Annotated in this window: 56 protein-coding genes and 1 pseudogene (1 of these 57 running past the window's edge); 20 read left to right on the top strand and 37 right to left on the bottom strand. The window is 66.3% G+C overall.

The window, feature by feature from the left end:
* Positions 1-119: 119 nt before the first annotated feature.
* Positions 120-290, top strand: a complete 171-nt coding sequence (locus K8O92_30330; protein UAK31983.1) for a hypothetical protein — start codon at positions 120-122, stop codon at positions 288-290.
* A 513-nt stretch (positions 291-803) separates the two neighbouring features.
* Here the strand turns inward: K8O92_30330 and K8O92_30335 are convergent.
* The 5 genes from K8O92_30335 to K8O92_30355 all read right to left on the bottom strand — a co-directional run bounded on the left by K8O92_30335 (position 804) and on the right by K8O92_30355 (position 8860).
* A complete protein-coding gene (locus tag K8O92_30335) occupies positions 804-2564 on the bottom strand; it encodes an ATP-dependent helicase (protein ID UAK31984.1) in 1761 nt (586 codons plus the stop codon).
* Positions 2561-4408, bottom strand: a complete 1848-nt coding sequence (locus K8O92_30340; GenBank protein UAK31985.1) for an AAA family ATPase — start codon at positions 4406-4408, stop codon at positions 2561-2563. The genes K8O92_30335 and K8O92_30340 overlap by 4 nt, the downstream gene beginning before the upstream one ends.
* Positions 4409-4637: 229 nt before the next feature.
* Positions 4638-5782 (bottom strand): IS3 family transposase gene (locus tag K8O92_30345; GenBank protein UAK36028.1). Its coding sequence is split into 2 segments (ribosomal slippage): positions 4638-5512 and positions 5512-5782, totalling 1146 coding nucleotides; the frame shifts between segments, so codons are not numbered across the junction.
* A 4-nt stretch (positions 5783-5786) separates the two neighbouring features.
* Positions 5787-7001: an IS110 family transposase gene (locus K8O92_30350; GenBank protein ID UAK31986.1), complete on the bottom strand. Its 1215-nt coding sequence runs from the start codon at positions 6999-7001 to the stop codon at positions 5787-5789.
* 1013 nt (positions 7002-8014) lie between these two features.
* A complete protein-coding gene (locus tag K8O92_30355; GenBank protein ID UAK31987.1) occupies positions 8015-8860 on the bottom strand; it encodes a site-specific integrase in 846 nt (281 codons plus the stop codon).
* Here K8O92_30355 and K8O92_30360 point away from each other — a divergent pair.
* Positions 8831-9328 carry an ADP-ribosylglycohydrolase family protein gene (locus K8O92_30360; GenBank protein UAK31988.1) on the top strand — a complete coding sequence of 166 codons (498 nt, stop codon included), beginning with the start codon at positions 8831-8833 and terminating at the stop codon, positions 9326-9328. The two genes, K8O92_30355 and K8O92_30360, sit on opposite strands and share 30 nt — an antisense overlap.
* Before the next feature lie 680 nt (positions 9329-10008).
* Here the strand turns inward: K8O92_30360 and K8O92_30365 are convergent.
* The 3 genes from K8O92_30365 to K8O92_30375 all read right to left on the bottom strand — a co-directional run bounded on the left by K8O92_30365 (position 10009) and on the right by K8O92_30375 (position 12451).
* On the bottom strand, positions 10009-10521 hold the full coding sequence (locus K8O92_30365) for a nitroreductase family deazaflavin-dependent oxidoreductase (protein ID UAK31989.1): 513 nt from the start codon (positions 10519-10521) through the stop codon (positions 10009-10011).
* A gap of 169 nt (positions 10522-10690) precedes the next feature.
* Complete coding sequence (locus K8O92_30370) at positions 10691-11005, bottom strand: hypothetical protein (protein ID UAK31990.1); 315 nt, start codon at positions 11003-11005, stop codon at positions 10691-10693.
* A gap of 81 nt (positions 11006-11086) precedes the next feature.
* The gene (locus tag K8O92_30375; protein ID UAK31991.1) at positions 11087-12451 is read right to left on the bottom strand and encodes a hypothetical protein; all 1365 of its coding nucleotides are present in this window, start codon (positions 12449-12451) and stop codon (positions 11087-11089) included.
* A gap of 118 nt (positions 12452-12569) precedes the next feature.
* Between K8O92_30375 and K8O92_30380 the strand changes: the two genes are divergently transcribed.
* From K8O92_30380 to K8O92_30390, 3 genes are read left to right on the top strand one after another with little or no spacing between them, the layout of a single operon-like run.
* Positions 12570-13211 (top strand): urea carboxylase-associated family protein, encoded by a 642-nt coding sequence (locus tag K8O92_30380; protein ID UAK31992.1) that lies wholly within the window; start codon positions 12570-12572, stop codon positions 13209-13211.
* Positions 13198-14319, top strand: a complete 1122-nt coding sequence (locus K8O92_30385; protein ID UAK31993.1) for an NADH:flavin oxidoreductase — start codon at positions 13198-13200, stop codon at positions 14317-14319. The genes K8O92_30380 and K8O92_30385 overlap by 14 nt, the downstream gene beginning before the upstream one ends.
* Positions 14316-15185, top strand: coding sequence for a polysaccharide deacetylase (locus K8O92_30390; protein UAK31994.1), 870 nt, complete (start codon positions 14316-14318; stop codon positions 15183-15185). The genes K8O92_30385 and K8O92_30390 overlap by 4 nt, the downstream gene beginning before the upstream one ends.
* A 16-nt stretch (positions 15186-15201) precedes the next feature.
* Here K8O92_30390 and K8O92_30395 read toward each other — a convergent pair whose 3' ends face one another.
* Positions 15202-16800: a PucR family transcriptional regulator gene (locus K8O92_30395; protein UAK31995.1), complete on the bottom strand. Its 1599-nt coding sequence runs from the start codon at positions 16798-16800 to the stop codon at positions 15202-15204.
* 79 nt (positions 16801-16879) lie between these two features.
* The gene (locus K8O92_30400) at positions 16880-17440 is read right to left on the bottom strand and encodes a TetR/AcrR family transcriptional regulator (GenBank protein UAK31996.1); all 561 of its coding nucleotides are present in this window, start codon (positions 17438-17440) and stop codon (positions 16880-16882) included.
* Between the two features lie 182 nt (positions 17441-17622).
* On the opposite strand from K8O92_30400, the gene K8O92_30405 reads away from it, so the two are divergent.
* Positions 17623-18852: an alpha/beta fold hydrolase gene (locus tag K8O92_30405; protein UAK31997.1), complete on the top strand. Its 1230-nt coding sequence runs from the start codon at positions 17623-17625 to the stop codon at positions 18850-18852.
* 135 nt (positions 18853-18987) lie between these two features.
* Entirely contained in the window at positions 18988-19311 is a 324-nt protein-coding gene (locus tag K8O92_30410) for a hypothetical protein (GenBank protein UAK31998.1), read from the top strand.
* Here K8O92_30410 and K8O92_30415 read toward each other — a convergent pair.
* Entirely contained in the window at positions 19308-19730 is a 423-nt protein-coding gene (locus K8O92_30415; protein UAK36029.1) for a MarR family winged helix-turn-helix transcriptional regulator, read from the bottom strand. The genes K8O92_30410 and K8O92_30415 overlap by 4 nt on opposite strands.
* Before the next feature lie 118 nt (positions 19731-19848).
* On the opposite strand from K8O92_30415, the gene K8O92_30420 reads away from it, so the two are divergent.
* From K8O92_30420 to K8O92_30435, 4 genes are read left to right on the top strand one after another with little or no spacing between them, the layout of a single operon-like run.
* Entirely contained in the window at positions 19849-20820 is a 972-nt protein-coding gene (locus K8O92_30420; protein UAK31999.1) for an NAD(P)H-dependent oxidoreductase, read from the top strand.
* Between the two features lie 5 nt (positions 20821-20825).
* Positions 20826-21776, top strand: a complete 951-nt coding sequence (locus K8O92_30425; GenBank protein ID UAK32000.1) for an NADP-dependent oxidoreductase — start codon at positions 20826-20828, stop codon at positions 21774-21776.
* A complete protein-coding gene (locus tag K8O92_30430) occupies positions 21773-22705 on the top strand; it encodes an NADP-dependent oxidoreductase (GenBank protein ID UAK32001.1) in 933 nt (310 codons plus the stop codon). Before K8O92_30425 ends, K8O92_30430 begins: the two co-directional genes overlap by 4 nt.
* A 28-nt stretch (positions 22706-22733) precedes the next feature.
* Positions 22734-23057: an N-acetyltransferase gene (locus tag K8O92_30435; GenBank protein ID UAK32002.1), complete on the top strand. Its 324-nt coding sequence runs from the start codon at positions 22734-22736 to the stop codon at positions 23055-23057.
* Between the two features lie 443 nt (positions 23058-23500).
* On the opposite strand, the gene K8O92_30440 is transcribed toward K8O92_30435, so the two are convergent.
* The 7 genes from K8O92_30440 to K8O92_30470 all read right to left on the bottom strand — a co-directional run bounded on the left by K8O92_30440 (position 23501) and on the right by K8O92_30470 (position 29116).
* Positions 23501-23821, bottom strand: coding sequence for an Atu4866 domain-containing protein (locus K8O92_30440; protein ID UAK32003.1), 321 nt, complete (start codon positions 23819-23821; stop codon positions 23501-23503).
* A gap of 164 nt (positions 23822-23985) precedes the next feature.
* Complete coding sequence (locus tag K8O92_30445; GenBank protein UAK32004.1) at positions 23986-25359, bottom strand: amidohydrolase family protein; 1374 nt, start codon at positions 25357-25359, stop codon at positions 23986-23988.
* A gap of 25 nt (positions 25360-25384) precedes the next feature.
* Entirely contained in the window at positions 25385-25738 is a 354-nt protein-coding gene (locus K8O92_30450) for a flavin reductase (GenBank protein UAK32005.1), read from the bottom strand.
* 76 nt (positions 25739-25814) lie between these two features.
* Positions 25815-26594, bottom strand: coding sequence for an SDR family oxidoreductase (locus tag K8O92_30455; GenBank protein UAK32006.1), 780 nt, complete (start codon positions 26592-26594; stop codon positions 25815-25817).
* 188 nt (positions 26595-26782) lie between these two features.
* Positions 26783-27625, bottom strand: coding sequence for an SDR family oxidoreductase (locus tag K8O92_30460; GenBank protein ID UAK32007.1), 843 nt, complete (start codon positions 27623-27625; stop codon positions 26783-26785).
* Positions 27626-27818: 193 nt separating this feature from the next.
* Positions 27819-28685: a helix-turn-helix transcriptional regulator gene (locus K8O92_30465; protein ID UAK32008.1), complete on the bottom strand. Its 867-nt coding sequence runs from the start codon at positions 28683-28685 to the stop codon at positions 27819-27821.
* Positions 28682-29116 (bottom strand): hypothetical protein, encoded by a 435-nt coding sequence (locus K8O92_30470; protein ID UAK32009.1) that lies wholly within the window; start codon positions 29114-29116, stop codon positions 28682-28684. The genes K8O92_30465 and K8O92_30470 overlap by 4 nt, the downstream gene beginning before the upstream one ends.
* Before the next feature lie 405 nt (positions 29117-29521).
* Between K8O92_30470 and K8O92_30475 the strand changes: the two genes are divergently transcribed.
* The gene (locus K8O92_30475) at positions 29522-30412 is read left to right on the top strand and encodes a helix-turn-helix transcriptional regulator (GenBank protein UAK32010.1); all 891 of its coding nucleotides are present in this window, start codon (positions 29522-29524) and stop codon (positions 30410-30412) included.
* Positions 30413-30443: 31 nt separating this feature from the next.
* Here K8O92_30475 and K8O92_30480 read toward each other — a convergent pair whose 3' ends face one another.
* From K8O92_30480 to K8O92_30490, 3 genes are all read right to left on the bottom strand, one after another.
* Positions 30444-30728, bottom strand: a complete 285-nt coding sequence (locus tag K8O92_30480; GenBank protein ID UAK32011.1) for an NAD(P)-binding protein — start codon at positions 30726-30728, stop codon at positions 30444-30446.
* Positions 30729-30821: 93 nt separating this feature from the next.
* Positions 30822-32441, bottom strand: a complete 1620-nt coding sequence (locus K8O92_30485) for a DHA2 family efflux MFS transporter permease subunit (GenBank protein ID UAK32012.1) — start codon at positions 32439-32441, stop codon at positions 30822-30824.
* A 159-nt stretch (positions 32442-32600) separates the two neighbouring features.
* The gene (locus K8O92_30490) at positions 32601-33611 is read right to left on the bottom strand and encodes a diiron oxygenase (protein UAK32013.1); all 1011 of its coding nucleotides are present in this window, start codon (positions 33609-33611) and stop codon (positions 32601-32603) included.
* Between the two features lie 198 nt (positions 33612-33809).
* Here K8O92_30490 and K8O92_30495 point away from each other — a divergent pair, with 198 nt between their 5' ends.
* The gene (locus tag K8O92_30495) at positions 33810-34382 is read left to right on the top strand and encodes a TetR/AcrR family transcriptional regulator (protein ID UAK32014.1); all 573 of its coding nucleotides are present in this window, start codon (positions 33810-33812) and stop codon (positions 34380-34382) included.
* Positions 34383-35226: 844 nt separating this feature from the next.
* Here K8O92_30495 and K8O92_30500 read toward each other — a convergent pair.
* From K8O92_30500 to K8O92_30535, 8 genes are all read right to left on the bottom strand, one after another.
* Entirely contained in the window at positions 35227-36291 is a 1065-nt protein-coding gene (locus K8O92_30500) for an S-adenosylmethionine:tRNA ribosyltransferase-isomerase (GenBank protein ID UAK32015.1), read from the bottom strand.
* Between the two features lie 153 nt (positions 36292-36444).
* A complete protein-coding gene (locus K8O92_30505; protein ID UAK32016.1) occupies positions 36445-36639 on the bottom strand; it encodes a hypothetical protein in 195 nt (64 codons plus the stop codon).
* Between the two features lie 446 nt (positions 36640-37085).
* Positions 37086-38558, bottom strand: coding sequence for a DHA2 family efflux MFS transporter permease subunit (locus K8O92_30510; GenBank protein ID UAK32017.1), 1473 nt, complete (start codon positions 38556-38558; stop codon positions 37086-37088).
* Positions 38555-39169, bottom strand: a complete 615-nt coding sequence (locus K8O92_30515; protein UAK32018.1) for an NAD(P)H-dependent oxidoreductase — start codon at positions 39167-39169, stop codon at positions 38555-38557. Before K8O92_30515 ends, K8O92_30510 begins: the two co-directional genes overlap by 4 nt.
* 305 nt (positions 39170-39474) lie before the next feature.
* Positions 39475-41067 (bottom strand): carboxylesterase family protein, encoded by a 1593-nt coding sequence (locus K8O92_30520; GenBank protein ID UAK32019.1) that lies wholly within the window; start codon positions 41065-41067, stop codon positions 39475-39477.
* A gap of 143 nt (positions 41068-41210) precedes the next feature.
* On the bottom strand, positions 41211-41696 hold the full coding sequence (locus K8O92_30525; protein ID UAK32020.1) for a MarR family transcriptional regulator: 486 nt from the start codon (positions 41694-41696) through the stop codon (positions 41211-41213).
* Positions 41697-41887: 191 nt separating this feature from the next.
* A complete protein-coding gene (locus K8O92_30530; protein UAK36030.1) occupies positions 41888-43090 on the bottom strand; it encodes a beta-lactamase family protein in 1203 nt (400 codons plus the stop codon).
* A gap of 502 nt (positions 43091-43592) precedes the next feature.
* Complete coding sequence (locus K8O92_30535) at positions 43593-44051, bottom strand: helix-turn-helix transcriptional regulator (protein UAK36031.1); 459 nt, start codon at positions 44049-44051, stop codon at positions 43593-43595.
* Positions 44052-44054: 3 nt separating this feature from the next.
* Between K8O92_30535 and K8O92_30540 the strand changes: the two genes are divergently transcribed.
* The 5 genes from K8O92_30540 to K8O92_30560 all read left to right on the top strand — a co-directional run bounded on the left by K8O92_30540 (position 44055) and on the right by K8O92_30560 (position 47044).
* The gene (locus K8O92_30540; GenBank protein ID UAK32021.1) at positions 44055-44288 is read left to right on the top strand and encodes a DoxX family protein; all 234 of its coding nucleotides are present in this window, start codon (positions 44055-44057) and stop codon (positions 44286-44288) included.
* A 471-nt stretch (positions 44289-44759) separates the two neighbouring features.
* Entirely contained in the window at positions 44760-45092 is a 333-nt protein-coding gene (locus K8O92_30545) for a PadR family transcriptional regulator (GenBank protein UAK32022.1), read from the top strand.
* Between the two features lie 2 nt (positions 45093-45094).
* The gene (locus K8O92_30550) at positions 45095-45454 is read left to right on the top strand and encodes a DUF1048 domain-containing protein (protein ID UAK32023.1); all 360 of its coding nucleotides are present in this window, start codon (positions 45095-45097) and stop codon (positions 45452-45454) included.
* Positions 45455-45464: 10 nt separating this feature from the next.
* Positions 45465-46271, top strand: coding sequence for an ATP-binding cassette domain-containing protein (locus K8O92_30555; GenBank protein ID UAK32024.1), 807 nt, complete (start codon positions 45465-45467; stop codon positions 46269-46271).
* 11 nt (positions 46272-46282) lie between these two features.
* A complete protein-coding gene (locus tag K8O92_30560) occupies positions 46283-47044 on the top strand; it encodes an ABC transporter permease (protein ID UAK32025.1) in 762 nt (253 codons plus the stop codon).
* Positions 47045-47135: 91 nt separating this feature from the next.
* Here the strand turns inward: K8O92_30560 and K8O92_30565 are convergent, their stop codons facing one another.
* The 4 genes from K8O92_30565 to K8O92_30580 all read right to left on the bottom strand — a co-directional run bounded on the left by K8O92_30565 (position 47136) and on the right by K8O92_30580 (position 50649).
* Positions 47136-47846, bottom strand: a complete 711-nt coding sequence (locus tag K8O92_30565) for a cation transporter (GenBank protein ID UAK32026.1) — start codon at positions 47844-47846, stop codon at positions 47136-47138.
* Complete coding sequence (locus tag K8O92_30570; protein UAK32027.1) at positions 47846-48175, bottom strand: metalloregulator ArsR/SmtB family transcription factor; 330 nt, start codon at positions 48173-48175, stop codon at positions 47846-47848. The genes K8O92_30565 and K8O92_30570 overlap by 1 nt, the downstream gene beginning before the upstream one ends.
* A 59-nt stretch (positions 48176-48234) precedes the next feature.
* Positions 48235-49422 carry an aminoglycoside phosphotransferase family protein gene (locus K8O92_30575; protein ID UAK32028.1) on the bottom strand — a complete coding sequence of 396 codons (1188 nt, stop codon included), beginning with the start codon at positions 49420-49422 and terminating at the stop codon, positions 48235-48237.
* Between the two features lie 240 nt (positions 49423-49662).
* Positions 49663-50649, bottom strand: a complete 987-nt coding sequence (locus K8O92_30580; protein ID UAK32029.1) for an AraC family transcriptional regulator — start codon at positions 50647-50649, stop codon at positions 49663-49665.
* 150 nt (positions 50650-50799) lie between these two features.
* On the opposite strand from K8O92_30580, the gene K8O92_30585 reads away from it, so the two are divergent.
* On the top strand, positions 50800-51636 hold the full coding sequence (locus K8O92_30585; GenBank protein UAK32030.1) for an alpha/beta hydrolase: 837 nt from the start codon (positions 50800-50802) through the stop codon (positions 51634-51636).
* A 155-nt stretch (positions 51637-51791) separates the two neighbouring features.
* Here the strand turns inward: K8O92_30585 and K8O92_30590 are convergent, their stop codons facing one another.
* Positions 51792-52088, bottom strand: a complete 297-nt coding sequence (locus tag K8O92_30590; GenBank protein ID UAK32031.1) for a hypothetical protein — start codon at positions 52086-52088, stop codon at positions 51792-51794.
* The gene (locus K8O92_30595) at positions 52089-52487 is read right to left on the bottom strand and encodes a heme-binding protein (GenBank protein ID UAK32032.1); all 399 of its coding nucleotides are present in this window, start codon (positions 52485-52487) and stop codon (positions 52089-52091) included.
* A 9-nt stretch (positions 52488-52496) separates the two neighbouring features.
* On the opposite strand from K8O92_30595, the pseudogene K8O92_30600 reads away from it, so the two are divergent.
* Positions 52497-53305, top strand: a pseudogene (locus K8O92_30600) (DUF2293 domain-containing protein).
* A 12-nt stretch (positions 53306-53317) separates the two neighbouring features.
* Here K8O92_30600 and K8O92_30605 read toward each other — a convergent pair.
* Both K8O92_30605 and K8O92_30610 read right to left on the bottom strand, forming a co-directional pair.
* Complete coding sequence (locus tag K8O92_30605) at positions 53318-56644, bottom strand: protein kinase (protein UAK32033.1); 3327 nt, start codon at positions 56642-56644, stop codon at positions 53318-53320.
* Positions 56645-57118: 474 nt separating this feature from the next.
* On the bottom strand, positions 57119-57120 hold a 2-nt sliver of the coding sequence (locus K8O92_30610) for a hypothetical protein (protein UAK32034.1). The gene runs 214 nt beyond the window's last position; a 2-nt sliver of its 216-nt coding sequence is all that appears in the window; its start codon lies beyond the right edge, outside the window — the gene reads right to left on this strand; only part of the stop codon is in view: it crosses the right edge, with 2 bases visible at positions 57119-57120.

Raw genomic sequence — 57120 nt, forward strand, 5'->3', positions numbered from 1 at the left:
CGCGGTCAGCAGTCGGTGCGCCAGCCGCGTCGGTTCATGCGTTCGAAGTAGGCGTCATCAGCGGCTTGGATCTCTGCATCGGTGGCCTGGCGAGGTTCAGGTTTCGGCGTAGAATCCGCTTGGGCGAACAGCAGTCGCAACGGCTGCTGGGGACGCAGGTCCGCGCGCTGGACGATCTGTTCGGCCTTCGCTTTCGCGTCGGGGCGGGCGCGGCGATGGCAGTCGAGAGGGCGGTGGTGAGCTGGGTGTTGTTCCAGCGCATGGCGCCGGGGCGATCTGCAGGTTGGTGATGTCACCGGCAGCGTTGACTTCGACGCTGACACCGCGGACTTCACCGCGGCCCCGCACCGCCGCGACGGCGTTGGACAGTCGCTGGCTGTTGCGGCGGATCTCGGCGAGGTTGTGCTGGAGCTGTTGCTCCCAGGCGGTCAGATCGGTCATCGACGGCCCGGCTTCTTGGCGATCTGCTTTGACCGGTCCCCGATGACGGGACCACCTGATCTCATTCACTGGGGACGGGCCACCTAGATTGCGGGCCGAGTCCTCGCGGGTGCCCGGGTTCCATCTGCGGACGGTGGCCGACGTGCCGCTGGATGGACGACCTGTGGGTCGTACGAGTGCGTGTCCGGAGGCTGGTGTGCCCAACGACGAATTCCATGAGCACATTCCCGGTGCGTTGGAGCGTTATCCGCAGCGCTGACCGGCCAGGTCCGGTCAGTAGTGCGGGAGCTGGCCGGACGGCCCAGCGTCCGGCTGGTGGCGGCGCTGCGGCCGCGGTTGTCAGGCTTCCTGACGGCAAACCTCTAGCGGTCGGAATGCGGCGCGGGTGGCGGCCGACCGCCCGGCGGTACTGGGGGTGTCAAGGCTAGTGCGCCGCTTGGCCGGACGAGGATGACGAGGTGGCGGGCGCGGGTGATGGCCACCCGCAGCAGCCTACGGTCGGCCTGCTGCTGCTTCGACGCCGGGTCCGGGTCAAGGAGCGGCATATCGTAGCGACCTTCGACGATGACGACAGCGTCGAACTCCTTGCCTTTGGACTTATGCATCGTCATAACGTGCACGGGCGCGTCACTCGGTTGTTGCACATCGATGGCTTCGGTCGCCAGCGCCGTCCGTATGACGTCGACGGCCCCGAGATACCCAAATGTGCCGTCCCACGTGTCCGATAGCGCCCACGCTACGGAGTCGGTCGCGTCGAGGAGTCGGACTAGCCGGGCCTTGGTGGCGACCTCAACGAGTTCAGAACTGCCGCGCAGGGTGGTTCGTGCGATTTGCCAGTCTGTGATCGATCGACCGGTGAACGATGGTGCGACCTCGGCTGCTTGGAGTAGCACTTTCGCGGTCTTCGAGGCGGGCCTCCTTCCGCTCCGGATGGCATCGATGGCGCGTTCGAGAGTCGCGATGACGCCCCGCGCGCCGACTGTGCCAAGGCCGACCTTGACGAGGTAGTAGTCGGCGAGGCTCTGGAGTGTGCTGATCGCGGCATCCTTGGCAGACCGCCTCGGCCACTCAAGGATGCTGCCGACGACGAGGGCAGAAGCGGCCGCCAACTCTGGATCCCAGTACAGGATGTGATCAATGGGGACCAGGTGCTCGCCTTGGAAAGCCGCTTCCTCGGACAGGGAAGTAGAGATCCTGCCCGCGAACGCGTTCACTCGTGTGAGAACCGCCAGTGTGGGCGGGGCCGACAGCTGTTCGCCGAGCCAACTCAGCGCGCGCTGGACAACCCAATGGGTCACCTGTTCCGGTTTGTCGTATTTGTACCCGATGAAGCGGACGTTGGTGGGTTTCGCGGTCGGGGTGTTGCGTAGGGCCGCGTTGGCGTACTCAAGAATTCCGGACGCGGGACTGCGGTGGTTGTCCGACGACAGGTCGAACGTCTCCGGCTCAAGCGCCTTCTTCGCCTCTTCTAGGCGATTCTCATCGACTCCGTCGATGTGGTCGAAGATCCGTTGGTCTGGGTCGGCGAGGCAGATGATCGTGCTTTGTTTGCTCAGCGCGCGAACCACACGCCACTGGTCGGTGTTGGTGTCTTGGAACTCATCGACGACAACCACCGGGTAGCGAGTGCTGTACAACTCGCGCAGATCTGCGCTGCGCTCGAAGAGCTCGGCCACGGTCGGCGCGAGTGTGTCGAATACGTACAGCGACTCGTCGGCCGCGAGGCGCCGCTTCTCGACTGCCCATGCGTCCGCGTCTCCATCGAAGTCCGCGCGTCGCTGTGCTTCTCGTTCCGGGGTGATGAATCGTGCTTGTGCGCCGGTTATAAGGCGTCCGTGACTGCGCACGAGGTCGAGAAAGAACGAGTGGAATGTTCTTACTGAGAGGGTCGACCGTTGCTCGCGGTTCAGGGTGCTCTGCATTCGGTCGGATACCTGTCGGACGGCGGCCCGGGAGAAACTGAGGAACAGGATGCGCTGCTCGGCCTGAAGTTCTGTGCTGCTCCTGGCCGCCTTGAGTAGCGCGATGGTCGTCTTGCCGCATCCAGGTCCGCCCTCGATCACGATGTGGCCGGGAGCTGCGAGAATGGCCTTTCGCCGCTCGTCGAGTTCGACCTTTTTCACTGTGGGACCGGGTCGGCCCCGGCAACCTGCTCGTCATTCGGGGCGTCGGACGCCGCAGTGGCTTTTACGCTCGCGGCGATGTCTTCGTCGATGGCGCGCAGGAAGTCGACGTAGGTCTTGGGAAGCTCGCTGGCGTCGCCCGCCTCGGCGACCAGCAGTGCAGCGTAGCCGTAGTACGCGCCCTTGCGGGCAAGCAGAACCTTCTCCGCCAGCTCTTCGACAGCCTGGTCATCGGAGTCTGGGGCGAGGTAGCCGCATTCCGTTGGGTAGTCCGGCAGAGATGCAACCGTGGCGAGGAAGGCACGCTTGGGTCGGATCGGCATCTCGTCCATGAGCAGCTTCTCAATGCTTTTATGGGGTATCGGCAAGTAGATGTCGAACGCTTCGGCTTGCTGCGCGGCATCGGCTGGGAAGGGGCTGTTGGGGGTGTCGTGGAGGCCGTAGCAACGCTTGCCAAGTGCCTTGAAAACGGGACCGAGGGGAGGGACAGAAGCGTCGCTCTTGGCGTTGTAGATGGAGACACCGGCGAGGTCGAGATGGGTGTAGGTCACGGTCGGGTCGGCCTCCATGACGTCGGCGACTGCGGGTATGACAGAAGCCTCAGTTCCGCCTTCGACTACGAGGACTCCTCGACCGAGGATGGCTTCGGCGAACTGGCGGCGTTCCTCGCGCACCTTCTTCGGCTTCATCAAGACGCCGAGGTCGAACGGGTCGCTCGTGAGAACACCTTCATCCGTCCGCGACAGCATCAGGACGCTTTCCGGCGCGAATCGCTCGATGACGTACGGCGAATGGGAGGTAACGATGGCCTGCCCCATGCGGCTACGCACGAAGTCGACGAGGCGACGCTGCGCATGCGGCGGCAGCGCGATCTCCGGCTCCTCCATGGCGAAAATGACCGCGTGGTCACCCTTGAGTTCAGCGATGTAAGTGAGTAGCGCGAAGACCAGCAGGTTCAGCGAGCCGGTGCTGAGGCGGTTGAATGGCACGGCGTGGTGACCCGGCGACGCTGTGACGAACATCCGCAGCGTCTCGCGGATAGACTCACGTGTCAGGTCTGACGGGTGAACATGCACTCCACGGTCGTCGAGTGCCATGAACTTGCCAACGCGGGTTTGTATCTCGTTCAGGACGGCGTCAAGCTTGGACTTTTCGCGCAGGTCGAGGTCGGCAAGGGCGGTGCGGGCGCGTTCCCAGAGATCTCCGGTGGCCTGATCCTCAAGGCGAACGATTGTGTCGAGCAACGAGCCCCGCTGGAAGCTCATGGCCCGGGTGCCGGTGCGGTTGGTTCGCAGGTATAAGTACCCACAGTAGCGCTTGTCATCGCGTCCGAAGACGCGGCGACCTTCGCCGAGTTCGGTGGATCCGGTCGACAGGTCGTCGATGACTGGAGCGGGGTGGGCGAAGAAGGTGTTGCCCTCGAAGTCATCCTCGTTCGAGTCGAACCGCCCCAAAAATACAAGCGGAAGGCACCAAGGGTGCTCGTCGGCGGTCTCGACAGCGTTGGGGTTCTGGTCGGCGAAGTCACGCTCGCCGACCGACCACTTCCGGATGAAGTTGCCGAACCTGGTCAACGCGGTGTCGCTGAGATCGACGAGGACTACCTCGATCTCGACCTGAGGAGTCGACTCACCGCACGGCTGGTAGTTAGCGCCGAAAAAATCGTACTCATCGATAACGGGGCGCCGGAACATACGCTCAGGACCTAGGACGAGATCAAGCGCCTCGCAGACCGTCGACTTGCCCACACTGTTGCCGCCGACGAGTAGCGCGTTTCCGTTGAAGTCAACGCGTCCCTCGGAGATGCCTCGGAAGTTCTTGATCTGGACCCGACTGACGCGCATGTTGTACCCCCTTGGATGAACTCGTAGACCTTACCGATGATCGCCCACGACAGTGTCACAGACTGCTCGCCTGATGCACGCTTCTTTGATGTGAACGGCCGGTAGGATTTTGGGGGGCACCGCCTTCACGTTCTTCCTGTTCAGCTAGCTCTCCGCCAGCGCCTCTCCATGTGGCCAGTCCCCGATAACGCGACCACCCGGAAGTAGAGCCCGGGTTGTTTCGTCGGTTTCAGTTGATCCCACAGCCCACCGGATGGTGGGTGTGGGTGCAGGCCGCAGCGTACTCGGCCGGTGTCCGGTAGCCCAGGGCTGAATGCCGGTGCCGCAGGTTGTGCTCGGTTTTGAAATCACCGATGACCACGCGGGCCTCGAGCAGGGAGGTCCAGTGGTTGCGGTTGAGGCACTCGGTGCGCAACCGGCGGTTGAACGACTCGATGTAGCCGTTGTTCCACGGCGTGCCGGGCGGGATGTAGGTGATCCCGATCCTGTTGGCGCAAAAGCGTTGCAGTGCTGTGGATATCATTTCCGGGCCGTTGTCGCACCGCAGCACCTTCGGGACGCCCCGGGTGGTGAACACCCGGGCGAGTTCGGCGACGAGTTTCTCGCCGGTGATGGAGCGTTCCACCAGATGCAGCAGCGACTCCCGGGTGTGTTCATCGACCATCGACGCGATCTTCACCGCCCGCCCATCGACAGTGGAGTCGAACTGGAAATCCAACGCCCACACCGTCTTCGGTGCATCCGCGGCGACCGCCGGCACCGACGAGGAGCCGAGGCGTTTGCGTCGGTGATGCGCCTGCACCTGCAGGCCCTCCTGCTTCCACAACCGATGCACCCGTTTGCGGTTGACCCGATGGCCCTCGTCGAACCGCAACGCCGCCCACGCCCGACGGAACCCATGACAAGGGTTCTTCCTGGCGTATTCGCGCAGCCAGGCCCTGGCGCCGGCGTCGGGATCGCCCGGGGTCTGGTCGAGCGGCAGCCGCCGGAACGTGGACCGATGCACCCCGACGACCTTGCAAGCCAACCGCTCCGACATGCCCTTGACCTGCAAAAGCATGCCCACCGCCCGCCGCTTGGCCGCCGGGCCTAGAAGTTTCCCCGAGCGATCTCCCGCAACGCGTCCTTCTCCAGCTCGGCATCGGCCAGCAACCGCTCGAGCCGGGCGTTCTGCTCCCGCAACTCCTTGAGCTCTTTGGCGGCGTCGGTGTCCATTCCGCCGTACTGGCGCCGCCAGTTATACAACGTGGCCGCAGAGATCCCCAGCTCAGCGGCGATCTCCTCGCCCGAAGCCCCGGCAGCAGCCAACTCGTCGGCACGGCGCAGCTTCCGCACGATCTCTTCCGCGGAATGCCGCTTACGACTCTCAATGATCTTGTCAAGCCGCAGCAGCGACGGGATTCGGTGAATCGAGCACGAATTCTCGTCCGTCGCGTAGCAATGCCCACAGCACGTCGACCAGGCGGCGGGCCAGCGCCATCAGTGCTTGGGGGTGGATCCGTCGTTCGGCGCGCTTTCGGTCGTAGAACTGCCGTGACGGGCCGTTTTCCACGCGCAGGCTTGATAACGCTGCGAGGTAGAACACGCGGCGCATGCGGCGGTTGTAACGCGTCGGGCGCCGCAGATTCCCGCTGACGCGACCGGAGTCACGCGGTACCGGGACCAGACCGGCATAACTGGCCAAACGCCCGGCGGAGCCGAATGTTGCCAGGCTGCCGCCGGTTTCGACGAGGAAATCGGCACCGAGGCCGGCACCCATTCCGGGCAGGGACTCGATGATCCGCGCCCACGGGTGAGCGCGAAACCGCTTCGCGATCAGCTTGTCGGTGTCCTTGATCTCCCGATCCAGATCGAGCAGCTTACCGGCGATGCGCTTGACCAGCACGGCCGCGTCTGCCTCGCCCGGCACTGCGATATCCTGCACGTTCGCGACGGCCACGGCAGTCGAAGCCAGCTTGGAAACCCTCGAGGGCCGCACGCCATTCTGACTCAAATGAGTTGTGACACCGTCAATTCCGGCGGCCATGATCTCGGACGGGGTGCACAACGCCGACACCAGAATCAGCGGGCCGCGGTTGGAATAGTCGAACGCAGCCTCAAGCACCGGAAAGATCGATCCCAACACCGCACGCAGACGGTTGACCCCTGCGACCCAGTCCGACATCAGATCTGCCCGATATCGCGTCAGCTGGGTCAGCCCGGCCACAAGCTCTTCGGGCATCGCGACCTCGGCCAAATCCCTACGCATGCGGGCGGTCTCGGCGATCACCCGTGCATCCCTGGCATCGGTCTTTCCCTCGCCGCGGAACCCGCGACTCATGGCGTTCACGACGCTACCCGGCACATAAACAACTGCCTGACCAGCGTTCAGCAACACGGTGAGCAGCATCAATGACAACGGGCCGGTCAAGTCGACCGCCCACCGCACGCTTCGTGCGGCGCTGCCCGAACGGGCAACCAACTGTTCGATCGCGCGTTGGTCGTTGCCGAATCTCTGACTGAACACCACCTCACCAGCGGCGTCGACCGCACACGCATGATGCGATCGCTTGCCGACATCGATCCCGACCCAGATCTCCGGGCGCTCGGCCACTCATCCACTCCCGTCGTCGCAATCCACGCCCATGGACACCCCGCCGGCAGGTCCCTAAACAGCGACGATCCGCAACAGCTCTCAATCAGCGGCCGGAGAGTCCAGGGCGGCAGGGCGGCAAGTCGCAAGAAGCCACAACGACAACATCCAGCACATCAGCCACACCCCACCGGCCCAGGCATCCGAAGACCGGCTCCGGACCCCTATCAACTTAGGGTCCTGCCATGGTTCTCAGTGTCCCTTCTGGCCCCTCACCAGGGCCAACAGGACTCTAAATCCGGGCGGTCTCATTCACCGGGGACAGGCCACATGCAGCGTTCGACAGGAGGCCAGGTGCATAAGAAACGTCTTCTGCGCCAGCGGCTCCGTCCCGAGCTCGTCATCGAAATGTGCATCGACACTCGGGGAGAGTTCGCTCTGGTCACACCGGAGCATGAGAATGGCGCGAAGAAGGGCCACAGCGTCGGCCAGGACGCGCTGCCTCGGGCACGACAGGGTGTTCCTGGGAATCCACCAGAGCCTGTCGGCGGAACGTGATTGGCGTTCCGTTGACAGAGCCGAGATCAGCACCGCCTCCTGCTAGTTGAGCCTGCCGAGGAGCAATTCGAGGAGGGAGCCGATCTGTATTTGCCAAGACAGCGCACTGACTAGCGGCACCAGGTGACAGGAGTCAGAAGGCACCGCCTCACAGCGGAGACTTCTCTTACAGGTCAGGCACGGTCACCGTGCGTTTTAGGCTGCGTGCCGCGACCAGACTCCCCATCTGGACTCGAACCAGGAACCTGCCGTTTGGCATTCGGCTGGCCGTCGAAAGCTGGGGCCAATCTGGGGCCACACGCTATGCGCGGCCGAGAACGACCAGCACGTTTGGAATGTTGCCGCATGCTCGAATACCGGGTTTGACGTGTGCAAATGACATTAGCCCAGAGCTGGGGGTCAAGTGGTCGCAGGTTCAAATCCTGTCAGCCCGACAGACGAGAAAGCCCCTCTGACCAGCGTCGGAGGGGCTTTCTTCATTCGCCGACCACCCGCAGAGCGGGACCAGAACGGGACCGCAAGTGCTCGGAGAGCTTGTCACCGGCTCCGGTGATCTCTCGACGGTCCGAGTGGAGGTACCGCTCTGTGGTCCGGCTGTCGGCATGTCCGGCGATTTTCTGGAGCACGTGCAGGCTCACCCCGGCATCGGCCATCCACGTCAGTCCGGTGTGCCGGAGATCGTGCCGCCGAAGGTGCTCGTAGCCGAGCTTGATCACGACCTCATCCCAATGGGTGGCATCCCGCAGCACGCCGGTAGCGATCCGTCCCCCACGCGGGCCGCGGAACAGCCGGGCATCGGGATTGTCGGTGCCAACGATCGCGATGCGCTGAGTAACCAATTGCCGAACTTCTTCGATCAGCGGAACGTAGCGCGCCCGGTTGCCCTTGGTGCCCTTGTCCTCCATGCCGCCAGGAGAGGCAATCTCCCTTCCCGACAGTGGCGGTGGACCGACGACACCGAAATGGCCTGCACCGTGGTTACCGAGCTCTCCAGTCACGGTGGGATCGACCAGGATCGGCTTGCCGCCGCCTTCGCGCGACGGTTCGACCCGAGCCGTGACTACGGCTTCCTGGCGGTCGACACATTGCGGCGAATCCGGGACGGCGCGCACTGGCAGCACGCGGCCGGAGCCGTGTTCGATCACCAGGGTTCCTGTGGCAACGGTGCGGCCATGCGGGTCGCCCCGCTGGGCGCCTTCTACGCCGGTGATCCGGAAAGAGCTGCCGCCGAAGCGGTCCGGTCGGCACAGGTGACGCATATGCATCCCGAAGGCGTCCTCGGCGCAGTCGCGGTGGCGCTCGCCGCCGGTCAGGCCGCTCATGCCCGCCTGCTCGGAAGTCGGCCCACACCAGCGGAATTCATCACCGCCGTCCTCGACCGCCTCGACGACGGTGACACCAACCGACTGATCCGCCGTGCGCGCACCCTGCTCGGCGCCTCCCCGCAGGAAGCCGCGGACGAACTCGGCAACGGATCGCTGGTCACCGCGCAGAACACGGTGCCGTTCACGATGTGGGTCGCGGCAACGCATCTGGATGACTACCCGGCCGCGATCACCACATGTATCGCGGCAGACGGAGATATCGACACCACCAGCGCCATCGTCGGCGGGATCGTCGCCGCCTACACCGGCACCGGCCCTCGCCCCGATCCGATCACCGGGGTGCCACAAACCTGGCTCGCCGCACGAGAACCGTTGCCCGGCTGGTTCAACCCGATCCGCCGAACACGACGGCGCAAAAATTCTGCATCCGGCCGCGTTCGAAGATGGCTATCCAGCGCGTCGTGAGAACAACCAACGGTCGATCTCGTTGGTCGTCGGAAATTCAAGGATGTATGCGGCCGTCCGGCCACCCGTTGATCATGCCTGGCCGGATACACGGAATGCTTGGTTGGAGTGGAATCGTGGTTTCGGTGACGTCGACCGCATCGGGACCCTGGTACGTTCGACGTTGGGCGAGGACCGATTCCAGGCGGAGTACGCGCAGGGGATGTAAGCGAATCGCCAGTCCGACTGCCGAGATTTGCAGGACTGCGGTGGATCTCCGCCCGGGCTGCGCAGCTGGGCGTGGCCGATCGGAACGTCGTCGACTCCGCAGTCCCCAGCACCCCACCGCCGCGGTCCTCGAGCTGCTCCGTGACTGGCCTAGAACGACTCAGGCCCACCAACTACTGTGCCGTGGCCGCCCTGGTGGCGAGATAAGTGGCAACGAGCCGTCAAGTGGGTCGGGTTGGGTGCGATGAACAGCGAGTCGGCGGCCAGATTGCCGATCACGTGCCAGGTCGGATACGGTTGCCCGTCGACAAGAAGGCGACGGGTGCCGGGCTGAGCCCGTAGGTGTCAACTCCGGCCTAACCGTGACCCATCTCTTCCGGCTCAACCGTGACCCACCCGAGCCCGACGGCGTCCGGTAATGCCGATTATGTGATGTTGTCGAGGCGCCGCGGCTGAGAGATCCCAGGGAGCGCTCAGCCCTCGCCGCCGAGGGTGAGCACGACCAGCGGCATGGGGCGGTCGACCTTGGACTGGAAGTCCGCCAGCAGTGGGTTGTTGGCCAGCACCCAGGCCACGAACTCGTCATAGTCCGCGCCTTCGAGCACCTTGCCGATCCCCTGGTAGGTCTTGCCCCGGAGCTCGATGGTGACCCGAGGATTCGCCTTGATGTTGTACCACCACGCCGGGTACTTGCCTTCCATGAACGAGCTCACGTACATGGTGTCGTCCCGGTACTGGGGCCCCAGCGGAGTCGTGTGCCGCTTGCCACTCTTGGCTCCCGTCGTGGTGAGCAGAATGAGGTCCACGCCCGCGTAAGCACCGCCCACCTTGCCCGAGTTCTCCCTGAACTCGTTGATCACATCATCGTTCCAGTTGGCGATGCTGCCCTCCTGGTCCCCCGCCTGGTTCCACGGCGCGTTCGGATCGTTGTAGTCGGTGATATCGGCCAGATCCAGCTGTCCTGCAGTCGATTCGGTTTCACTCATGATTCGATTGTGTCGCGGAGATAGGACAGTTAAGGTCCTAACTCGATCAAAGATTGTGACGCCTTCGCTCGCGATGGCGAAGGCGCATCTCACCCTCGGCACAGATTCACCATCAGCGGGTTTTGGCCGGTGAGATGGCGTGATCACAAGAGCTGCCGTTGTCGGCTGGTCAGCGCGTCAGCCACCCGGCGAAGCATCGGGTCAGGAAGGGCATGATCACCCACACCATGGCCGCCACCGCGCCCGGCATGATGCAGGCCAGCCGTAGCGGTGCCGGGAAAGGTTGCAGCAGTGGAGCGGTGGTCGTGACCAAGCCGGTGAGCATTGGGTAGAGACCGATCATGGTCAGTAGCCAGAACTTCCATTTCGCCGGATGGGCGTCGGCATCGCCCGTGCCGACCGCAGCAGCATTATCGGTGGCTGCCTGCGACCGGTCGTGTGCCGCCGACACCTCGCTGTGCGTGCGTTCCTTCGTATCGAGCACTTGATTCTCCTCGGCTCTTGCGTTATCCGTTGTCATTGAGCAGACGAAGCGGCTAGCGCGACTGTGACATCGGTGAGCCTGCTACGTGTCGTTGCGCCAGTCCCGGTCCATGAGGTGGTGCACCCAGGCCGCCCGATCGAGCAGGGCCACATCGTCGCCAGCCGGCCGGGAAAGCAGAATCCCGGTGCGAGGGCCTTGCCGTGATGCGGGCACCGGCAGGGTGATCCCGCAACTGCCCAGGTAGCTGAGCACCATGGTGGTGCGCAGAACAGTGGCATTGGCGGCGTCGTATCGAGCCGGGTCGGCCTGGAGGTCGGCGATGCGGGGCGGTGGTTGCCGCACGGTGGGACATAACAACATCGCGTCCCCGAGTTCGGCGGCGAAGGCCGCACGCAACCCGGGCATCGCGGTATAGACAGGGGCGACGGAGGACGATGTGCACGCGTTGCTTCCGAGCCTGCGGCGGGTGGCGGGTTCGATCGGTGCGGTGGAATCGAGCCGATGTCCGTGCAGGCCGAAGGCTTCGGCGCCGACGATCGTCCCGTGAGTGTCCATCAGCCGCTGGGCCGCCACAAGCGACGGCAATTCGCGGACCTCGACCTCGGCGCCCGCGGCACGAAGTGCGGTGACAACGGCGTCGAAGTCGGAGTCGATCTCACCGTTGGCGTCCTCCGACCATTCCCCCGCCGGCACCACGAATCGCAGGGGGAGCGTGCGCTGGTTCGGCTCGGCGGGGCGGAGTACCCGCTCCATCATGACCAGGTCTTCGACAGTGGTGGCGAAGAAGCCGACGCTGTCGAGCGTCGCGGACAGGGGCGCGAAATCGTGCGGGCCGTACCTGCCCGGACTGGCCCGGTAGCCGACGATGCCGCACAGCGCCGCGGGCACCCGCACAGATCCGGAGGTATCGGTACCCACCGCAAGGGGAACGATGCCGCGAGCGACCGCGACCGCCGACCCGGACGAGGATCCGCCCGGGATCAGCGCCGGGTCGAGTGGATTGGCGGGCGTGCCGAAGCAAAGGTTCATTCCGAGGCCGGAGAAGGCGAACTCGCTGAGATTGGTCTTGCCGACTGTGACCAGTCCGCTGTTGTGCGCCCGCCGCACGAGATGGCTGTCCATCGCGGCTGGTTCGTCGTGGAGGTGGCTTGCCGAGCCGCAGGTGGTGACGGTGCCCTGGACGTCGAAGAGGTCCTTCCACACGACGGGGACGCCGTCGAGGCGGCTGCGCAGAGCGCCGCGCACCGCGCGACGATCGCTGGCCTGGGCTTGGTAGTGGGCGCGTTCGGCGGTGAGGGTGATCATCACTGCGGCCGCATCGGGTTGCCGCGCACTGTGGATCGCAGTGGCGACCAGGTCAGCCGATGTGGTTTCGCCACGTTCACGGGCCCGCACCATGGCGGCGGCTGTGGTCGCGGCGGGTCTCGCTCGCGGACGGATACGCATGAAACCCACGCTATCCCGCCGCAGCTGTCACTGGAATGTGGAAACATCTATGTCAAAGCTAGAATACTGTGCATACACACATTTACACCGGCGGCTGTAGCTCGGTTGACTGAACACCATGACAGCGTTGAGCTACCGGGAGCCGGTGACCGTGCCGGCCAGACAGGCCAGGGCGGTGACCTTGCGAACCGGCGAGCGGTTGCGGATCACCGACCTCGACGGCGGCCAGGTGGGTGATGTCTTCGCCTACAACGCCGACGACATCACCGAGCACCACAGTGCCTCGCACACCCGCACCCACACCAGTCGACTCTTCCCCGCGCTCGGCGAATCCTTCGTCACCAATCGCCGCCGCCCGATCCTCACCTACCTGGCCGACACCTCCCCCGGGGTGCACGACATGTTGATAGCCGCCTGCGACCCGGAACGCTATGCGGCATACGGAGACCCGGACCACGCCAGCTGCGCCGACAATCTGCGCCACGCCATGAGCGACCTCGGGTACCCGGCCCTGCCGACCATCCCGCAGCCGATCAATGTCTTCATGCGGATTCCCGTCACCGCCGGCGGAACCCTGTCGTGGCTGGAAGCCGCCACCGCGCCCGGCGACTCGATCACCTTGCGCGCCGAGATGGACTGCCTCGTAGTCGTCTCATCCTGCCCGCAGGACCACAACGTCATCAACGGAACTCGCCCCACCCCGCTCGCCCTGACCACCCTGCCCCCCAACCACGGAGGAGAAAACGATGATCACCACTGAACTGGCCCACCCTGCTCTCGAGCCGACCGCGATCGGCGCCCTGACGCTGCGCAACCGGTTCGCCGTCGCACCGATGACCCGAATTTCCGCCGAGTCCGACGGCACACCCACCGCCCAGATGAGCGAGTACTACCACGAGTTCGCAGCGGGCGGATTCGGATTGATCATCACGGAGGGGACCTACACGGACGCCACCCACAGCCAGGGCTACTACAACCAGCCCGGCTTGGTCACCCAACGGCACATCGCGGGATGGCGGAACGTGGTTGATGCGGTACACGCGGCCGGCGCCCCGATCGTCGCGCAGTTGATGCACGCCGGTGCCATTTCCCAGGGCAACGCCTACGGCTACAACACCATAGGCCCCTCATCGATCACGCCCCCCGGCCAGATGATGCCTGACTACGGCGGCGTCGGTGGGCCGTGGAACCCGCCCCGGGAGATGACCGCACGCGACATCGAGGATGTCGTGGCCGGGTTCTCGGCCGCCGCCGAGAACGCCAGGGCGGCCGGCTTCGACGGGGTCGAGATCCACGCGGCCAACGGCTATCTGCTCGACCAGTTCCTCACCGTCTACACCAACCAGCGCACCGACGAGTACGGCGGACCGGTGCAGAACCGGATCCGCCTGACCGTCGGCGTGCTGCGGGCGATCCGTGAAGCGCTCGGCGACTTCCCGATCGGCGTGCGACTGTCCCAGACCAAGGTCAACGACTTCACCTACCGCTGGCCCGGCGCCGCCGCCGACGCGCGGGCCATCTTCACGGCACTGACCGACGCGACCTACCTGCACATCGCCAGCGAGGGCAAGGACTTCCTCGAGACCGCTCGCTTCCCGGGCGGATCGACCATCACCGAGCTCGCCCGTAAGGTCTCCGGCCGTCCTGTCATCGCCAACGGCGGCATGCACGCACTCCCCCAGGCCGCCGATGTGCTCACCGGTGGGCACGCCGACATGCTGTCGCTGGGCCGGGGCGCGCTGGCCAATCCCGACCTGCCACGCCGGGTCGCGACCGGGGCAGCGCTCGAGCCGTTCGACCATGCGATGCTGCATCCCATGGCCTGCTTGGACAACGCCGCCGCTTGGCGCGCACGGCGCGCCGGATGAGCGAGCGCACCTGGACCCGCGGCGCTGCCGCCGTGGCGACGCTGACCTTCGACGTGGACGCCGAGACACCGATCCTTGCCGAAGGCCGTCACTACGCCCAGCACCCCATGGTGATGTCGCATCAGTCCTACGGTCCGGACGTCGGTGTGCCGCGGATCCTCGACCTCCTCGACGAGATGGCCATTCCCGCTACGTTCTTCGTGCCCGGCTGGGTAGCAGAGCAGCGCCCCCGCCTGGCCCGCTCGATCATCGACCGGGGGCACGAGGTCGCACATCACTCCTACAGCCACCGGGCGCCCACTTCCCTGCCGCCCGGCGCCGAACGCGCGGACTTCGCACGGGCACTCGACGTCTTCGCGGCGCAGGGGATCGAAATATCCGGACATCGCGCGGCGATGTGGAGCGCCAGCCGCGAAACTCTCGGTCTGGTCGCCGAGTACGGGCTGGCTTACGACTCGTCACTGATGGGTGACGACCGGCCGTACCTCATCGACAGCAGGTACGGCTTGGTGACGGAGCTGCCTGTGCATTGGTCGCTGGATGATTGGGAGCAATATGCCTACCTGCCCGAACCGCGGATCGGATCGGTCATCGAATCCCCTGCGAAGGTCGAGCAAATGTGGCGCGCCGAGCTCGATGGCATGCGCCACTACAATTGCCTGTTCAACGTGTGCATGCATCCGTTCCTCACCGGGCGGCCGGGCCGGATGATGGCGCTGCGACGCCTTATCGCGTATGCCCAGCAGTGCGCAGACGTGACCTTCGCACGCTGTCGGGATGTGGCGGCGTGGGCGCGTGAGGACACCGGCACACCACATCGACCGCTGCCGAGCTACGACGTAGATCCAGCGATATACCCGAACTGACGCCGCGGCGGCCGGATCATCTGATAGCCGTGGTCGATCCGGCGCCCGGGCCGACGGACTCGGCCGCGAAGGCCAGCGACAAGTCGACGACGTCCTCGAGCCGGTTGACATTGCGTCCGGTCAGCTCGGTGATACGGGCCATGCGGTTGCGTAGGGTGTTGACGTGCACATGCAGGGCGGCGGCCGTCACTCCCCACTGGCCGTCGTTGGCGAGGAACGTTCGCAGGGTGTGCTCGAGTTCGGTGTGGGCGCGGGTGTCGTGCTCGCGGATGATGCCGAGAACCTGATCGGTGAACCGTCGCAGCACCTGCTCATCGAGCAGCCCCAGCAGCATCCGGAATGTCGCGATATCGGCGAAGGTGGCCGTGTCCGGGCCGTTCCGCCCGCGCAGAACCTGGCAGACTTCCCGAGCACGCACCAGCGGTTCCCGCAGGGCGCCCGCAGTCGTCACTATCTCACCCACTCCCACGACGATCCTCGAAACGCGCACGCGCCTGCTTACTTCCGCGGACAGCTCGCGAGCAAAACGCGCCAACTCGTCCGCAGCTCGATCCCAGGGGCAGACAGCCACGACGTCGCGGCTTCCCGCGGCCGTGAATACCGGGATTCCGTGCATGGCGAAGAATGCGCCGACGGCGTCGGCGACATGGTCCGGCGGTGTGTGGTGGCCGACGGTCGGGGAGGATGGGGCGAGTGCGAAGACGCCCAGCGGACGGTCCGCCGGCACCCCGTAGGCGCGCAGCCGCTGACTCACCTCGCCGCTGCGCCGTGGTCCCGACAGGATCATCTCCAGTAGCTCGGCTGCGAAGCGCGCCTCGATAGCATGCACCGCCTGCTGTTTGGTGACCTCCAGGCTCAGGAATCGGGCCGCTTGGGCGAGGGCCTCGCGATCGGCCGTATCCAGTTTCGTGGCCGGTTCCAGGCAGTACAAGCCGGCGTCGATTTCCCCCATCGCGCCCTCGACCAGATACAGCGCGGACGGACCGGAACTGAGCAAATCGACCTCGAGCGGCGGTGGCGTACCGTTGAGAGCCACGGCGGCGAGGCGGATCTGCTCTCCTGTCGGTTCGCAGCCGATACTGGCCAGGCAGCGACCCTTGCGGTCGACCACCATCAGCGGTAACTCCGTTTCGCCCCGCAGGATCTCGAGTACGCCCGCCGCGCCACTGCCACGGGACAGGGCGGTGGCCAGAGCATCGCCGCGGTGCACGGTCGCGGCCAGTTCCGCCTGCAGTACCTCGTTCTGGATTCGGGCGGCCGCACGGGTGAGGGCGGCGAACGGCACACTGATAGACAGCTCGATCAACGGCAGGCCACGCGCAATGCACAGCGACACGAGCTCTTCAGGAAGCACCGGGGTCTGCGCCGTCAGTCCGTAGACCAGCCCGGCTGCTCCCGCCCGCGCCAGAGCGTCGATGAACAGCTTCGCCGAGACGTGCGGCAGCCATAGACCGTTGGTCAGCACCAGTTCCCCGGGACGGACGTATGGCGACGGGTCGGGCAGCTCGGTGGTGTGCAGCCAGCTGATCTCCGCCGCCAAACGGTCGGTGAGTTCCGGGGTCATCACCCGCAGGCCCAGCTCGGAATCGGCGACAAGGCGGTTGATGGTCAGCACCTATCGAAATCTACACAAAAATAGGTTCCCCTTGGATGAATAAACATCGCTCTCCACCTACGTGCTGCCGCCTCTCGGGTCAACGGTGCGCCGGTTCAATGTCTAGCGTGCGTTGGAGCTGGCTTGCCCACCAGCGCAGGTGAGCGGTCGAGTCTTGCGCCGCGGCGCCGGTGAGGCCGGCGCTGCGACGGAAGTCGCTGCCGTAGAGGGGCTCGGTTGCCATCGCCTGGTGGAGGGCGGCGACCGCGAGTCGCGTCTCGTCGAGGGGACTTCCGGGAGGCCGACTCCGATGCAGGGCGTCGACGACCGGGTCGAGCATGCCGGCACCACGGTCGCGCCATCCCGCCGCGTGCAGCGCCACCGCGAGTTCGCCGTAGCCGCCGCGATACACGGACTCGAGCGACTCGACGAGCTCGAGGACATCGGTGCCGTGCTCCAGCCATGCGGCGATGACGTCTTGAAGCGCGGCTCGAAGCCGGCCTCCACCATGGCGAAGAAGTTCGGCGAGCAGCTTCTCGCGATTGCCGAAGTGATGCGAGACGCCGGCGTCGGTCATCCCGACCCGCGCTGCCACCGCGCGCACCTGCACAGCGGCGACGCCTCCCTCGGCCAGCAGCGAAGCGGCGGCATCGAGGATCAACCGGCGGGCTTCCTCCGGCGGTCTGCGCGTTCTCGAACTAGTCACCCCGGAATCCTACCTTGACTAGCCAAGGCTTCCCCGCGTACCGTTACCTAGACGGCCCAAGGTAGATCGGAGGGGGGCATGGCGATGTTCGAAATCACCGAGCCGAGAGGGAAATTCGGCAAGGAGGTGGATCGGCGATGACAGACATGACCCTCACGCTGCGCGACGTCACACTTCGAGCCACGGTGACCGGCGCGGGCCCCACGGTCCTGCTGCTTCACGCGGGCGAGGAGCGTCGCGACGTCTGGGCACCGGTCACGGAGGGGATGACCGAGTGCGGACTGCGGACGGTGGCCTTCGATCTGCGCGGGCACGGCGAGAGTTCCGGACGAGCCACCACTTTGCGGGCGATCGCCGACGACGTCATCGCGATGGTGGTTCGCGAACCGGCGCCGCTCGTCGTGGTGGGTGCCTCCCTCGGCGGGTTCGCCGCCGTCGCCGCCCTCGCGGAGTCGTCTGTCGCGCAGCGCGTCGCCGGCCTCGTGCTCGTGGACGTCGTTCCTGATGTCGACGCGGATCGGGCCCGCCGCTGGCTCGACGACCACGGGCTCCTCGCGCGCAACACCGAGCTCACCGATGACATTCTCGCCTCCCGCTTCGAGCTCCACGGGATCATCGCGACATCGGACCTGCCCATCCTGCTCGTGCGGGGAGGACGACGTTCCCCGCTTGGCGACGCCGACGTGGACCGGCTACGCACGGCCAACAGACGCGTCACCGTTACCCGCGTACCGGACGCCGGGCATCTCGTCGCTCGCGACGCCCCCGGGGAACTCGCGCGTATCGTTTCGGCGCACGCCACCAAATGGCTCGCCACCGACGACGTCGTCCGCCGCGCGTTCGAGCTGCAGCGCACGCTCGGCGCCGAACATATCGATCACCCAGGCGGAACCCTGTTCGAGCACCTTCGCCGGGTGCACACCCTCACGGTCGAATGGAACGCCGCGCCCCGCACCCGACTGGCGTCGATCTGCCACGCGTCATACGGCACCGACGGGTTCCGGCACGCCATGCTGCCGACCACAGATCGTCGGCGGCTGGATCACGTCATCGGCCCCGACGCCGCGGCGCTGGCATACCTCTACGGCGCATGCGATCGCTCACACACCTACCGCGAACTCGGCCGACGGCCCTTGCCTGTGACCGACAGATTCACCGGCGGCTCGAAGACGATCGAAGGAACCGAACTCCGTGACTTCGCCGTCCTGACCATCGCCAACGAACTCGACGTCGCCCGCCACGCCCAGCTTCTCCCGTCGATTCGCAGCGATATCCGTGAACTCGTCGCCGCGCTGGCCACGTACGCGCCCGACGAGGCTGAAGTAGCGCTCGCCGATGAAGCCCTCGCTCGAGCGAGCGCCGAGTGAGCCCACCCGGCTGCTCGAAGCCGTCCTCATACTCGGCGATCCGCCCGTCGCCGACAGCGACGCCCACAAGAACACAGCTGAGTGTTCGAAAGCCCGATTTGGCGCGGCAACCGCCGATCTCGCAGGACTCGGTCAGTGACGGCGTGGCAGTGCGGCGATGCCGAACATCTCGTGCGCGATGCCGAAGCCCAGGTCATCGACCAATCGCCTTTTCCATGGGCGTTGCGCGATCGCGTGGGTCAACCGGCGCGTGGTCCGTGGACGTGCGGCAATCAGCTCGGCCAGCTCCCATGCCCGTGGCGCGAGGACGCCGACCGGCTCACCCCGCACTTCTGGAACCCCGGCACCGACGACTACCTGGCGGCCGTGCAGACCTGGGTGCTGCGCAGCGAGGGGAAGATAGCGCGCCAGCTCTTGGACACATCAACGATTCCGCGGAGGGGCCTCGTCGCCGTCTAGCCGTCATGGCGCTGAGCGGCGAGCAGGCGCTCGAACACGCGGGTCAGCGTCGCCTGCTCGCGCTCGGAGAGATGGTCGAAGAAGTGGCGGCGGACGGTGCCGACGTGTTCGGGAGCGGCTGCCTCGATCGCTTCGCGGCCGGCGGGGGTAATGCGCACCATCGCGCCCCGCGCGTCGTCGGCGCAGTCCTCCCGCACGACCAGGCCGCGCTTCTGCATCCGCGTGACCTGATGGGACAGCCTGCTGCGGTCCCAGCCCACCTCGTGGCCGAGCTCGCGCATGCGGATCACGCCGTCTTCGGCCTCGGAAACGGGTGCCAGCACGGCGTAATCGGCGCCGGAGAGCCCGGCGTCGCGTTCCAGCTGGCGCTCGAAGGTGCGCTGCAGTTCGCGGGTCAGTTCCCGGTAGGCCCGCCACAGCCGGGCTTCCCGCTCGTCGAGCCATCGGACGTCGGCCATGCGAGCAGCATACCAATTTGTTGACACATCAGCAAAGGACTGCTATTTGTAGACACATCATCAAAATGGAGAGGCGGACATGACACGCATCGCGATCATCCTGGGCAGCACCCGTCCGGGCCGGAACGGGGAAGCGGTGGCGCTCTGGGTCCACGAGCTAGCCGCGGCGCGCGACGACGCCGAGTTCGAGCTGGTCGACATCGCCGAGTACCGCCTTCCACATCTGGACGAGGCCGCTCCCCCGTCGCTCGGGCAGTACGCGCACGAGCACACCAAGGCGTGGGCGGAGAAGATCGCCTCGTTCGACGGGTACGTCTTCGTCACCCCCGAGTACAACCACTCGACCTCGGGCGCGCTGAAGAACGCCATCGACTTCCTCTACGGCGAGTGGAACAACAAGGCCGCCGGGTTCGTCAGCTACGGCAGCGCGGGCGGCACCAGAGCGGTGGAGCACCTGCGGCTGGTCATGGGCGAGCTGCAGGTGGCCGACGTCCGCAACCAGGTCACGCTGTCGCTGTTCACCGACTTCGAGGACTTCAGCGTCTTCGCGCCCGCCGAGCGGCACACCGCCGCGGTCGGCGCGCTGCTGGACCAGGTGGTCGCTTGGAGCCGGGCGCTGGCCTCGCTGCGCACCGATGCCAAGGACGTCGTGCGCCGCAACACCGAGCGCGTGCAGTCCGGTGGTGATTTCACCCTGTTCGAGGAGCTGTTCGCGGACGACTTCGTCGACCACACCCCGCAACCGGGCACCACGCCGGACAAGGACGGCGTCCGCGTCCTCTACCACGCGCTGCGCACGGCGTTCCCCGACTTCTCGGCGAAGATCCACTGGCAGACCGTCGACGGCGACGTCGTGACCACCTACAAGACGTATTCGGGCACCCACCGGGGCGAGTTCCTCGGCTTGGCCCCGACCGGCGAGCACGTCGAGTTCGAAACGGTCGACGCGATGCGTGTGCGCGACGGGCAGATCACCGAACACTGGGGCGTAGCCAACCTGTACTCGGTCCTGCAACAGCTCGGGGCGCTGCCCGCCCACGCGGGAAAGTGACGACGATGCCCAGAGCAGTACGGTTCTCCCGCTACGGCGGACCCGACGTTCTCGAGATCGCGGAGGTCGACCAGCCCCGCGCGGAGCCCGGCCGAGTGGTCGTCGACGTCGTCGCCGCGGCCCTCAACCCTGGAGAGATCGGTATCCGCGAAGGCGTGTTCGCCGCGATCTGGCCCGCCCGGTTCCCCGAGGGCCAGGGCAACGACTTCGCCGGACGGGTCGCCGAGGTCGGTGCCGGGGTGACCGGATTCGCACCCGGCGACGAAGTCCTCGGCTTCGCGCCGCGCGCCGCTCAAGCCGACTTCGTCGTGGCCGCGGCGGGCGCGCTCACCGCCAAGCCCGCCGGCCTCGGCTGGGCGGAGGCCGCGTGCATCGCCGGCGCGGGTGCGACCGCCTGGGCCGGCGTGGAGGCCGTCGACCCGCGACCCGGCGAGACGGTCGTCGTCTCGGCCGCGGCCGGCGGTGTCGGGGTGGTCACTGCCCAGCTGGCCCGGCTGCGCGGGGCCACGGTGATCGGGACCGCGAGCGAGGGCAACTTCGGCTTGCTGCGCGGTCTCGGCATCCATCCGGTGACCTACGGCCCCGGGCTGGCCGACCGGCTGCGCGTCGCGGCACCGCAGGGCGTCGACGTGTACCTGGACACCTTCGGCGCGGGGAACGTGGACACCGCCATCGCACTGGGTGTCGGCCCGGACCGGATCAACACCACAGCCGACGGCCGGGCGGTGCAGCGCTACGGCGTCCACTCGGCTGCGCAGGAGCAGGCCGACGACCCGGTCGTCTGGGCCCGCCTGGCCGCCCTCGTCGCGAAGGGCGAGATCACCATCCCCATCGCCGCCGTCTACCCCCTGGAGCGCGTCCGCGACGCCTACCGGGATCTGGCGACCCGGCACGTCGGCGGCAAGCGCGTCCTGGCGGTCGAGCCGCTGCCCGAGTTCGAAGGAGACCACCGATGAAGGCACTGCTCACCCGGGCCTACGGGCCGCTGGAAGATCTGGAGATAGCCGAGGTACCGCGGCCGGAGCCCGGCGCGGGGCAGCTCCTTGTCCGCGTCGAGGCCGCCGCCGTCAACCCCGTCGACATCGCGCTGGTCACCGGCGCGATGCGCGAGGACCTGCCGGTGGCGCACCCGTTCGTGCCCGGCGTCGACGTCAGCGGCGTCGTCGTGGCCGTCGGGCCCGGCGTCGGCGGATTCTCGCCCGGGGACGCGGTCATCGCGTGGAACGGGGTGCCCTCCGGCGCCTTCGCCGAGTACGCCCTGGTGCGCGCCGACGATTCCGCCGCCGTGCGGCCGGCGGGGCTGGATGCGCGCCACGGGGCCGCGCTGCCGACCGCGGCCCTGACTGCGGCGGCGCTGCTCGACGAGGCCGGGCCCGTGCCGGGTGTCACGCTGCTCGTCGTCGGCGCCACCGGCGGTCTCGGCGGCTACGCCGTTCAGCTCGCCAAGCAGGCCGGCGCGACCGTAATCGCCACCGGCCGGGACGGAGACCGTGACTATCTGGCGGACCTGGGCGCGGACGGGGTGATCGACTACCGCGCCGAGAACGTCGCCGAGCGCGTGCGGCACTGGGCGCCCGAAGGCGCCGACGTGGTGCTCGACGTCGCCCAAGCCGGCCCCGCGCTGGCCGCCTCTGCGGCGGCGGCCAGACCCGGTGGCATGGTGGTGTCCCCCCTCGGCGGCCCGCAGGCGTTCGAACGGGACATCCGGGCCGTCTACACCGGAACGACCACGCCCGCCGGTCGGCTGGCCGGGCTCGCCGCGCAGGCGTCCGCCGGCACGCTGCGGGTGGAGATCGGCGCGCAGTACCCGTTCGCCCAGGCGCGGCAGGCGCTGCTCGACTTCCGGGCCCGGCACGTCCGCGGCAAGGTCGTCGTCACCTTCTGAGCCCACCACTGCCCGAAATGGAGAGACCATGACCACCACTGTGCGCCGCAACGACGGCGAGAGCCGGTACGAGATCACAGTGGACGGTGAGCTGGCCGGGCTCGCCGCCTACGCCGACCACGACGGCCGACGGATCATGTATCACACCGAGGTCTTCGACGCCTTCGCCGGCCGCGGCCTGAGCAGCACCCTCGTCGCCGGAGCCCTCGCCGACATCCGCGACACAGGCACCAGGGTCGTCCCGGTCTGCCCGGTCGTCGCCGCCTACCTGCGCAAGCATCCCGACCAGAACGACATCGCCGACCCCGTCGAACCCGAGACGCTGCGCTGGCTGCGGGCGGCCCTGAGCTGAAACGGACGCGAACGCAAGAAATGGCTTATGCCAGATCCGGGTTCTGATCCGGTTCGGGGTTGCGGCGAGCTGCGATCTTATGGACCGGTGTCCAGGTCAGGGCCAAGACGGCCGCTACGGCGACGACCACGATTTCGACGCTTCGGTGATTCATCGACGCGGGTTCCCTACGGTTGTTCCTGGCGGGCGATGGTGGCCGACTCGACCAGAGGGTCCTGACCGCGGTGCCATCCCCGTCGGGTGCGGCGGTCGAGGATGGCGCCGGCGGTGTCGGTGTCGGCAGGAGTAGCGGTGGAGGGTGAGGTGGGCGGCAGTGCGGTGGGGGCGGCAGCCGTTTGCCACAATGAGCGCCAGGGCCGGATACACCAGGATGGTGAGGACGATCTGGGCCATGGCTTGTCCCTTCTATGGGGTGGTACCGGGTTGCCGTCCGGCGGGCGCGGTCAGCTTTCGCGATAGAGCACCAAGTGCTCGTGGTGGAGCACGCCGTCTCGCACGTTGCCGGTGGCTGTGAAGCCCAGGTCGTCGTGGTAGTCGATGTGGGCGCCGGTCACGGTGTAGCGGCCGGTGTAGGCGCGTTTGCGGCCGTCGCGTTCTTCTTCGTAGCGGCCGCTCGCGAGAAGTTCCTGGCGGATGCGGCCGTCGGCCGTGACCCACATGCCGACGTACGGGTGGGGGGCGGATGCCGATCGGCCGCTACCGATGGCGGCGAAGGCGAGCAGTGTTGTGAGCAGTCCGAGCAGATGCCGGGTGCTTGGGTACATGGGAGGGGGTCCTTCGAGCGGTGGTGGAGGGGGTGGACGGAACCGGCCGACTCGAATTGCCGACCGGTCCACAGGGGCGGGGTCAGCGGCGGGTGAGGCGGTAGCCCCGGCAGGCGGACGCCGATTCACCGGGGCCGTGCTGATCCCGGCGCTGGTGCGGCCGGTCATGAGGTGTGGACGGCGGCCAGGATACGGTCGCGGGAGGCGTGCACGTCTTCGCGTAGAGCGGCCAGGTCGAGGTCGAGCACGGTCCCGGCCCACTTGCGGACCTGGCCGGCGATGAAGACGGCCTCGATGTTGCGTGCGTCGGAGCCGAGGACGAGGGTGCCGATGGGGTCGTTGAGCGGCATGTTGTTGAGGTCCTCGGCGCGCACGACGAGCACGTCGGCCTGCTTTCCCGGGGTGAGGGAGCCGGTCACGTCGCCGAGGCCGATGCTCTTGGCACCCTGCAGGGTGGCGAAGTCGAGCACGTCGTGCACGCCGATCCGGGCGGCGGGCTGATCGCCGGTGCCGTAGGCGGCATGGACGGCGCGCATGCGCTGGATGGCGTGCAGGGCGCGCATCTGCGTAAACATGTCGCTGGCCAGCGCGACTTCCACGTCGATGCTCAGGCCTGGCCGGATGCCGACGGCGAGCGCCTCGTCGATGGCCGGGATCGCGCTTTCCAAGCCGATCTGCGCGTCCGAAGTCGGAGCGAGCGCGACATTGGTGCCGGTGTCGGCCATCGCCTGCCAGGCCTGTGGGGTCAGGCCGGTGCAGTGGATGAGGGAGACGTCCGGGCCGAGCAGACCTTGCTCGGCCCAGCCGAGGATGGCCTCGGAGGAGGGCAGGCCGAAGACGGCGTCGATGCTGACTCCGATGCCGAGGTCGCGGGCGGTGCGCGCGAGGCGTTCGCCGTAGGCGAGGTCGGGGCCGGCGACCTCGTCGGTGGCCAGAGCGGCCAGGCGCAGAGTGAGCAGTCCGCCGGAGGCGAAGTAGGTGTCGTGTAGGCGGGTCAGGTCGGCCGGCCATTGGCCGTCCCAGGTTCCGAAGTGTGGGCGCATGGATGCGTGCACGCCCCGGATGCCGGTCTCGGCCAGTGCGCGGATTGCGGCGTCGGAGTGGGCGGCGGTCCGGGAGTTGTGGGAGAAGTCGAGCATGGTGGTGATGCCGCTGTCGATGGCGGTCAGCGCGGCCAGGCGGGTGCCGATGTACATGTCGTGTGGCTGGTAGGCGGGGGCTATACCGGCCAGGGTGGAGGTGACGTACTGGCCGAGGTCGTTGACATCCGGCATGATGCGGCGTAGTTGCGCCTCCCAGGCGTGACGGTGGGTGTCGACGAAGCCGGGGGCCAGGATGGCTCCGGTGACGTCGATGACCAGGGCGTCGTCGGCCGCGAGGTCCGAGCCGACGGCGGCGATCCGGTCGCCTTCGATGAGCAGGTCGGCGCCGGGTAGGACACCCGCCTCCGGGTCCATGCTGACGACGGCGGCGGCTCCGGTGAGCAGGATACGGCGGCCGGAGGTATGGCGGCGCAGGTCGTCCGGGGTGGCGTTCATAGTACTTCCTTCAGCGTGCGGGGGGTCAGGCGTGGGTCAGGTACTGCCACTTGGTCATGCGGTGCCGCAGGTCCACGGTGGCGGCGTTGGCGGAGAAGGTGCCGTTGCCGCGGTGGTGGAATTCGCCCGCGCCGCGCTTGCCCGGATCGATCCAGGCCCGCCCGGCTCTGAGGATCCACAAGTGGTGGTCGTCGGCGAGCCGGTCGTCGGCCACCGTGCATTCGATGTTGGCGAAGCATTCGGCGACGAGCGGCGCCTCCACAGTGGCGGCGGGCATGGGCGTGAAGCCGAAGCGGCGCCATTTGTCGGTGTCGCGGCCGGAGATGTTGCCTGCGTCGACCACTTGCTCGGCCAGTTCGATGGACGGGATCGCGAGCACACATTGCCCGCCCTCGCGCAAGGCGGCGTGGCTGTGGTAGCCGGGTAAGGGCGATACTTCATCGAGTCAGGTCGCGTCAAACGGCCTGCGCGGTGGGCAGGATGGTGATCTCGGTGAGGTTGACGTGGCGGGGTGAGGCGGCGATGAACGCCACTGTCTCGGCCACATCGACCGACTGCAGCGGGTCGATCTCGGTGAGCAGCCCTTCCATGAGGGCGCTGGCGTCGGGGTCGGTGACGTGGCTCGGCAGCTCGGTGTCGACCATGCCGGGCTCGATCGTGGCCACCCGGACGTTCTTGGGGCCGAGCTCGACACGCAGCAGTCGGGTGAGGTGGCTGATGTAGGCCTTGGTGCCGGAGTAGACGGAGAACTTCTCCAGGATCCGGGTCGCCGCGATCGAGGAGGTGGTGATCAGGTCCGCAGGCCGGCCCGCCTCAGCGGCGGTGGTCAGGTGCGGCAGGAAGGCACCGATGACGTTCATGACGCCGGTGATGTTCAGGTCGATCTGACGCTGCCAGTCGTCCTGCTTCAAGTCGGTGATCGGTGAGATGAGCTGGACGCCAGCGTTGTTGACGACGAGGTCGGCCGTACCGAGCCGCTCGGCGATCTCGGCCGCCGCATCGTTGACGGCTTGCCGGTTGGTGACATCGACGGCGATGGCGATCGCCGTGCCGCCGGCGGCGCTGATGGACGCGCTCAGGTCGTCGAGCTTGTCCTTGCGGCGGGCCAGCACGGCGACGTTCGCGCCGAGTTCGGCCAAGCGCAGGGCCGTGGCTGCGCCGATGCCGCTGGAAGCGCCCGAGACCACGGCGACGCGACCTGCCAGCGGGGTTCCTGTGAGCAGAACACTAGTCATGACAAAGACCTTTCGTGTGTGGGGATGGTGCCCGCGTTCAGTGGCGGGCGGGATGGGCTGCGGTTACGGGAGGGTGGCGGCGGCGTTGTCGACGCCGTTCGCGGGATGCCCTCGCAACAGATGCAGCCGCGGGTGCTGGACAGTGCGTGGTGCGCTGTGGCGGACTCGGGCCTGCTGGACGCCGCTGGTCAGGCCGCGGCGTCGGCGTGCGCGGTGGCGGCGGACTTGGCCCGCCATGGGGCCACGTCCCTCCCGATCTGCTCCAGCTTGGCCTGCAACCGCTCCAGGGTGTCGGGCCCCAGGTACAGGTGCGTAGGCAGGCTGTCCTGGCAGGTGACCTCGTAAATCAGGGCGGCGCCCTTGACCGGGTCGCCCAGCTGGGTGTGGTTGGCGGTGCCAGCCCAGTCGAGGGTCACGTGGGCAGGGGTGCCGTCGTAGGCGGCGATACGGCCTGCGGGCATCGACAGGGAGCTGGCGTCCAGGAAGTCGGTGCGCAGCACGCCCGGCTCGACCACCATCGACTGGATGCCGAACGGTTCCAGCTCCTTCGACAACGCCTCGCTGATGCCCGCGACGGCGAACTTCGAAGCGCAGTACATGCTCACCCCGGGCTCGCCCTCGAACCCTGATCGTGAGCCGATGTGCACGAGCTTGCCCGAACCCTGCCGACGCATGACGGGCAGCACCGCGCGGGTCATGTCGATCACCCCGAAGACGTTGAGGTCGAACAGGGAGCGGGCCTCGACGTCGCTGATCTCCTCCAGGGCGCCGAGCAGGCCCCGGCCGGCGTTGTTGACCAACACATCGAGGGTGCCGAACCGGTCGACGGCGGTCTGGACAGCGGCGGGAATGGCCGCGCTGTCGGTGACGTCCAGGGCGACGGTGAGTACGTTGCCGGCCTTGGCCAGGTCGTCCGGCACGCGGGCCGGGTCGCGGACCGCAATGACGACGTTGTCGCCCTGAGCGAGGGCGGTGCGGGCGATCTCGGCGCCCAGGCCTCGGGATGCTCCGGTGATGAACCAGGTGGTCATGACGGTGTCCTTCGTTCCGTTCCGTTTGGCTGACATCTACAGATTGCCGAGGTCAGCGCGGTGGAAGAAGGTCACGACCTTCCTGGGAGTGATGTACCTAGGAACCGGCCCGAGCGGCACGTGGGCGCGCACGAAGAAGAGGCCGGGGCGGTGCCCCGGCCCCTTCAGAGGGTGTCGTGGTCGTGGTCGTCAGTCAGAGGGTTCGGTCGGCGCCTGGTCGGTGTCCTGCGAGTGCCTGCGGAAGCGCATCGTCGGCCCGCGCCCGCAGCCGTTCGAACGCCTGCGCGGTGGGCGTGCCCGGCTCGGCCTGGTAGACCACCAGCTGCTGGTGCGGCGCACCGTTGACGGTGAAGGCCGAGAACAGGATGTGCAGGTCACCCGCATACGGGTGGCGCAGGTGCTTGCCTTCTAGAGTCTTTGGCTTGACGTCATGGCGGCCCCACAGCTCGGCGAATTCGGGACTGTGGGCCGACAGATCCGACACGACTTCGGCGATGCGCGCATTATCGGGGTCGTGACCGTATGCGGCGCGGATCTCCGCCACGCACGAGTGCGCGGCCCGGTCCCACTCCTGATAGAACTCGCGCCCAGCCGGGTCCATGAACACCATGCGGGCCAGGTTGTCGGGCGTGCGGAAGCCTTCGTGCAGCGCTGCGGCCATGCTGTTGCTGGCCAGGATGTCCAGCGCCGGACCGAGAGCGAAGGCGGGCGAGGTGGACCAGCCGTCCATCAGTTGCAGCAGTTGCGGGCTGACCGTGATGTCCTGGGCCCGCGAGGTCCGCGACTCCGGCGGCTGCACCAGCCGCCACAAGTGCTCGGTGGCGGCCGCGTCCAGCCGCAGCGCCCGCGCCACCGCGTCGACCACCTGGGGCGAGGGGCTGGACTCGCGGCCCTGCTCGAGGCGCACGTAGTAGTCGCTGCTCATACCGGCCAGCATCGCCACCTCTTCGCGACGAAGACCCTTCACCCGGCGCCGCCCGTACTCGGGCAGCCCGATGTCCTGCGGCTTGAGCGCTTCGCGACGGGCGCGCAGGAACTCGCCCAGCGGGGTTCCGGTCATGCCGTGCCTCCCGCCGGGTCCTTGGCCGAGGCGGCCTGCATGACCGTACCGACCGCGCTTATGCAGGCTGTCATGTCCGTCCTCTCATCGTGCGGAACTGTCAGAAGGCGACGATCACCTTCCCCTGGCTGTGTTGTGCGGCCAAGTCGACGAGCGCCCGGCGGGCGTCGGCGAAAGGGATGAGTGGCGCCGATCATGACCCGTAGGGCGCCGCGCGCCGCCTGCCCGGCGAGGGCGTCCAGGCGCCCCGGCGCGGGAACGGTGCCTGTATAGACGGCCACCCGGGTTACGACGCCGGTGATGTCGACGCCCGGCACGAACGGGTGCGTAATCGGGAAGACCTTGCGCACCGCAACTGTAGCCAATTTGATGTCGATCGGGTTCAGCGCTGCGGCCGCGGCGCGGACCAGCACCTGTTCCGGTCCCGGCACAGGAACGGGCACATCGGCGAAAGACAGCTTCTCCGCCGGCCCGTACGCGCGGGGAGATCAGCGCCTTCACAGGTTCCTCCTGCCCCCATCGTCTTTGCTGCAGCGTTGCTGATAGGGACGATACCGGCATCGCCGAAGATTGCTCTTCTACGGACTCAACGTCGCCTTCGTGGAATAACTTCCGCTGAGGCCGGTACCGGGCGCCGTTCGAGCGCCTCCGCGGGGGCGCTGTGCTCACGTTCCTGTCGCCGCGCTCGACTTCCAGATATTCACCGCAGACTCGACATCAGCTCGCGCCGCACGTTGCGATCTCGACCTCGGCACGTGACCCGCGCGGTTGCGGCCGTCAGCCTGGGAGTGATGCACCCAGGCAGCATGCCCGGCGTTTGCCTAACTTCGGATGTTATGAACCGTGAGCGCAACGACTTACTGGGGAGGTTTCTGCGAGAGCGCCGCGCGCTCGTGCGGCCGGAGCAAGCCGGGCTGCCCTCAGACGGCAGCCGTCGGGTTCCTGGGCTGCGCCGCGACGAGGTCGCCCACCTAGCTGGCCTCAGTGTCGGCTACTACGCCCGGCTCGAACAGGGCCGCCAGCATCCCACCCGCCAGACCGTGGAAAGCCTGGCCCGGGCACTGCGCCTCGACGAGCAGGCCATGGTGGAGCTGTATCGGCTGGCCCGGCCCACCGCCGGGCGCCGTCGGCCCGGCCTCATCGAGCGGGTCGCGCCCGAGGTGCTGGCCCTGCTGAACGACTGGACGGTGGCACCTGCCTTCATCCTGGGAAGGTCCTGCGACGTGCTGGTCCGCAACCCGCTGGCGAACGTGCTGCACAGCCACTTCGTCCTCGGCGACAACCTGCTGCGCATGATCTTCCTCGACCCGACAGGGCGGCAGTTCTTCCGCGACTGGACCAGCGCCGCCCGTGCGGCCGTGCACGACCTACGCCAAGCCACCGGCCAGAGCCCGGACGCGCGCAACCTGCGCGAACTCGTCGGCGAACTCGCCATCACCAGCCCCGACTTCCGCCGGTTGTGGGCAGCCCCTGAGCCGCGCGGCGCACTCAGCCCCGCCACCCGCTTCCATCACCCCGACGTCGGCGACCTACACCTGCGCACCGAGATCTTTCCCATCGCCAGCACGCCCGGTCTGCGGCTCATCGCCCATCCGGCCGAACCGGGCTCCCCCTCAGCCCGAGCCCTGGCCCTGCTGGGTACCCTGGCAACCGACATTCGAGGTCCCCACCATCACGCCGACACCGTCCGAGCGGGACGCTCGCCTCGGCCCAGACCAGTGCTCTGATCAGGTATTTCGCGAGCCCATGGCCAGCACTTCACGCCGGTTCAACGCCGCCGGGCGCGTGCGTGTACTCAGCTAGCCGAGGCCGCCCCAGTGCTTGACGCGGCGTCGGATCGTGCGGTCGGAGCAGCGCCGTTGCCCTGAATTCCCTGCGGCCCTGCCTGCGAAAGACGTGCGAGCTGCCACCGAGGACCGAGTACCGCTCCAAGAGCAGCACCTGTTGGCCTGCCGCAGCCGAGTAGGCGGCGGCGGTGCTGTCGCCGAAGCCGGATCCTATTACGATGGCATCGAATTGCTTTGCGTTGGTCAGGTTTTCCATGACAGCCCCTTTTTCAGGTCGGCAGGTATTTGTCCCGGCTCGTTGATACGGTGGCAGCCGAGGATTCGCGTTTTACTGCCTGCCGCCCCCTCTTCATGGCTTGGACTTCTCTTTCCAGACGAGGAGCACGGATTCGTCGGCGGGTTTCCATGGCAGGAAGATGGCTATGGCAACCGCGACGATCAGTGAAGCCGAAACCGTCACATACGACGCGAGTCGGAACCCCTCCATGGACGCGGATTTCATCGCGTAGATCAGTTCGGCCTTCTGGGGGGCGAAGGCCGGGTTGGTGGGGCGCTTGACCATTTCCAGGACGGCGATGACGCTTTCGCGGGCGAAGCTCTTCTCGTTCGGGGTCATCAGGAACTCTGGGATGGCATCGATGCGCGGTCCGACCTTGGTCGTGTACACCGACGCCACGATCGATCCCAGCACCGCGACGCCGAGGGTTCCCCCCGCCTCGCGGGTGGTGTCGTTGACCGCCGAACCGGCTCCTGCTTCGTCGAGGGCGACAGAGGACATGATCGATTCGGTCGCCGGGCCCTGCACAATTGCCAGTCCTAGGCCCATCAGCACCATCGAGACGAGCACGGGACCGACATAGGGTGTCTGCACCTCGACCTGCCCGGCGACGAACATTCCGGCACTCATCACCACCAGACCGAGGACGATGACCGCGGTGGTGCCGGTCTTCTGGGCGATCAGCGTGGCCACCGGGGCGCCGACGGCAATGGACACGGCGAACGGTAGCGAGTGCAAACCGAACTCCAGCGGCGACAGCTCCATCACTCCCTGGAAATACGCGGTGATCATGAACAAGAACCCGAACATGCAGAAGTAGCCGACCGCGATCGCCAGCGCGGGCAGGGAGAATCGCCGGATCCGGAACAGGTTCATGTTCAGCACGGGTGCCGCAGTGCGCAATTCCCACCGGAGGAACATCACGAAGCAGACCACGGCGAAGACGAAGCCGGTCAGGCTGGCCGGGGAAAGCCAGCCCTGATGCGGGGCCTCGATGATGGTCCACACCAAGGCGGTGATGCTCAGAAGCGACAGGGCTATGCCGATGACGTCGAGCCCGCCGGTGTGTGTGGCCTTCGACTCGGGAACCAGCAGGCGAGTGAGAACCAGGACGACGGTGGCGACGGGAACGTTGACCCAGAAGACCGAGTGCCAGGAGAAGTGCTCGAGTAGCCAGCCGCCGGCGGTCGGCCCGATCGCGATGGCGAAGCCGGCCATCGCCGTCCACGCCGCGATGGCGATGGCCCGTTCCCTGACGTCGGTGAAGATGTTGATGATCAGCGCGAGGGTCGCGGGGAACACCGCGGCGGCGAACACTCCCATCGCGGCGCGGGCGGCGATCACCTGGCCCAGGTCGGTCGCCAATGCGCCACCCAGAGACATCACCGCGACGCCGGCCAGCCCCAGCATCATCACCGTGCGCCGGCCGTAGCGGTCTCCGAGGTGACCGCACGCCAGCAGCAAGCCCGCGAAGGTCAGCGTGTAGGCGTCGACCACCCACTGCAACCCACTGAAGCCGGCACGCAACTGCACACCCAGAGACGGCAACGCGACGTTGACGACGGTGTTGTCGAGCACCACGAGCAGTTCCGCGACGCAGATGACGGCGAGTGCCGGCCACCGACCCCGCACGCTCGGAACTGCGGAGTGCGCTGCCGGTGCGGCGGGTTCCGCGACAGATGGGTGGGGCATAGGAAATCGACTCCTCGTCATTGCGCTGCGGGCTAACTCGGAAAGGGGTGGCCGCCAGCCCGCTCGGGCACGATGGTTGGCCACCGCGGGCCGACAGCCACAGGGGCGCCGGCGGCGGCTCGATTCCGCGACAGCACCGGCTTTTGCAGGAACGCCAGATCAGGCCGCCGCGCGCCGGTGGGGTTCGGAACGGTAGCGGGTGGTGGGTCCATCGATGCCGAGCAGTTTCCATACCCGGCGGGAGATCTGGTTGATCAACCCGATCTCAGCGGCGAGGGTGCGGACGTCTGCGAAGAAGTCGGCGAAGGCCTGTTTCGAGTCCGGCGAGCGGTAGAACACTTCCTTCCGCACCGAGTCCGGGATACCGGCCTCGGAGAAGAACGCCCGCGGTGGGGTGACGATAGCGCGGCCGAGCGCGAACATGATGATCGGCAAGGCCACCGACAAGCCCAGCCTGTGGATCGGATTAGTCTGCGGCACTCTCTGTTTGAGGAATTCATGGGCGAACGAGATGTGGCGCGCCTCCTCGGCCACGTGGATGGCCATCACCGAGCGCATGATCGGATGCACTTCCTCACCGGAACGCAGGATCGCCTTCTGAATGTGATCGATGGGTTCCTCACCGGCCAGTACGCCCATGAAGAACAGATTGGGGAACAACGCTCCGGCGGGCCCGACCACGTATCCCAGCAGCGTTTTCAACCACGGCGTCATCCCGGGCACATCGATACCGATGCGGTTGACCATCTCCTGGAACATCAGGTTGTGGTTGCACTCCTCGATGATTTCGTGTGTGCAGTACCGGAATTCCGGCGAGCCGTTGGGCAGACGGTAGGCGTGCTGGACCATGCCGCTGATCAGCATCAACTCGAACTGCAACCCGACCTTCGCGATATTGGACTGCCGGTACTTACCGATCGCGATCTGACGCTCCCGCGGCAACGCCCGATACCAGGGATGAGGCCCCAGCATCTCACCGGACACGGTGAGGATCCAACGCTCGGGCGCGGTGTCGGCCTCGAAATCCGGGTGCTCCCAGTCGATATCGAGGTAAGGGTCGAAGCGTCGGTGCACCGAACCCTCCGACAGCAGCGACAGCTTGTCCGCGTACGCCCGGGCCTTGTCGACGACATCGTCGCCGGGCGCGGCCTGGTTCACCTCGATCGTCATCGGCCTCTCCTCGCCACGTTTTCTGTTACTACATGTAACGCTAACATCAGGCTAATAGAACGACTGGTCTATCGCAAGCAGGTTTCTCGGCCCCGCTTCAGGGAATTACAGAGCTGCGGCTCCATTAAGAGAACCGAATGGTCTACTCCGGCTCGCCGCTAGGCTGGATCGCCTGTACTGAGGGGAAGAGAGAGGCTCATGGCTGCGGATGCGCGACGGCGCTTGATCGAGAGCGCGATCGAGCTGATCCGACGTCGAGGGGTGGCAGGCACCGGGGTGGCCGATCTGCTCGAGCACAGCGGCACCGCACGACAATCGATCTACAAGCACTTTTCCGGCGGAAAGACCGAGTTGATCGAGGAGTCCGTGCGGACCGCGGGGGCCTGGATCGAGCAGATGATCGAACAGATGGCCGAGACCCTCTCGCCGCAGGAAATGCTGCAGGCTTTCGTCGAGTACTGGAAATGGGTGCTGGTGACCAGCGACTACCAGTCCGGATGCCCGATCGCCGCCGCGGCATACGGCGGAAGCGAAGCACCTGGCGCCCGGGAGTTGGCCAGCCAGGCATTCCGGCACTGGGAGCACCACCTGGCCGAGAAAGCCATCGCACAGGGCATACCCGCCCGTACCGCCCAAGGCCTGGCGACCACGACAATCGCGGCGATCGAGGGCGCAGTCATGATGTCGATCGCAGACCACAGCATCGCACCCCTCAACCGCACCTACGACCAGCTCCGCCACCTGCTCCAGAACCATCTCGAAGCGCCGTGATCACGCCACCATCAAGCACCGGCGACAAACGTCGGCAAACGGAAAAACGGACTGGCGCAGCACAGTTTCACCCGAGACGATGACCATGCCCGCGCTGACCCACAAGACCCGTCCGGCCCCAAGACCTCGCGCACATAACAACGGCACTCCGGCGGCGGGAGCCGGTTCTCGAGCACAGCCCGGTCAGCACCTCACCGCCGTCCAGCCCGAACGGTGTTCCTCCTTCCGCCGAGATCCGTCATCGCGATTCGACCGCGAACCAACCCACCAGTCGGACGGAAACCGGCAGCTCCCGGCCCTGCTCTGCGGCGACTTCGACTACGAGCGATCCATGGCCCGTATGAACCACCCACTCACCGGCGTGGACACGGTCTTTATCGCCAGCGACCCGGCTTAGGGGTTCGTGTCCAGCTCGTTGGTCAAGGAGGTCGCCGCGGCAGATGGCGACCTCACCGGCCTGCTGCCAGCGCCGGTGCGTAGTCGACTGCTGAAGCGGCTGTAGGTTCAGCCGATCGCTACGGAGACCCCCTCCTACCCTTGTCAGTCAGCAGAATCGGAGGTCCAGTCATCAGTGAACGATTGATTGCGGTGTGACACCAATATTACGAATGAACGTGCTTTCGCCTGGCGATGTCGTTCTAGCACTCTCACACGGGGAACGGTTGGAGAGCTGGCGGGACAGCGAGCTCGGCTTTCTGGGCGATGACAACTACGGAGGCTACTGATCTGCGGCACCGAATCGCGAACTGGGAGCTTGTCGGTCGGAGCCAGGACCGCACGCAAGACCGGCAACGACTGCCCGCGCTCGAAGTTGGTCGTGATGTGCGCGGAGTGCGCGATGCGGCTATAAAATCAGCATGCTGTCGCCGAACATGTCGAACTCATATCCGCCGTTCTCCAAGATCTCGGAGTAGGAGCGCATAACAAGATCTTTGCCGGCGAAAGCGGCAGTTAATACGATATGGCTGGACCGTGGCCGGTGGAGGTTCGTCAGAAGTGCGTCCACGACCTTGAACTGGAATCCGGGATAAATATAGAGATCGGTCCACGCCGCCTGAGGCCGAATAGCGGCCTTGGGCTCGTTGTGGACTGCCAGTGACTCGAGAGTTCGCATGACCGTCGTGCCAACAGCGACGATGCGTCGCTTCTCGGCTAGGGCTCGATTGATTTTCGCGGCGGACTCATCCCCGACCTCGAAGAATTCGGATCTCACATTGTGGTCCTCGACCTCCTCCGTGCCGATATGACGAACTGCGAGGATTTCAGTGGCCCCTACATGCAGGGTAATGTATGCAAGCTCGACCCCCTTGTCGGCGATGCGATTCAGCAACTCTTCAGAGAAATGAAGGCCCGCCGACGGAATCTCCAGCGAACCAGGTTTCTCGGCGTAAACCGAGCGATAAGCCTCCGGCGTCGTCCGCCAGTATGTCGGGTCCAAGTGAATTGTCTCGTCGATGCGCCGACCGTATCGATCAAGTGCCTGCGTCAATCGCTCGGCGGACTCGAACTTCACTCTCCAGAGCTGGCCGGGCTGTGATTCGAGTAAGGCACAGGTAAGCAGGCTGTCGTCGATTGATGTCAGGGTCATCCCCGGCTCCAATCGTTGCCCGGCCTCCATTTTGACAATGGTCGCGCCGCCAGGCTCATGACCGTAAACGATCACGTCCACAGTTTCGTTACAATACCGAAAAGATAGCGTGTTGGACATCATATAGCTATCATTCAATACCAGTAGATCACCCGGCCGAAGATAGTTGTAAATAGTCGAAAATACCGTGTGCTCGATCGTCGCCCTAGAACGTTCGAGCACGACCATCCTTCCGTCCTCACGACGTTTGCCGCGCAACTCGACAGGATCGGATGGCATAACCCTTTCCCCCGGATCGAAATCAAATTCTGAAGTCTTCATGATTCGTCATCCTCCTAGTGTGCCGTGATTCCGCTTTGCTTACCAAGGGGTTCGTGATTTGGTCGAGTCAGGCGGTGATGCAGGCCAGGTGCGGGTCATCGGAAAAATCCGCGGACGAGATCGAAACCCGCGTCCCTGGAGCGAGACTCAGTACTAGGCATGGTTGTCGACGAGTTTCCGGAAGCTGGCATAGGGAAGAGCCCCTTCGGCCATGATCTCGCCGACGATGTAGCTCCACACGAACGGCACGGCCGTGGCGTTCCATCGGGTGATGCAGTCGCGGATCTGCGTGATCAGCACCTCCACCGGGCTGAAGAATGCCGCAGCGAAGCGATTGCATCCTTGCACGTAATCAATTGTAGCCCTTCGTGTTTGGTTTCCACTGAGGATCGGCCGAAAATGCGCCGACATGCGCCGACATGCTCGAAGAGCTCAGACGTCGTAACGCCAGAGAGGATTCGCCACGACAGCATGGCCAGCGTCGACGTAGCTTCCGACGGTCCGCCGCGTCCTCGTGGTCTGAGCAGCGATAACGCAGAACATTCGGCAGCGAAACATATTTCGAGCTCCGCTGCGGCACTGCTGGTCGGCAGAGGCGGCGTTTCCGTGTCCGACTCGAACTACAGCCTCGAAAGCCGGGCTGTCGTCTCACTCGTCAATCGGGTCGTCAGCACAAGCGACTCCGAGGGCAGGACAGATTCCGGACTGGAATCTTACGACCGTCAGCGTGGTGGTCCGACAACGGGTGGCAGCTGTTCGGCCCACGGCGGCAAGATACTCGTCACCGGCGATGATCAGCGACCACAGTCAGCCGACCGGCGCGGTAGCAGCAAGGCCGGAATCAACGCGAGCGCGATCACGACCGGAGCGATCAGATAGGTGTGCTGGAACGCCTCGGCCAGGGCGGGAGCGATCTCGGCGCGCTGCGCCGGACCCATGCCGTGCAGCGCTTGCAGGCCGCCGGTCACCGGGAGCAGCGCGCCCAGGATGACCGAGGACACCGCGGTGCCGACCGCCAGGGCGGTGGTGCTGATCATGTTCAGCACCGTCGATCCCGCCGGCTGATCCGCCCGGCTCAGCGACCGGGTCGCGGTGGTCATGACCGGCATCATGGTGCCGCCGCCACCGGCGCCCATGAGCAGCATGCTCGCGCCGAGCGCCCAGTACGGCGCGTCCGCGTCCAGCTGGACGATGAACAGCACGAAACCGGTGAGGGTTACCGTGATCGATACCGGCAGGTAGCGGCCGGGCGGAATCCGATCGATCAACCGGCCCGCTACCTGCATGGTCAGACCGGAGGCCAGCGCGAACGGGATACCCAGGGCGCCTGCCACCAGCGCTGATTCGCCACGAGCCACCTGAAAATACAGGGGCAGCAACAGCATCGAACCGAAGTAGCCGCTCGCGAACAGGGCCAGCAGCAGCGCGGAGGTGCCGCTGATCCGGTTGCCGAGCACCCGCAGATTCAGCAGCGGCTGCGCGGTGGTCAGCGATCGGTGCACGAAGGCGGCGATGAGCCCGACCCCGGCCAGCAGCGGGATCAGCACGGCGGGTGTGGCGAATCCGGCCTGCTCACCCGCCGCGGTCACCCCGTAGATCAGCAGGGCCAGGCCGGGCGACATCAACAGGAGTCCGGGCAGGTCGAGCGCGTGCCGCGGTTCCGGCGGATCGTCGGGCACGATCCGGGCGGCCAGGACCAGCACCAGCGCACCCATCGGCAGATTGATGAAGAACATCCACCGCCGCGACACCTCGTCGATCAGGTAGCCGCCGATCACGGGCCCGAGCAGCGGGCCGACCAGAATGGCCAGACCCAGGGTGCTCATCAGCCGTCCGAGCCGATCCGGCCCGGCCGCGCGCAGCAGGATCGTCATCGCGACCGGCATGAGCAGCCCGCCGCTGGCGCCCTGCACGACCCGGAAAGCGAGGAGCGACTCGATGTTCCAGGCGAGCCCAGCCAGCATCGAGCCGGCCGCGAAGGCGGCGATCGCGGTCAGGTACAGCCGTTTGGCGCCGAACCGGCCGACCAGCCACGCCGAGGTCGGCACCACGGCGCCGAGCGCGAGCGAATAGCCGGTCGCCACCCACTGGATGGTGTTCAGGCCCGCGTCGAACTGCGCGGACAGCGCGTTGATCGAGACATTGACGATGGTCTGGTCCAGTGTGGCCATGATCGTACCGAGCACCAGCACCAGGACGATCGTCATCGGGTTGCGGGCGGCGACCGGCGACGCGGGAGCCGTTGCGGTAGTGGCCACGGCCCTCACGCCCCGTACGGGTTGGCGGCACGGGCGGCGCGCAATGCCGCACCCCACCAGGTCAATTGCTTCAGCAGGGCCTTGGTGGCGGTGGCCGCGTCGGTCGGTTCGGCCAGCTCACCCGCGTCGTCGAATCGGCGCCACGGGTTCGTGAAGCTGACGGTGTCGCGGAGAGTGACCGCGTGCAATTCGGCGAAGACCGGCCGCAGGTGTTCCACCGCGCGCAGACCACCGGAGATGCCGCCGTAGGAGACGAAACCCACCGGCTTGGCCTGCCATTCGACGTGATGTTCGTCGATCAGATTCTTCAGTGCCCCCGGGTAGCTGTGGTTGTACTCGGGCGTCACCACCACGAACGCGTCCGCGCGGGAGAGCTTTTCAGCGGTCTCCGCCCGTGACGGGTGATCGGTGACCGCACCGAAGGCGTGCGGCAGCGCGACCTGTCGGGTATCGACGATCTCGACCTCGAGGGTGTCGTGGCGCCGGAGCTGACCGACGAACCAGTCCGCGATGGTCGTGCCGAACCGGCCTTCCCGGGTGCTGCCGACGACGACCGCGACCCGCAACGGAGCCGGGCCCCGACCGTGCGGCCCTCCGGTATCGACGTGCCAGTTGCTCATGAGGCCCCTCCTTTGGACGATCGCACCAGCGTCGGCGCTCTCCACAGCCTCCAACCTCAACCAATCTTCGGGTCAACCCTCCTGTGATCGAGGCCACATCACCCAGAGCTCAACCAGCTGGTGATCGCCCATGTGCTGCCCGAGGCACGAAATCCGCATTGCCGGACCTCCACCTGAATCCCTCCGCAGATACCGACCTGCGCGTCCCGGCCTAGAACTTCGTTGCTTCGTGCCATCGCTACCCGGAGGGCCGGCCGTGAGAAGCCTGAGATCCGGTCACCCTAGCCGATGCGGCTGATGCCCGACTATAGGTCGCAGTGGTGTTGGTGGGCGAAGGAGTCTGCGACAGTGATGTTGTCGCTGCCGAGTTCGAGGGTTGTGTCCGAAGTCGACGGCCATGGGGTGAAGGCTTGCGTTTCGGGGTTGCCGGTGTGGGCGAATTGTGCCCAGCTTTGCTGCATTTGCCGGGAGAGGCGGTCCGCTGCGGGCGGTAGCGGGATGGGCACACCCAACAGTCCTGAGAAGACGTAAGGCACTTCGGCACCGTGAAAGGCCCCGGGCAGGAGCGGGTTTCGCCCCAAGAGCGCATCGTTGAACTGGTATTGCCATACTCGAGCACCGCCGCGACGGGCTGCTTGCGTGGTGAACAGCGCTGGACAAGCGAAGAAACCATCGGTGATCACGTGCTGCTTGGCCTCGGCCGCGGTCGCGAAGGCCGATACGGGGTATCGCTGCAGAACGCGATCGGCGTTGCCGGTGAAGAGTTCCTGAGCCCAGCTCACGTAGTCGGCTGAATCCGGCACCGTAGCGCGAGCGTAGTCGAGCAGGGCGAGGAAGGTCGCACCTTCGTCGGCGTTGCTGCCGACGACAAGCGGAATGTCGCGAACGGCCCCATCGGCCAGGGCGTTCTCCGGCGGGGTGGTGACGACGACGTCGTCGCGCACCGGGGTCCATGTGACAGCCATCGTGTGCAGAGTTGTCGTGGGAGAATCCAACATCCGGTCGGCCGGCAGTGCCCGCAGGCACGTCAGGCGAGTTGCGGCCTCGGCGCAGCCGAGACTGGCGGCGTAGTCGGCTGATCGTTGATAAACCTGTTCTTTCGAAGCGGGCGCGAGGGGACTGCGTGCGCAGGAACCGCTTTGGATGATGGCTTTGGCATAGAGACCGCGGGCGGTCGGTGACGCCAGTTGCGTGCAGACGCTCATGCCTCCGGCGGATTCGCCGAACAGGGTGATGTTGTCCGAGTCCCCACCGAAGGCAGCGGCGTTGTCGCGGATCCATCGCAATGCCGCTTGCTGATCCAGGGTGCCGTAAGTTCCGGTGACACCACCCTCGCCCGCGGCGAGTTCGGGTAGGGCCAGGAAACCGAACGGACCGAGTCGGTAATTGGGGATCGCGACGATGACCTGGCCATCCCGGACGAGCCGGGCGGGTGAGTCGTACTGGGCATTGGACCCCAGGACGAATCCACCGCCGTAGAACCACACCATGATCGGAAGTTCGCTCGCGGCGGGATGTTCCGGGACATAGACATCGATGGTGAGGCAGTCCTCGCTCGCGGGTTGCACCGCCGGAATCCACGGCAACGGAGATGATTGCGGGCATTGCGGACCATGCGCAATGGCCGCGAGCGCACCCGTCCATGGCGGGGCCGGCTTCGGCGGCGCGAAACGGTTGACGCCCCCGGTGGAGGCCCCGAACGGGACTCCGAGATACTCGATCATCCCGTCGACGCGCGCGCCTCGGATCACTCCACCGGAAACACTCGTAGCCGGCCCTTCGTCGGCGCCGGCCAGACCGGCGGCGGAGCAGCTGACGACACCGAAGATCGAGACCACGACCGCGACCAACCACCGTAATGGGCTCACACGCTGGGATCTCCCGACGCTGAACGGCATGAGAACACTCCTGCACACCTGAGGTCAACGTCTGACACATCGCCGAGGCACCGACCTGAGATCAATCTACTTTTGTGACAAAAGCAAGTTACAAGGCGGACGTCGAGCGTGGGGAGGAATCGGACGAATCGGATCGCGGACGGCTATTCGGCGTCGGGACCACTCGTCAAAATGGCCAGCAATCGCTGCAACGCGGGCAGTGCGGACGCGATCGCAGCTCGGTCGGAGGCCGGGAGCCCGTCGAGAGCTTCCCGTAGCATCGCGGCGCTGGCTCGGTCATACCGGTCGAGCAACTGCCGTGCCCGAGCGGAGGCCATCAGTATCGCGCCACGCCGGTCCGAAGACAGCGGCTTGCGATCGAGCAGCCCCGCTTCAGCCATCGCCTTGACAAGGTTGCTGATCGTAGAGGGCGCCATCCGGAGTTCGCTCGCGGAGCGGGTGGGTGTCAGGCCGCCGGTGGCCACCAGCAACCGCAGTAATTCGATTTGAGGTTCCGGCAGGTCCGGCAAACCTTCGGCGGCCCGCGTGCGATGCAGCACCGCACGCCGCAACGGCCCGAGCAGGGCGCTGAGCTGAGCCTCGAAATCGGGCTCCGGCATCGATCGAGCCCGCACGGCGATGGCGTCCATGAACTCATTGTGCACTTGCATCAGACAAGCACCCGCCGGTTCGCTGCTTGGGACAAGTTGCCGAATCTGTTCGGCTCGTCGCCGGCACACGGAACGGCCCGGCCGAGTTCAGCGAGCTCGGCCGGGTCCAGTTCGTGTTCTACCTGATGTAGGGCCCGTGACGTGTCCGGGTCGCCGGTGTGCGGCGCCGGCTAGTGCGTCGGCGCGGCCGGGGCGGAAGGCACGGTTCGGCCGTCGCCGAACACCTCGTCGACCAGGCGTTGCGTCGCTTGCTGGAACGGCACCGCCAGTGAGAGCGCGGCATCGTCCACGTAGTTCAGCGCGGCGGTCAGCGTCTTGCTGCCGTCGGGGGTGCTGAACATCATCGCCGCGTGGCCCGCGGCGCCGCCGTTGTGGGTGATCACGGTGCCGCCCCGACCGGTCTTCTGTACGAAGACCCCCAGGCCGTAACCCATGTTCGGGATGGGCGTCGGGTGCGGGGTGCACATCTGGTCGAGCAGCTCCGCAGGCAGGAGCTCGCCGCTCATCAGTGCGGAGATGAACGTGTGCAGGTCACGGGTGGTCGAGATCATGTCACCGCCGCTGGAGATCCAGGAGGGGTTGTGGCGGGTGACATCGACCACCTTCTGCTCGCCACCGTCCTCGTACCGGTAGTAGGCGTGCGCGTGCGGCTCGGCGATATCGGTCTGGCTGGTCGGCGCCACGGTGCCCGACAGTTCGAGCGGTTCCAGGATCAGCCGCCGCATTTCCTCGGGGAGCGAGCGGCCGGTGACCTTCTCGATCAGCAGCCGTGCCAGCACGTAGTTGGTGTTGGAGTAGCTCCAGTCCGTGCCGGGCTCGAACCGCGCCGGCTTGGACAGCGCCAGCCGCACCAGTTCCTCCGGCCGGTAGGTGTGGAATCGGTTGTCCACCCATTGTTTGCCCGCGGTGGTGGCCGGAATGCCCGGCACCACAGTTCCGTCGAGGTAGTACTCACCGGTGAAGTTGAACAGCCCGCTGGTGTGCTGCAACAACATTCGCACTGCGATCCGCTCGTCGAGCTCGAACTCGGGCAGGTAGTCGGCCACCGGGGTATCCAGGGCGATCGTGCCCTCGGCCACCAGTTGCAGCACCAGGGTCGCGGTGAAGGTCTTGGTGTTGCTGCCGATGCGGACATGCCCGTCGATCGGCGGCTCCGCGGTCTCCCCCAGCTTGCTCACCCCGGCGCTGCCGACCCACTCGCCTCGCTCATCGTGCACGCGCAGCGTGATTCCCGTGATACCGGAATCAACGATATCGGCGAGAACTTGCTGCAATTGCGAGCGATCCGATGGGGCAGCGGCTTTGGATTCCACCGTCTTGCGCGTGGTTTCCGCCCCGGCGGCGTCCAGAGCGGCAGTGATCTTGCGGGCCATCGCGGTCGTGGCCGGGCCGGGCTCACCCCGGCCTGCCCGACCGGCCGCATCGATGGCGATCAGCACAGTGTCGCGGAAATTGTCGGCCTCGACCGGATCCTGTGCGGTGAGCAGGGCCATCGCTGCGGTCAGGGCCGGCAGCACATGGTCGGCGAGTTCGGCGACGGTCTTCCCGCCCAATTCGATGTCGGAGGACTTCGCGGCGAGCACGTGCCCGACCAGACCGGTCGCCGACGTCAGGGCGATTGAGGCATTCGTGGCAGCCCGGTGGGGCGTGCCGGTGGCGGCCATCAGCGACACCGCGCCGTATGCGGCAGTGCGCAGGGTGCTCTTGTCCCGGTCGGTCAGCGTGACGGTGGACACGATGGTGTCTCCTTCAAATCCGTAGTGAGGCAATCCGTCGAACGGACCGCTGTGCTGTTGACATCGAAACTGTCGCCGACCCCGCTGATATCGGCCTGACGTCGACCTGACACACCCGCTGACACAGCGTTCGACCTGGTCAGACCAGGCACCTCACCATCCCTTTGCCGACCGAATCCGCGACCAGCCGTGAATCGACCCGTCTGCGCGCGGTAGGCCGGATTCGACAATCACCGATCAGTTCCCGGCGCTTCAGTCGATTCGCGGAAGTGGCGATCGAGGCGCCGTGGGCCCGGGCCCACGGCGTCAAGGCTTCGATGGGCTCCCGAAGCGTGTCCCCGAGCTGGGTCGAGCTGTACTCGACGCGCGGCGGCGCTTCCGCATACACCCGCCGCTCTACGAGGCCGTGTTCTTGAACTCGGCGCAACGTCTGTGTCAGCACCTTGCGCGAGACCCCACCGATCAGTTCGACGAGTTCGCCCTGCCGCCGCGGACCTTCGCTCAATGCGCACAGCGTCACCACAGCCCATTTGCTGGCGATGATCTCAGTGGCCGACCTTGCGGGGCAGTCGGCGGGGAAGACGGTTCCGGGGCGCAGACCGTGCTGCCGTTTCTGGGCGTCGCTCAGCTCGCCGGAGCGGGTGGCCTCCTCATCGGAGTTTGGTGGGGGCCGTTGGGTGTCGCTGCTGCCATATGCTTGACGCTCTACTTCATCGGCGCAGTTGCCACGCACGTGCGCGTCGGCGACATCAAGGCCCCCCGCAGTCCTTGCGATCGTGGCCGCTGTTCTCATCGGCTTGCGCGTCGGCGCTCTTTGACCATTCGCCCCCTCTAAGAGTCGACGGAACTGTTCGACGAAGTCACAACAACGCCGACAGAGCAGCCGCGCAACTGAGCACCGAGCGACATTCCGACCGGCCCCGGAGATGTGGTTGCCGGAGGATGATCCTTCAGCTGGGCCTTTGCCGCATGCAGACTCGGCGTGCCGAGGCTGGGCTTCCACGTCCGGACCGGGCCCTTCCGCCCGTGGGTCTCGCACGCGGTCCGCGCAGTTCGGCGGCGAGCGAGACCGGCGTGTGCCCTACGCGGGCGTTCCATGTGCTCGCTGGGCGGACACAAGTCGGGCTCGGGGGCATCCATACAGAACGGGCTTGCATGTACGTATATGTCTACTTATAGTGGGGATCCGACATGTACGTACACATATACATATATCCGAGTCATGACAACGAGGACTTGCTTGACAGCTACTAAGTGTTACTATCTACTAGTACTCAGCAACACTGAGTAGCTGAAGGGAGTGTTCATGGGCAAGCAAGAGACGGAGATGCTCAAGGGAACGCTGGAAGGCATCGTGCTGGCGATCCTTTTCGGCCGCCCCGCGTACGGCTACGAGATCACGGCATGGCTGCGGGAGCAGGGCTTCTCCGATATCGCCGAGGGCACCATCTATGCCCTGCTGGTCAGGATCGAGAAGCGCGGCTTGGTGGATGTGGAGAAGGTTCCCTCGGAGAAGGGGCCCCCACGCAAGGTGTATTCGCTCAACACGGCCGGACAGGAATATCTCGCCGAGTTCTGGAGGACCTGGAGCTTCCTCGCTGAACGGCTCGAACAGCTCCGCGAAAAAGGAGGCAGATAGTCATGGATATCTCGGATCTCACCTCGAAGGTGGTCGGCGACCTCGGCGACAAGCGGCGGTGGCGGCAATACAAGTCTCGCGCTAAGCAGCTTCCCCCGAGTTATCGCACTGCGGTCGAGGCTTTCGAGCGATACCTGATGTACGGCGGAGCGGGGGGCGGCGGAGTCTCGATGTTCGAAGACCTCGTCGATCTGTTCGAGCAGAGCGCGGCCGATCGAACCCCGATACGCGAGATCGTCGGAGAAGACCCCGTCGAGTTCATCGAGATTTTCGCGCGCAACTACCACGAGGAATCCTGGCTCAACCGGGAACGAGCACGGCTGAACAGCGCCATCGAGCGCGCCGCCGGAGAAGGAAAGTAGGACCCGTCCGATGACGACACAGCAAGCTCCGGCGATCCATGTGCAGGGTCTGGAGAAGTCCTACGACAAGCTGGAGGTGCTGCGCGGCGTCGACTTCGATGTCGAGCGGGGCAGCATCTTCGCCCTGCTCGGCTCGAACGGAGCCGGCAAAACCACCGTCGTGAAAATACTGTCCACGCTGCTCAAAGCCGACGCGGGCACAGCCAGGGTCAACGGCTTCGACGTCGCGGGCCAAGCGGGCAACGTACGGGAATCCATCAGCCTCACCGGGCAATTCGCGGCGGTCGACGAAATACTCAGCGGCCGGGAAAATCTCGTGCTCATCGCCAAGCTGCGGCACCTGAAAGACGCGGACACGATCGCCGATGACCTGCTCGAGCGTTTCTCGCTGACCGACGCGGCCACCCGGAAGGTCTCGACCTACTCCGGTGGCATGCGCCGCCGCCTCGACATCGCCATGAGCCTCATCGGGAACCCGCCGGTCATCTTCCTCGACGAGCCGACCACCGGGCTCGACCCCCAGGCCCGCATCGAGGTGTGGCAGGCGGTCAAGGAACTCGCCGAGCACGGCACCACGGTGCTGCTCACAACCCAATATCTGGACGAGGCAGAACAACTCGCCGACCGGATCGCGATCCTGCACAAGGGCCGGATCATCGTCAACGGGACTCTCGCCGAGCTCAAACAACTCCTCCCGCCCGCCGAAATCGAATACGTCGAGAAGCAGCCGAGCCTCGAAGACGTCTTCTTCGCCATCGTCGGTGACGAAGGCAGCGACAGCGCCCCCGGCGACGACCGCAGCGCGGCACGGACCTAGTAAGGAAAACGATGACCACGCATTTCTTCACCGACACCGCCCTGCTGTTGGGCCGGTCCCTGCGCCACATCGCGCGCAGCGCCGACACCATCATCACGACCACGATCATGCCGATCGCGTTCATGCTGTTGTTCGTCTACGTCTTCGGTGGCGCGATCGACTCGGGATCGGATTCCTATGTGCAGTATCTGCTGCCCGGAATTCTGCTCATCACCGTCGCTTCGGGCATCGCCTACACCGCGTTCCGGCTCTTCCTGGACATGAAAAGCGGCATCTTCGAACGATTCCAATCCATGCCCATCGCACGTTCGTCGGTTCTCTGGGCGCACGTGCTGACCTCGCTGGTCGCCAACCTGATCTCGCTCGTGGTCGTCGTGCTCGTCGCCCTGCTCATGGGCTTCCGATCAGGGGCCGGAATACTGGCCTGGCTCGCCGTCGCAGGCATTCTGATCCTGTTCACCCTCGCGCTGACCTGGATCGCGGTCATCCCCGGCCTGTCCGCGAAGACCCCCGACGGCGCGAGCGCCTTCTCCTACCCGCTGATCTTCCTGCCGTTCATCAGCTCGGCCTTCGTGCCCACCGAGACCATGCCCGGCCCGCTGCGCGCCTTCGCCGAAAACCAGCCGGTGACCTCCATCATCAACGCCATCCGCAACCTGTTCACCGAGCAGCCGGTCGGCAACGACATCTGGATCGCGCTCGGCTGGTGCGTCGGAATCCTCGTCGTCGCCTACCTCTTCGCCATGACCACCTACCGCCGCAAAATCTCCTGAGCTATCGGCAGCCGTCGGTCCCGGCGATCGCCGGGACCGACGGCTGTCTTTTTCGTGACATGGCAGGTTCTTTCACCGGGATTCGGGATTGTCAGTGGCAGCAGTCGCAGTCGTGGCCGGCGGTGCGGTCGGTGGCGCCGAGCGCGACCGGTGCGGGACAGCAGGTGTCGCCTTTCCAGGCGTTGACGCCTTCGCGCACCGCGATCACCGCGATCACCAGCGCGGCGATCGGGTCGGCCCACGACCAGCCGAACAGGCTGTTGAGCAGCAGCCCGGCAAGCAGCACCGCCGACAGGTAGGTGCACAGCAGGGTCTGCTTGGAATCGGCGACCGCGGAGGCGGAACCTAGTTCGCGTCCGGTGCGGCGTTGCGCGGCTGACAGCACCGGCATGATGACCAAGCTGGCGGTGGCCAACGCGATCCCGATCGGGGAATGCTGCACCTGCCCGATACCGGCCAGCGCTCGGATCGAGTCGACGGTGACGTAGGCGGCGAGAGCGAAGAAGGAGAACGCGACGATCCGTAGCGCGATCTTCTCCCGCTTCTCCGGATCGCGGCCTGCGAACTGCCATGCCACCGCAGCCGCGGAGGACACTTCGATCACCGAGTCCAGCCCGAACCCGATCAACGCCGTTGAGGACACCCGCGCGCCCTCGCTCAGGGCGATGGCAGCCTCGAGGACGTTGTAGGAGATCGTGCCCGCGACCAACCAGCGGATCCGCCGCGCCAGGACCGCTTTGCGATCCGAGCTCGGACCGAGCGCGACCGCCGACGGCGGCGAGGGCATACCAGGCGAAGACATCAGCAGCACGCCTCCGCATCGGCGTCCGGGCAGCAGGCCGGGTCCACCGCCAGCACCAGCCCCAGCAGGTCCTCCAACGCGGCCGCGATCCGGGCGTCGGCCAACTCGTAACGGCTGCGACGACCTTCCGGCACCGCGACAACCAGCCCACACCCGCGCAGGCACGCCAAATGGTTCGACAAGATCTGCCGCGACACCCCGATCCGCTCGGCCAGATCCGACGGATACCCCGGCGCCTGGCGCAGATCGAGCAGGATCTGGGTGCGGGTCGGGTCCGACAACGCGTGCCCGAAACGGGCCAGCGCATCACGGTGCAGCACGGTTTCCATGTCCCCATAGTACAGATTTTTCTGTATTCAGTTGGAACTGGATCATCTGAAGATCGAGTTCAGCTGTTGACCGCCTGCAGCGCGTCGAGGTCCATGATCGCCGTGGACGTGCGGTGCACGATCGCGCGACATACCTCCTCGGGTTGGAATTCGGGCATGAGGGCGCTGCGTCCGATCGTGATCATCCATGCGAAATAGGGATAGAGGCACTGCTGTCGGTAAGCGAGCCATGCGGCTTCGAACGGCAGAGCAGGCCCGCCTGCCGCATGCAGGCGGTCGACGTAGAACTCGATGAGCTCACGCTCCCAGGCCCGGCGATCCTCCACCTCGAGCCCGGAAGTGATGATGTAGGTCACGTCGAAAGCCCAACTGCCCCGTAATACCAACTGCCAGTCGGTGAAACCCATGCCGCCGTCATCGCACATGTACGCGTTGCCGATGTGAGGGTCCCCGTGCAGCAGTGTCTGTGGGCTTCGTTCGGCGATCAGTAGGGACTTTTCGCACGCATCGTAGAGGTCGTTCTGTACGGGAGGCAGCGTGTCCGGCACGAGCTGGGGGGCGCGCCTGAGCCCGACCCTCGCTCGTTTCTTCATTCCGAGGAGCCGGTCGAAGTTGCGGAAGTGCGCGCTCGGCGTCTTCAACCATTCGTGCGACTTCAGTTCGGGTGATTCCCAGTAGTGACCATGCCAGACGGCCATGTTGGCCAACAGGTCTTGGATCTGCTCCCGAGTGATGGGCTCCATCGGGGTGCAGAACCGTGCCTGCTTGGTGACGCCGATGTCTTCGAGCAGCGTGAGTGACCGGCCCGTGCGCAAATCCGCGGCGCCGAAATATCCCTGCGGCGCTTCGATCTCCAGCTCTGTACGCAAGTGCTGGAAGAACCCGGGCTCACCGGGCAGCGCGTGTGCCAAGTATTGCGTCAGACGCTGGGTGAAAGTCGACGTTGTCTTGGCGAAAAGATGCTCAGGCAACCGAGCTTTCCGACCGGCCTCGTTGTAGCTGACCGTAGCCTTCCACCGGGTGGTCGTGCCAACGCTGGCATCGACGATCTCGAACGATTCCACCTCCACTCCAGGATGCTCGGCCGCAAGGACCGTGGTCAGCCACTGCGCATCGACCTCGCTCTTCTTCATCGGAATATCGACGACTTCGCGGCGAAACACTCTCTCCGCCAGCACGTGGCCGCCGAGCCTCAGAATTCCGGGCAGCACTCCTCGAGCTGGACCGCTTGTCGATGCTTTGCCCACGCCTTCACCTTCCTCGACTCGGCACGCTTCACGGCTGCCTGGGGATGGCAAGTATGCGGCAGCGAATTCGGACCCGCGTCGGGGTAACAGGAGTGCGTGAATGCGGGCATTCCGGCGGATCACCGCTTTCACGTGCCGATACGCCCAGCTCTCGATCGGCCGGCAGGCACACAAGATGGCGCGGTTTGCAGAGTGATTGGCACGCGGTTCTCGCCTGCTACGCGAGGACACCCGTCATCGTCAGGTCCGAGTGGCCCATCTCTGCTGGGCTCGACGCAGCGTCCCGGGATCGGAGTAGCCGAGGCGGCCGGCCAACGATGTGGGGGTGTCGTCCGGGCTGGTATGGGTGCGGTGTTCCGCCAGGGCGCTGCGTGCGCGGTCGAGTTCGCGAGTCCAGGTGGTCCCCTCGTCGGCAAGCCGTCGCTGCAGACTGCGCCTGCTTGTTGCCATGTAACGCGCGGCACGATCTATGGTCACTCGGCCGTCGCCCAGCATTGCGGTCAGTGCGTGGTGCACCTGACTGGACCAGGTGGCCTCGACGCGGCGCGGTGGCGGCATAGTTGCCGCGCACCGGCGCAAGATGTCGGCGAGTGCGGGGTCGGCTGTTCGCAGCGGCAGCGCCAGATCGCCGGTGCGGAACGTGATCTGATCTGTCGGCGCACCGAAATCGACCCGACGCGTACCGAACGCCTCGATGAAGCGGATGTGTCGCCGTGGCGCGCGTTGCCGGAAACGGATCCGGACCGGATGCAGATTCCGTCCGGTGACGTATCGCGCCCGGGTCACGACAGCAGCGAGGGCGAACTGCGTGGCCAGTTGACGTCCGCGTCCATGGCCGTTGAGCAACCGGACATCCGCATTCGCCTCGTCGAGGGACTCGCCTGACACCGCGAATCCGACATTGGTGGTGACCAGGCTCGCATGCTGCTCGGAAAGCGCCAGACCTTCGCCGAGGGTCGGCGCCGTGCTGAACAAGTAGTCGTGCAGACCGAAGCGTCCCACCGTGTTCATCTGCCCGAGGCGCAGCGCTACATGCGGATCGTCCAGCTCGTGTTCGGCCAGTTCCCACAGATGCAACTGACTTTGGCTGGGCACCATCGTGTCACTGCTTTCCAACACCCACTCCGGCAAATCCGCCGCCCGGGCCAACTGCTGCCGCGACGACCGGCTCGAACCGGCGTTGTCCAAGATGAATCTCGAGAACGCAACGTTGTCCAACGTATCCAATTTCGCGCACCTGATCAGAACGAACCGGCAGTGCCGACACGTCCCGAACGGCGACGCTCCTCGAGCGTAGTCGAGCACTGCGGGCCAGGTGGAGTTCCGTGTCAGGCTGGTGTCAGGGTGTTGTCAGGCCGGACGCCGAGTGTGATCGTCATGACGAAAAACAGCACTTCCTCGACCAGTTCGAAGTGGACCGGCATGGTCACGGTCGACGATACGGCCTTGGCCGTCACCGACACCGGCGGTTTCGGTATCCCGGTGGTCTACCTCAACGGCCAGTTCGCCACTCAGGGGTACTGGCGGAAAGTCATCGCCGAACTCGGTCCCGGCTTCCGGCACATCACCTACGACGAGCGGGCACGCGGCAAATCACGGCGCTCGGCGGACTACTCCTTCGAAGCCGCCGTCCGGGATGTCGATGCCGTCCTGGCGGCCAGGGGTGTGGACCGGGCACTGCTGGTGGGCTGGTCCTACGGGGCAGTCGTCGCCGCACACTGGGCCAACCGCAATCCCGCCCGTGCCCTCGGCGCGGTCTTGGTCGACGGCGCCTTCCCCTACGACTGGCTCGACTCGGCCATGGAGCAGCGGATTCGCAAGCTGTTCAGACGGCTGAGCTTGTTCACCCCGCTGCTGCGCCCGACCGGCCTGACCCCGCGGATGACGGCCGAACAGATGGCCGACAGCAACATCGAACTCGGCAGGCTCTCCCGCGAACGCGAACTGGGGCCCGTGCTCGAGGACATCACCGTTGCGGTGCGGTATGTGGTCGCCTCGGGGACGTCCTTCGGAAGCCGCGGTGACGAGCAAGAACGGATCCGCGCCTGCCTCGACGCGGTGACCACCCGCAACCCGAACATCCAGATCAGCGCGAAGGTCCCCAGCAACCACGGCGCCCTCCTGCGCAAGGACTTCCGCGCCATCGCCGAGGCCGTACGCGAGACCGCAGCGGTCGCCCATGACCCGGACAGTGCGCCGAGCGAAGCGCTCTAGGATCTCGACCCGCGCGGCAACAGCCGTGTCAGGCGGCGCCGAAGTAGCCGACGGATCGGCGGTCCGGTGCTCGTTGCCCGATCACCGGTTCCCGCCGATCCGGCGCAGGCGAATCGCGGTGGCGAGACCGCTGTGGGGCCTGGCGAGCCGGTGCGCTACGGGATGTAGACGATGCGGTCGTCCGTCTCCGCGTTCCACGTCTCGGCGACCTGGGCGAGGGGCACGGGACGTGCCCGCACGTCGATCGCGCCGGTGTGCACCGCGACGGCGAGTTCCGGCAGTTTCGCGAGGAAGTCGCGGGAGGAGACCGAGCCGATACCGCTACCGCAGATCTGCAACCGCGACGCGCGCAGCAGCGAGGAGTCGACGGGAATCGTCTGACCGGCGACGGATCCGATCGCGACAACGGCGAGTCCGAGGCACCGGCTGGTGACCGCCGACAGGACGGACACTCAGCCCGTCAGGGCGGCCGCCGACGCGATCTTGTGATCGACGATCGGGGTTGTCGCGCCGGATATTCCGAGTGCACCGATCACGCCCCCACCCGCTCGTATGAGCACAACGCCACCGTGTGGAACGAACGGATCGGGCGAGGACACCGCACCGGGCAACAGATGACCGGGGTCGTTGAGCGGGGCCATCTGACTGGTGTCGAACCCTAGCGCGATCGCGGCCGCCGCCTTGCGTTGGGCGGAGTCGATGGTGGGCGGCGGGGTGCCGGACATGCGTGCGAATGCGATCAGATCGCCGCTGGCGTCGACCACTGCGATCGTGACAGCTTCCCCGCGGACGGCCGCGGCTCGGCGGGCGGCGGCAACCACGGAATCGGCACGGTCGAGCGAGATCGTCATGGGTCAAGAATGACCTACCGAGCGCACCCGCGGCGTGCGCTAGGGTTCGAACCCGTGTCCAAGCTGCGGCGGCGAGTGGTCGAGGCTGCGGAAGCAACGCTGGCCCAACGCAAATACGTGTCGGCGGTCGATATCTTCGCCGTTCTGGGGTGGGTGCGATCCAGCCATATCGATCGCTGGCGCCAAGGGCAGGTGCTGTCGTTGGAACGAGTCACGGCCGTCGACGGGCGGCGAATGAAAGAGGCGGCCGAACTGCTGAGCGAGTGGGCCCGCGAACACGGGCTCACCGCGAGCACAGCGGCGTATCTGTCGGGCGCGCGCGATCGCCAGGCGCTGCGATTCGTCGACGACGGCGACGAGGAGGCGTTCCGCGTGCACTGGCTTTCGGCGGAACTCAGCCCGGCCCGGCGCGAACAGATCGTCCAACGCCAGAACCGGCCCCCGGACCTCACGGTGGTCGAGGCCACGCAGCCGTGGACATGCGCCGAATGCGCCGAAACCGGCCCCTACCTGACGCCCAGGACGTCGAATACCACGCCCGCATGTCCGAGGAGATCCGCCGACTGTTCCCGGGCTGCCCCGCCGACCGCGCCACCGAAATCGCCGAACACGCCGCCGCCCGCGGCAGCGGCCGCGTAGGCCGCACCGCCGCGGCCAAACTTCTCTCTCCCGAAGCGCTCACCCTCGCCGTCATAGCCTCGATCCGTCACCGCGACACCGACTACGACCAACTTCTCATGACCGGCATCCCCCGCCCGGAGGCCAGGGCCCGGATCCGTCCCACCGTCGATCACGTCCTCGAAACCTGGCGCGGCTGACACGCCGGCGGGCTATAGCTGTGTCTGTTGGGCTTCCGCGACGATCCAGGCGGCGATTTGTGTGCGTGAGTTGAAGCCGAGTTTGGTCAGGATGTGTTCGACGTGGCCTTGGGCGGTGCGTTGGGAGATCATCAGTTTGGCGGCGATCTGCTTGTTGCTGAGTCCTTGGGCGACGAGGTCGGCGACCTGCCCCTCTCGCTTGGTCAGCTTCGTGGACCGGCCGGACGCGGACGACTTGCCGGTGGTCTGTTCCCCGAGCGCGTACGCGACTGCGGCGTCCATGCCCATTCCCTGGCCTTGCCGGAAGGCCGCGTCGAATCCGCGAGCGCCGAGGGCGCGACGCGTCGTTCGCTCACATTGCTCATGAAAGCGCGACATACTCCGCAAGACGGCCCGCACGCTGCTGCCCACCAGCCAGTGGCCCTGCGCGGCTCCCATCAGGACAGCAGCACGCTCGACGTCGCCGTGGTCGGCGACAGTCCAAGCCAGCGCCTCGAGACCGAACGCGACTACCACCGGGCTGTTCGGCCGCCGATTGACGCGCAACGCCTCCTCCAGCAACTGCCGGGCACGGTCCCGCTCACCTTGCTGCCAGGCGGCGACACCCAAGCCACGCAGCGCGGTCGAACGATAGAGCAGTTCGCCCTGCGCTTCGGTGATGGAAAGTACCTGGCCGTAATGTTCGCTCGCTCGTGCGACGTCGCCGCGCAGTTCGAACGACCAAGCGAGGATGGCCAGAGCGCTGACGTACAACTCTCCCGTCCGGTTGGAGCTGAGCATCTCGACAGCTCGTCCGAGGGCGGCCGATGCTTCGGCCACCTCGCCGCGAGCGAGGGCGACGACGCCGGCGGCGTAGGCGAGCTGTCCCTCGATGCTGGGGGTGGGGGTCTGCGCGGCGAGTGCTCGTCCCTCCTCCAGGAAGGCGGCGGCAGCCTGAAAATCTCCCTGTGGCGCGGCGACTTCGCAGGCGGCACGCAGGGCGCCGATGCGGTCGGGTATCGAGTGCGCGCGGGGGTGGGCGAGAACGCGGTCGATCCAGAAGCGGCCTTCGCCGTACAGGCCGCGAAAGCTCCAGAACTCGTGTAGCGCGGCGACGATGCGCAGCCCTGCTTCCGCCGCGTCCTCGGTGTCCTCGGACAAGCAGCATTCCAGCGCTTCGCGCAGGTTGGATTGCTCCCGCTCCAGTCTGGCGATCCACTCGGGCTGCCAAGGGCTGATCCACCCGGCTTCGGCGTCGAGCGCCAATTGCTGGTACCAAGCGCGGTGCCGTCGGCGCAGCTCGGTGTCCTCACCGGACTCACGCAACTTTTCCCGACCGTATTCGCGCAGTGTCTCGAGCATCCGGAAACGCACCACCGCGTCGACTTCCTCCCGGATCAGGATCGACTTGTCCACCAAGGAGGTCAGCGCATCCAGCGGACTTCGCTCGGCGTCTACGACCGCCTGCTCGCAGGTGAGGCCGGTGCCGCAGATCTGTTCGGCGGCGTCGAGTTCGAAGCTGCCCGCGAACACCGACAGTCTCGCCCACAACCGCTGTACGGCTGGACGGCACAACTCGTAACTCCAGTCGATACACCACTTCAGCGTCTGCTGCCGAGGTGGGGCGGTGCGGCTGCCGCGGGTCAGCAGCGCGTACCGGTCGGTGAGCCGGGCCAAGATCTGATCAGGTGACATCGTGCGCATCCGTGCGGCGGCCAGCTCGATCGCCAGCGGCACCCCATCCAAATGGGCACAGATCCAGGTCACGGCGGATTTGTTGTCCTCGTCGATTTCGAAGCCCGGTACCGCTGCCGCGGCGCGGTCGGCGAACAATGTCACCGCATCGAAACGAGGCATTCCTTGTAACGTCGGCTCCCGGTTGGGGTCCGAGACCGTCAGCGGCGGCACCCGCAGCACAGCTTCCCCGGCGATATTCAGTGGCTCGCGGCTGGTGGCCAGGATCCGCAGATCAGGACAGGTCCGCAGCGCCGTCTCGGTCAACGCCGCCACGGCCTCCACCATATGCTCGCAGTTGTCCAACACCAGCAAGGTCTCGCGTGAGCCCAGAAAGTCGATAACGATCTCGAGCAATGGCCTGGCCCCCGCGTCTCGCAAACCCAGGGCCGCCGCCACCACATCGACCAGCAGCGCTGGGTCGGACACCTCGGCCAGCTCGATCAGCCACACCCCGTCTTCGAAATCGCGGCGCGCACCGGCGGCGGCGCGCAACGCCAGCCGTGTTTTGCCGACCCCGCCGACACCGGTCAACGTCACCAGCCGCGACACCGACAGAAGATTCTTCACCTCGGACAGTTCACTGCGCCGGCCGACGAAGCTGGTCAGCTCGAGCGGCAGATTGCCACTACGGTCCCGCGCCGCCGCGGTCGGCCTGCGCCACCCCGGCAGTGGTGGCTTCTGCTCGGGATGGTCGAGCCTCTGGTCGTGCGGCTCGTGATCAGCTTCGCTTCGCGACGCCATCTCCCCCACTGCGAACCCCAGGCGCCGCTGCACCTGCCGGAGAGTCTCGCCCAAAGCGGCGGCCGAGGGCCGTTCGTGGCGGTCGCGGCTCATCGCCGATTCCACCACCGCCGACACGTCCTCGGGAATATCGTCCGCTCGCAGGTCCGGCACCGGTTGGGTGGTGATCCGCACGAACTGCGCCACCATGTTCTCGCCGCCGCGCCGCTCGAACGCCGCATGCCCGGTCAACGCACAGAACAGGGTCGCGCCCAGCCCGTAGACATCCGCGGCCGGGGTCGGGTCGTCTCCCTCGAGGACCTCCGGGGCGGTGAACGCCGGTGACCCGGTCACAACGCTCGCGGTCGTCCGGAACCCACCCGCGATATGGGCGATACCGAAATCGGTCAACGCGGGCTCGCCGTACTCGGTGAGCAGGATGTTGCCCGGCTTCACATCCCGATGCACGATATCCAGGCGATGCGCTCCTGCCAGCGCCCCGGCGATCTTGACCCCGAGCGCCAACACCTTCTCCAGCGGAAGCGGACCATTGGCGCGGATCCACGCATCCACCGACCCCAGCGGGTGATACGGCATCACCAGATAAGGCCGCCCGCTCTCGGTGGCACCGGCCTCCAGCACGGTGACGATATTCGGATGGCCGGTCAACCGGCCCATCGCCCGCTGCTCCCGCACGAACCGCGCCTGGTTGTCGGCGTCCAGTTCCGCGGACAGCACCTTCACCGCCACCGTCCGGTCCAACGTCGGCTGCCGACAGCGATACACCACCCCGAAGCCCCCGCGCCCGATCTCCACCGCGTCCTCGAAACCAGCCGCGCGCAGCTCCGCCGTGACAGGCCTCATCACCTCACGGCGCGTCCGCGGCAGATCGTCCTCGGTCATCGCGCGGCTGTTATCCCACCACCATGTCTCGAGAGACCGGCAACATGCGTTCACCTTTCGCCGAAGCCCAGCGTATCGCTGAAAACACCGGCGAAGGGCGACACCGCCCAAACAGCTACCGAGCTGGTCTTCCCGGCGAACTGAATCTTCAACCTAACCACTATTGAGCGTGCCGTTGTATAGCGGTACATTGCTCGTGTGACGCTTAGGGCAGTCTCGGCGCGGTCGGTCCGCCACGAAGTCCCGGTTTGTGAGTGCTACATCCGGGGTCTTGCGACGCAGGGTAGGCGCGCTTCACGCACATGGTCACCGAACAGGGGCTGAGCGATGCACAATGACGAGGTCAGGCAGATCGGGCGGGTGGTCACGCGACTCGCGAAGTGCCATCCGGAGCTCCCTTCAGAAACTGTTGCGGTGGTGGTGCGACGAGTCCATCAACGCTTCGGGGGAGCTTCGGTCCGGGATTTCGTTCCGTT

Origin of the sequence: Nocardia asteroides (assembly GCA_019930625.1) — a bacterium.
GTDB lineage: Bacteria > Actinomycetota > Actinomycetes > Mycobacteriales > Mycobacteriaceae > Nocardia > Nocardia sputi.

Bases quoted from the DNA above. Each gene is read 5' to 3' on its own strand.
- K8O92_30340 (UAK31985.1), bottom strand. From the start codon at position 4,408: ATGCGCGTCAGTCGGGTCCAGATCAAGAACTTCCGAGGCATCTCCGAG.
- K8O92_30355 (UAK31987.1), bottom strand. From the start codon at position 8,860: ATGAGCGGCCTGACCGGCGGCGAGCGCCACCGCGACTGCGCCGAGGAC.
- K8O92_30365 (UAK31989.1), bottom strand. From the start codon at position 10,521: ATGAGTGAAACCGAATCGACTGCAGGACAGCTGGATCTGGCCGATATC.
- K8O92_30375 (UAK31991.1), bottom strand. From the start codon at position 12,451: ATGCGTATCCGTCCGCGAGCGAGACCCGCCGCGACCACAGCCGCCGCC.
- K8O92_30380 (UAK31992.1), top strand. From the start codon at position 12,570: ATGACAGCGTTGAGCTACCGGGAGCCGGTGACCGTGCCGGCCAGACAG.
- K8O92_30385 (UAK31993.1), top strand. From the start codon at position 13,198: ATGATCACCACTGAACTGGCCCACCCTGCTCTCGAGCCGACCGCGATC.
- K8O92_30390 (UAK31994.1), top strand. From the start codon at position 14,316: ATGAGCGAGCGCACCTGGACCCGCGGCGCTGCCGCCGTGGCGACGCTG.
- K8O92_30405 (UAK31997.1), top strand. From the start codon at position 17,623: ATGACAGACATGACCCTCACGCTGCGCGACGTCACACTTCGAGCCACG.
- K8O92_30420 (UAK31999.1), top strand. From the start codon at position 19,849: ATGACACGCATCGCGATCATCCTGGGCAGCACCCGTCCGGGCCGGAAC.
- K8O92_30425 (UAK32000.1), top strand. From the start codon at position 20,826: ATGCCCAGAGCAGTACGGTTCTCCCGCTACGGCGGACCCGACGTTCTC.
- K8O92_30430 (UAK32001.1), top strand. From the start codon at position 21,773: ATGAAGGCACTGCTCACCCGGGCCTACGGGCCGCTGGAAGATCTGGAG.
- K8O92_30435 (UAK32002.1), top strand. From the start codon at position 22,734: ATGACCACCACTGTGCGCCGCAACGACGGCGAGAGCCGGTACGAGATC.
- K8O92_30440 (UAK32003.1), bottom strand. From the start codon at position 23,821: ATGTACCCAAGCACCCGGCATCTGCTCGGACTGCTCACAACACTGCTC.
- K8O92_30445 (UAK32004.1), bottom strand. From the start codon at position 25,359: ATGAACGCCACCCCGGACGACCTGCGCCGCCATACCTCCGGCCGCCGT.
- K8O92_30455 (UAK32006.1), bottom strand. From the start codon at position 26,594: ATGACTAGTGTTCTGCTCACAGGAACCCCGCTGGCAGGTCGCGTCGCC.
- K8O92_30460 (UAK32007.1), bottom strand. From the start codon at position 27,625: ATGACCACCTGGTTCATCACCGGAGCATCCCGAGGCCTGGGCGCCGAG.
- K8O92_30465 (UAK32008.1), bottom strand. From the start codon at position 28,685: ATGACCGGAACCCCGCTGGGCGAGTTCCTGCGCGCCCGTCGCGAAGCG.
- K8O92_30475 (UAK32010.1), top strand. From the start codon at position 29,522: ATGAACCGTGAGCGCAACGACTTACTGGGGAGGTTTCTGCGAGAGCGC.
- K8O92_30480 (UAK32011.1), bottom strand. From the start codon at position 30,728: ATGGAAAACCTGACCAACGCAAAGCAATTCGATGCCATCGTAATAGGA.
- K8O92_30485 (UAK32012.1), bottom strand. From the start codon at position 32,441: ATGCCCCACCCATCTGTCGCGGAACCCGCCGCACCGGCAGCGCACTCC.
- K8O92_30490 (UAK32013.1), bottom strand. From the start codon at position 33,611: ATGACGATCGAGGTGAACCAGGCCGCGCCCGGCGACGATGTCGTCGAC.
- K8O92_30495 (UAK32014.1), top strand. From the start codon at position 33,810: ATGGCTGCGGATGCGCGACGGCGCTTGATCGAGAGCGCGATCGAGCTG.
- K8O92_30500 (UAK32015.1), bottom strand. From the start codon at position 36,291: ATGAAGACTTCAGAATTTGATTTCGATCCGGGGGAAAGGGTTATGCCA.
- K8O92_30515 (UAK32018.1), bottom strand. From the start codon at position 39,169: ATGAGCAACTGGCACGTCGATACCGGAGGGCCGCACGGTCGGGGCCCG.
- K8O92_30520 (UAK32019.1), bottom strand. From the start codon at position 41,067: ATGCCGTTCAGCGTCGGGAGATCCCAGCGTGTGAGCCCATTACGGTGG.
- K8O92_30525 (UAK32020.1), bottom strand. From the start codon at position 41,696: ATGGACGCCATCGCCGTGCGGGCTCGATCGATGCCGGAGCCCGATTTC.
- K8O92_30530 (UAK36030.1), bottom strand. From the start codon at position 43,090: ATGGCCCGCAAGATCACTGCCGCTCTGGACGCCGCCGGGGCGGAAACC.
- K8O92_30545 (UAK32022.1), top strand. From the start codon at position 44,760: ATGGGCAAGCAAGAGACGGAGATGCTCAAGGGAACGCTGGAAGGCATC.
- K8O92_30550 (UAK32023.1), top strand. From the start codon at position 45,095: ATGGATATCTCGGATCTCACCTCGAAGGTGGTCGGCGACCTCGGCGAC.
- K8O92_30555 (UAK32024.1), top strand. From the start codon at position 45,465: ATGACGACACAGCAAGCTCCGGCGATCCATGTGCAGGGTCTGGAGAAG.
- K8O92_30560 (UAK32025.1), top strand. From the start codon at position 46,283: ATGACCACGCATTTCTTCACCGACACCGCCCTGCTGTTGGGCCGGTCC.
- K8O92_30565 (UAK32026.1), bottom strand. From the start codon at position 47,846: ATGTCTTCGCCTGGTATGCCCTCGCCGCCGTCGGCGGTCGCGCTCGGT.
- K8O92_30570 (UAK32027.1), bottom strand. From the start codon at position 48,175: ATGGAAACCGTGCTGCACCGTGATGCGCTGGCCCGTTTCGGGCACGCG.
- K8O92_30585 (UAK32030.1), top strand. From the start codon at position 50,800: ATGACGAAAAACAGCACTTCCTCGACCAGTTCGAAGTGGACCGGCATG.
- K8O92_30595 (UAK32032.1), bottom strand. From the start codon at position 52,487: ATGACGATCTCGCTCGACCGTGCCGATTCCGTGGTTGCCGCCGCCCGC.
- K8O92_30605 (UAK32033.1), bottom strand. From the start codon at position 56,644: ATGACCGAGGACGATCTGCCGCGGACGCGCCGTGAGGTGATGAGGCCT.